Consider the following 57,671-nt stretch of genomic DNA (forward strand, 5'->3'; position numbering starts at 1 on the left):
CTCCGGGCTCGATATACAAGAGCGGAGCGGCTTGCGTTGGCCCGATGGGCCGCCTCGCAAGGAAGGCGTATTCTACCGAAAGCGCCGTGATTGTCAAGGCGTTAGCCGAGGGGACAATCGCTGATAGCGGCCGACATGCGGGCGATATCAGAGGCCTTTCGAGGTGCGGCGCATTTTACCGAAATCAGCGTCACTGTCAAGCCAGAAAACCACCCGAAGGTTTGAATTTCTCAAGCACGTCAGTCACTTGCGCCACCTCTCCACCGCTGGCTACGAGGTCCGTCGCCGGCAGCGGATGCGTACTTTACGGCCCACACGGATTGAACGCAAGAGGTTTTTTACACGAATGAAACATGGCGTTTCGCCCTACCCTAGCGTCACCCGCGCGTAGCGTTTCTTACCCGCCTGGATGACATAGCTCTGGCCGGTGGCGAGCATATGATCGCGTGCCACGACATCACCATCGACCTTGACGCGACCATTGCCCAGCATGTCCTTCGCCTGGGCACTATTGTTGACCAATCCCGAGCGATTGAGCACCGCCGCGACCGGCGCCTGTTCGCCTTCGAAGGCCACCTCGACCTCCGGAAGGTCATCCGGCAGCTCGCCTTCCGCCAGTTGATTGCCTGCCGACTTATGCGCATTAGCGGCAGCTTCTTCGCCGTGATAACGCCCGATCAATTCGCGCGCCAGCTCCATCTTGATATCACGCGGATTGGCCCCGGCCTCGATCGACTGACGAATGGTCTCGATGTCCTCGTTGGACTTGAGCGACAGCAGCTCGAAGTAACGCCACATCAGGCTATCGGGCATCGACACCAGCTTGTTGAACATCACGCCCGGCGTATCGTCGACCCCCACATAGTTGCCCAGCGACTTGGACATCTTCTGTACGCCGTCCAACCCTTCCAGCAGTGGCATGGTCATGACCACCTGCGGCGCTTGACCGAAATGCTTCTGGATCTCGCGTCCCATTAGCAGGTTGAACTTCTGATCGGTGCCGCCCAGCTCGATATCGGCCTCGAGCGCCACCGAGTCGTATCCCTGCACCAGGGGATAAAGGAACTCGTGAATCGAGATCGACTGGTTGGCCGTATAACGCTTCTCGAAATCGTCACGCTCCAGCATGCGTGCCACGGTGGACTGCGCCGCCAGCTCGATCATGTCAGCCGCGGAAAGCTGGCTCATCCACTCGGCGTTGAAGCGCACTTCCGTGAGTGCCGGGTCGAGGACCTTGAACACCTGCTCTTTATAGGTCTCCGCATTGACCTTGACCTCTTCCCCGGTCAGCGGCTTGCGGGTCACATTCTTCCCCGTGGGATCACCGATACGACCAGTGAAGTCGCCGATCAGGAAGACGACCTGGTGGCCCAGTTCCTGAAACTGACGCATCTTGGTCAGCAACACGCTATGCCCCAGGTGAAGATCCGGTGCGGTAGGATCGAACCCCGCCTTGATACGCAGCTTACGCCCGGACTCGAGCTTCTTTACCAACTCGTCTTCCAGCAGGATTTCATGGGTGCCACGCTTGAGCAGCGCCAGCGCATCGGCGACGTCGGTCATCGTATCCTTTCTCCGCAAATGGGGTGACTTGGGCAATAACGGGGAATGTTAGCATGACTCATCGACGCGGTTGAGCGCCCCGGCACATGGAGATGAACATGCCCCTTTATATCGGCCTGATGTCCGGCACCAGCTTGGACGGCATCGACGCCGCCCTGGTGCGTTGCGGCGACGGCCGCCCCGAGTGGCTGGGTGCCACTGGGGTGGCCTTTCCCGCCGCGCTGCGCGAGGACTTGCTGGCCTTATGTCTCGCCCGCGAGACCTCCTTCGGCGAGCTGGCCCGGCTCGAGACCGCGTTCTGCGAACGCCAAGCCGAGGCGGTCGACCGCCTACTCACGGAGACCGACACCTCGCCTGGCGATATCGCGGCCATCGGCAGCCACGGGCAAACCATCGAACACGCCCCCGAGGGCGTCCCGCCGCACACCTACCAGCTCGACAACCCCAGCCTGCTCGCTGAGCTGACCGGCTGCGCGGTGGTCGGCGATTTTAGACGCCGCGATATGGCCGCCGGGGGACAAGCCGCGCCGCTCGCGCCGGCCTTTCATGCCGCGCTGTTCACCTCCCCCGAGCATACGCGCTTGATCCTCAATCTCGGTGGCATCGCCAACCTCACGCGTCTTCCTCCAAGCAGCGACTCCGCCCCTGTGCTCGGCTTCGACACCGGCCCTGCCAACATGCTGATGGATGCCTGGTGTCAGCGCCACCTGGGCCACGCCTACGACGCCGAGGGTGCCTGGGCCGCCGGCGGCCACGTCGACGAGGCCTTGCTCTCGCGCCTTCTCGATGATCCCTACTTCCGACGCTCGCCGCCCAAGAGCACCGGACGTGAGCATTTTCATCTCGACTGGTTGGCGACACATCTAACGGGAGACGAAGCCCCCCGAGACGTCCAGGCGACGCTCGCCGAGCTGACCGCCGCCAGCATCGCTATGGCGATTACCCAAGGCAGCGAGCGTTCGGACGGGCATTGCGATGCACTCATCCCCTGCGGGGGCGGCGCCCACAACGCCGACCTGTTGGCGCGTCTACGCCGACACGTGCCGGAGATCCCGCTGACGCCCTGCGCGCGTTTCGGCTGGTCAGCGGACTGGTTGGAAGCCGGCGCCTTCGCTTGGCTCGCCCATCAGCGCCTCGTGCAGCGTCCCGGCAACCTGCCCGAGGTCACCGGGGCGCGTGGCCCCCGCGTGCTGGGCGGCCTCTATGCGCCATGAAGGCTCACTCATCGTCGCCTTTCAGGGTGAAACGCTCGGCAGCATCGCTGGCCCGCGCCAGTTGCGGGCTATCGGCATCGCCGTAATCGATGCGCAGCCGTAGGTCGTTGGCCGAGTCGGCATGCACCAATGCCATCTTTTCGCTGATGCGTCCTTGCCGATAGAGCGCGTATAGCGCCTGATCGAAGGTCTGCATCCCCTGGTCGTGGGAGCGCTGCATGACCTCCTTGAGATCGTGTATCGCCCCCTTGCGAATCAGATCACTGACCAGCGGCGAGCGCAGCATCACTTCTACCGCCGCACAGCGTCCCCCGCCATCCTCGCGCGGCAACAAACGCTGGGCGACGATGGCCTGCAAATTGAGCGACAGATCCATCCATACCTGTTCATGGCGCTCGCTGGGAAAGAAATGCTGAATCCGCTCCAGCGCCTGGTTGGCATTGTTGGCATGCAGCGTCGCCAGGCATAGATGACCGGTCTCGGCGAACGTCAACGCCTGCTCCATGATCTCGCGCGAGCGAACCTCGCCGATCATGATCACATCGGGCGCCTGACGCAGCGCATTCTTGAGCGCCACCTCGAAGGACTCGGTGTCGATGCCCACCTCGCGCTGATTGATGATCGCTCGGCCATGCGGGTGAATGTACTCGATGGGGTCTTCGATGCTGATGACATGCCCGCCGCTCGTCTGATTGCGGTGCTGGATCATCGACGCCAGCGTGGTTGACTTGCCACTACCCGTGCCACCGACGATGAACACTAGGCCGCGCTTGCGATTGACCAGCTCGTTCAAGGCACCCGGCAACGCCAGGCTCGCCAAGTCGGGAATGTCGAAGGCGATGCGACGCACGACCATCGCCATCTGGCTGCGCTGATAGAAGGCACTTACACGAAAACGCCCCTTGCCCTGCAGGCTGAGTGCGAAATTGGCCTCGCGCTCGGTCTCGAAACGCTCCCCCACGCCCTGGGGCAGCGCCGCCGAGACTAGCTCGCGCACCTGCGATACCGACATCGCCTGCTCGCCCAGTGTGACCAGCTCGCCATTGATCTTGAGACTCGGCGGCGCCCCGGTGGAAACCAGCAGGTCGGAGGCCTGCTTGTCGAGCATGATATCCAGCAGTTGCGTCAGCCACTCGTATGGCGTCATCTCGCGTTCTCCTTCGCGACTGTCGATTGTGCCCGGCTTACACACCCAGCACGCGCCCATCCTTCGCCTTCGCCTGTGCCTCGGCGCGCGAGACAACGCCTTGCGCCACCAGACGCGAAAGCGCCGCATCCAAGGTCTGCATGCCCAGGCTGCCACCGGTCTGGATCGAGGAATACATCTGCGCCAGCTTGTTCTCGCGAATCAAGTTGCGCACCGCCGCGCTGGCCACCAGGATCTCGTGGGCCGCCACGCGCCCACCGCCTTCACGCTTGAGCAGCACTTGTGAGATGACCCCCTGCAGCGACTCGGACAACATCGAGCGCACCATGCTTTTTTCGTCGCCCGGGAATACATCGATGATGCGGTCCACGGTCTTGGCCGCCGACGTGGTATGCAAGGTACCGAATACCAGATGACCGGTTTCGGCGGCGGTCAGCGCCAGGCGGATGGTTTCCAGATCGCGTAGCTCACCGACCAGAATCACGTCGGGGTCCTCGCGCAGCGCCGAGCGCAGTGCCGTGGCGAAGCTGCGCGTATCGCGATGCAACTCGCGCTGATTGACGAGACTGCGCTTGCTGCGATGCACGAACTCCACCGGGTCCTCGATGGTCAGCACATGCTGATAATAGTTTTCGTTGACGTAGTCGATCATCGCCGCCAAGGTCGTACTCTTGCCCGACCCGGTCGGCCCCGTCACCAGAACCAGCCCGCGCGGCAGCGAGGCCAGGCGTCGAAACACCTCGCCCAGGTCCAGATCATCGAGGGTAAGCACCTCGCTGGGAATGGTGCGAAAGACGGCGCCCGCGCCGCGCCCTTGATGGAAGACGTTGACGCGGAAGCGCGCCACGCCCGGCACCTCGAACGAGAAATCATGCTCGAGCGCCTCTTCATAGTCGCGGCGCTGCTGATCGTTCATGATCGCGTAGATCAACTTGCGAACGTCACGATCCTCGATCGGTGGCACGTTGAGTCGGCGAATGTCGCCATCGACGCGAATCATTGGCGGCAAACCAGCGGACAGATGCAGATCGGACGCCTTCTGTTTTGCCGAGAACGCCAGCAATTCGATAATATCCATGCATTTCTCTCGCTCGCGGACAGGGTTTCCCAGTATGCCAGATGTCACCATCGCCGAATCCCTCGAACGCGCTCGCCAGCGTTTGACCCGCGCCCTGGCGAGCGCGGGGCGTGACGACGAGGACGCCTGCTTATTGGCCGTGAGCAAGACGCAACCCGTGGCGAACGTGCGCCAGGCCTTCGCTGCGGGGCAGCGCGCATTCGGCGAGAACTATCTTCAGGAAGCGCTCGACAAACAGGCCTCGCTGGACGATCTCGAGGGTATCGTCTGGCATTTCATCGGTCCTTTGCAATCCAACAAGACCCGCGCGGTGGCCGAACACTTCCAGTGGGTGCATACCATCGACCGCGCGCGCATTGCCACACGCCTCGACGCGCAGCGTCCGATGGCGCTGGGGCCGCTGAATGTTTGCCTGCAAGTCAACGTCAGCGGCGAAGCCAGCAAGTCAGGGGTGACGCCCGAGGCCTTGCCGGCACTGGCCGATGCCGTGGTGGCACTGCCACGCCTGCGACTACGCGGCTTGATGACACTGCCCGCACCGAGCGACGACCCGGCAGCCCAACGGCGACCCTTCGCCGAGCTGCGCGCCTTGCTCGAAATGCTCCGCCAGCGACATCCGCAGGCCCCTTTGGATACCTTATCGATGGGCATGAGCGGCGATCTCGAGGCCGCCGTCCTCGAAGATGCCACCCTGGTCCGTCTGGGCACGGCCATTTTCGGGCAGCGCGCGCCGCGCGCCTGATGGCCTTGTCCCTAACCCCATTGTTTCGTCGCGAAACTTCAGGAGACACCATGACAAACCAAGTCACATTCATCGGCGCCGGGAACATGGCCAGCGCCATTTTCGGCGGTATGATCGAAGGCGGCTATCCCGCCGAAGCCATCACCGCTACCGCGCGCGGCGCCCAGACACTCGACGCGCTCGCGTCGCGCTACGGTGTCCACACCACATCCGACAACAACGCGGCCGTCGAGCACGCGGATGTCGTGGTCCTAGCCGTCAAGCCACAGGTCATGCGCGAGGTATGTCAAGAATTGCGCGATAGCGTACAGCGTCAACGTCCACTGATCGTCTCCGTGGCCGCCGGTTTGAGTGCCGAGACGCTAGATACCTGGCTGGGCGGCGACATGGCCGTGATCCGCTGCATGCCCAACACCCCCAGCCTGGTCGGTCAGGGCGCCTCGGGGCTTTACGCCAACGCCCGCGTCAGCGAGGAGCAGAAGCAGTTGGCCACCTCGCTGCTGGAAGCCGTGGGACTCGTGGAATGGGTCGCCGACGAGACACTTCTCGAGGCAGTCACTGCCGTGTCGGGTAGCGGACCCGCGTATTTCTTTTTGATCATGGAGGCGCTCGAGGACGCCGGCAAGAAGCTCGGCTTGCCCGCCGACAGTGCCCGTCGTCTGGCGCTGCAAACCGCCTACGGCGCGGCCAGCATGGCCCGCGAAAGCGAATTCGAGCCAGCCGAATTGCGCCGCCGCGTGACCTCGCCCAACGGCACCACCGAACGCGCCATCAACAGCTTCGAAGACGACGGCCTGCGTCAGCTTTTCGAAAACGCCACGCAAGCCTGCGCGACACGCGCCCGTGAACTGGCCGACGAACTGAGCCGCGACTGAATTCCCCTTCACCCATTCGACACGGAGGAGCCCCATGGGCAGCCAAATGGGAAGCGCCGGCTTGATGCTGGTCAACACGCTAATCAATGTGTATCTGTTCGTCTTGATGCTGCGCTTTCTGCTGCAGTTTTCGCGCGCCGATTATTACAACCCCGTCAGCCAGGCGGTGATCAAGGCTACGCGTCCGGTGGTCGCGCCGTTGCAGCGCATCTTTCGTCCACGTGGACGCTTCGATCCCGCCTCGCTGGTCGCGGGGTTGCTGATCAAGGGCATCACCATCTTCGTGCTGCTCAAGCTCGCCGGCATCGGCATGCCGCCGATTCAGGGCGTGTTGGTGGCGGCACTGGCCGGGGTGTTGAGCGCCATTCTCGACATCTACTTCTTTGCCCTGATCATCATGATCATTCTCAGTTGGGTCGCGCCGCAGGCCAGCCATCCCGGCGCCATTCTCGTCCAGCAATTGGTCGAACCGATCATGGCACCGGTACGCAAGGTCATCCCCCCGCTGGGCATGATCGACTTGTCGCCCATCGTGGTGTTCATCGCCATCAATCTGGTCGATAGCCTCGTCGTCGGCGCCCTCGCCCGTGCGGCAGGATTGCCTGGCATGCTGGTAGGCTTCTGAACATTCACGACCCTGGCGCCGTCGCGCGCCCCACGCTGGACACGGAAACCGACACACACGATGCCCGATACGCTACCTCCCGACTCGGTCGGTCTGGTCACGCCGCAAACGGCGCACTTTGATACCCCGCTGGCACTGGCCGGCGGCAAGACGCTGTCCGACTACACGCTGGTCTACGAGACGTATGGCACGCTCAACGCCGAACGCAATAACGCGGTGCTGATCTGCCATGCGCTGTCCGGCCATCATCACGCGGCAGGCTTTCATAGCATGGAAGATCGCAAGCCCGGCTGGTGGGACGCGTATATCGGCCCCGGCAAGGCGATCGATACCGAGCGCTTCTTCGTCGTTTCGATCAATAACCTCGGCGGCTGCCACGGCAGTACCGGCCCTGCCTCGATCAACCCCGAGACCCAGCGCGCCTGGGGACCAGAATTCCCGGTCCTGACGGTGGCCGACTGGGTGCATAGCCAGGCACGCCTGGCCGATCGACTGGGCATCGAACGCTTCGCCGCCGTGGTCGGCGGCAGCCTCGGTGGCATGCAGGTGTTGCAATGGACGATGGCATATCCCGAGCGCATCGCCAACGCCGTGGTCATCGCCGCCACGCCACGCCTCTCGGCGCAGAACATCGCCTTCAACGAGGTCGCCCGCCAAGCGATTCGTTCGGACCCCGACTTCCATGACGGCTGGTATGAGGAGCACGGCACGGTGCCCAAACGCGGGCTCAAGCTGGCCCGCATGATCGGCCATATCACCTATCTTTCCGAACATTCGATGGGGGCCAAGTTCGGCCGCGATCTGCGTACCGATCAGCTCAACTTCGGCTATGACGTGGAGTTTCAGGTCGAATCGTATCTGCGCCATCAGGGGGATACGTTTTCCACCAGCTTCGATGCCAATACGTATTTGCTGATGACCAAGGCGCTGGATTACTTCGACCCGGCCGCTCTTCACGGCGGCGACCTGGCGACGGCGCTGGCGCCGGCGCAATGCCCGTTCCTGGTGGTCAGCTTCACTACCGACTGGCGCTTCGCGCCGCCGCGTTCGCGGGAGCTGGTCGACGCCCTGATGCGCGCCGACAAGACCGTCAGCTACGCCAGCATCGACTCGCCGCATGGCCACGATGCATTTTTGCTGCCACATCCGCGTTACGAAGCGGTGTTCGGCGGTTTCATGCGTCGCGCCGCCCGCGACCTGCAACTCGAGGAGACGCCCTGATGCGCGCCGATCTCAAATTGATCCACGACTGGGTCCCGCAAGGCGCGCGCGTGCTCGACCTGGGCTGCGGCGACGGCGCACTGCTCGCTGCCTTGGCGCATGACAAGCAGGTCGTCGGCTATGGCCTGGAGATCGACCCCGACGGCATCACCGCTTGCATCGAGCGCGGCGTCAGCGTCATCGAGCACGACATCGACGACGGCCTGAGCAACGTCGAGGATGACGCCTATGACCTGGTGATCATGACTCAAGCACTTCAGGCTCTGCAGCGCCCGGACCGTACCCTCGACGAAATGCTGCGCGTGGGCCGCGAATGCATCATCGCCTTCCCCAACTTCGCCTACTGGCGTCACCGCCTGTATCTCGGCTTTCAGGGCCGCATGCCGGTGTCCAAGTCGCTCCCCCATGCTTGGTACGACACACCCAACATCCACCTATCGACGTTTCGAGACTTCGGCCAGCTGTGCCGCGACAAGGGCCTGACCATCGTCGATCAACGCGTCGGCAACGGCGACCACGAACCGCATTGGAGCTCGCGGCTGTGGCCTAACCTATGCGGGGAAACGGCCATCTTCCGCGTCACCCGCGCCTCACGCTGATTCAGACACTCGGCGGCTGCCGCTCGAGATCCACCGGCAGCCGCCGGGTCAACATCGCCTGGCAAGGTACGCCGGCCGTGTTCCGGGTGACGCTGACGCCATACGCCAGCACCTCAACGCCTTGTGCGGCGACGCGACGTAGCGTTTCGGCATAGCCAGGGTCGAGGTGCGCGGCCGGTGCCACGGTATCGATCCCGGTGTGAGCCACGCAAAACAGAAGCACCGCGCGCTCGCCCAGTGCGACCCGCGCTGCCAGGCTCTCCAGATGCCGCCGGCCACGCTCGCTGACCGAGTCAGGGAAATAGCCATGGCCATCGTCCTCACGTAGCGTCACCTGTTTGACTTCGACATGGGTCGTTTGCCGTGCATCGGTGAGGCGAAAATCGAGCCGTGCGCCTTCGACCTTCGCCTCCCGCTTGAGCGTCGTATACCCCGCCAGCTCGGCAATACACCCAGCACTCAAGGCTTCCTCGACCCATGCATTGGCACGCCCAGTGTGCACCGAGACCAAGGCCGGCTCCGCGCCGGGCATGGGCAGTTCGATCCACTCCCAGGTCCAGGCCAGCTTGCGCGCGGGGTTATGACTCGGCGAGAGCCAGACGCGACACCCGGGAACGTTGACCGCGCGCATGGAGCCGGTATTGGGGCAATGCGCGACCACTTCTTCGCCTGACGCCAATCGCACATCGGCCAGAAAACGCTTATAGCGACGCACCAGAATACCGGACGTCAGTTGCGTGTATTCCATCTTCCCCTCTTGAGTCGCTAACGCGTCACACCATGGGACAAAAAATCACATTCTCACGATAGCGGCCGTATGGCCGCGTAACGCGCGCGCTCCAGCGTTTTGACCAAGATCGGAACGCATCATTTTATCGCCGAGAATGGTTGCAAAGCCTGAACTTTTCCGCTAAATAAGCAAGGCTTCGGGCGGGCGCCCAAGCCCTACCCTGGCCAGGCATCGGCCCAAGTCACTTGCGTAATGAGGCAGTCCCATGCCAGTAGCGGAAATCAAATCGGAAGCGCCGAAAAAATTCACCCCGTACGAGCCGGCGCCGGGTGAAGAATACATGAACGAGCAACAGCTCGCGCACTTCCGCCAAATCCTGCTCATCTGGAAACAGGAGCTCATGGAAGAGGTGGATCGCACGGTGCGCCACCTGCAGGAAGAGGCCAACAACTTCGCCGACCCGGCCGACCGTGCCACCCAGGAAGAAGGCTTCAACCTGGAATTGCGTACCCGTGACCGCGAGCGCAAGCTCCTCAAGAAAATCAACGAGACCATCGAGAATATCGATGAAGACGACTATGGCTTCTGTGAAGCCTGCGGCGTCGAGATCGGCATTCGCCGCCTCGAGGCGCGCCCCACCGCCACGCTCTGCGTCGACTGCAAAACGCTGGCGGAGCTCAAGGAAAAGCAACTCGGCGGTTGAAATCGTCCCTGAACACCCCTTCAACGGGCACCTACGGGTGCCCGTTTGCCATTGCGTAGGTAACGTGTGACATGGCGTACACCGGTCGCTTCGCACCGACACCCTCAGGGCCCCTGCACCTGGGATCGCTGTTGGCGGCCCTGGCGAGCTTTCTCGACGCGCGCCACGCCAAGGGGCGCTGGCTCGTGCGTATCGAGGATATCGATCCGCCACGCTGCCCCACTGGCGCCGCCGATACCATTCTCCGCCAGTTGGAAGCCTTCGGTCTGAAATGGGATGGCCCCGTACGCCATCAGAGCGAGCGTCACGCCGCTTACCAGGCAGCGCTCGAACGCCTTGCCGCGCTAGGGCTTGCCTACCCATGCAGCTGTTCGCGCAAGGAATGGCGCGAATATGCCATCTATCCCGGTTGGTGCCGGCACGAACCGCTGAATCCCGAGCGCCCCCTAGCCTGGCGACTGCGCAGCGATCTTGGCCGGCGCCCCATCGAATGGGAGGACCGACGCCTGGGTCACCAGCGCTTCGATCCCACCGAGTTGGGCGACGTGGTCCTTAAGCGCAAGGACGACCTTTGGGCCTATCAGCTCGCGGTGGTCGTCGATGACGCCGACCAAGGCGTATCCGATGTGGTGCGCGGTGCCGACCTACTCGACAACACCCCCTGGCAGCGTCAGTTGCAGGACGCACTGGAATGCCCGGTGCCGCGTTACTTACACCTTCCCTTGGTGCTCGGCGATAATGGCCAGAAGCTCTCCAAGCAGAACCTTGCCCCAGCGCTACCGACCGATGAAGCTGGCATCCGCCACACCCTGCACCATGCTTTGCAGCGCCTCGGGCAACAACCGCCACGCGAGATGGCGCATGCCTGCGTAGCCGATCAACTCGATTCAGCAATCTCCGCCTGGCGCCCGGAACGCCTGCGCCACATGGCAGCGAACGAGCACTGAGCGCCCACCTCCGCACGTACACCCGATGCCTCGACAGCGCGCTTGTCATGCCATGGTCGCACACCCCTTGGCTTGATTCGCCCAGCCGGCAGGCGTCAGGATACAAGCCAACCGAGCGCCGCATGAGCCGACGTCCGGCCACTCTCCATGCATTCACGCGACCATGAGGCCCATGAGCCGAATCCTGATCGTCGAAAACGAAGACACGCCGCGCCAGGCCCTGAAGGACCTGCTCGAGCGTCAAGCGTACCGCGTCGCGACCGCCGCATCGCTCGACGCCGCCCAGGCGCTGGCTCCGCAGACCTTCGATCTGGTGGTCTGCGATCTGCGCCTGGTGGGAGAAGACGGCACCCAGATGCTCGCGCTGAGCGCCCCGACACCGGTATTGGTCATGACCGATCACGCCAGCCTGCGCAAGGCTGTGGTCGCGCTCAAGGAAGGTGCCGTTGACTGTATCGCCAAACCCGTCGATGAAGATGACGTCCTGGCGACCGTGTCACGCGTGCTGTCACGCCCAGCGCCCAAGGAAATCGCCACCCCCAGCGGTGTGCCCCGCGGCATGATCGGCGAGTGCGTCGCCATGCAGCGTGTCTACGAACGCATCCGCAAGACGGCACCCGCCGACGTAACCGTGCTCGTGCAGGGTGAGTCGGGGACCGGCAAAGAGCTGGTCGCGCGCGCCCTGCATCGCCAGAGCCGCCGCACCAAGGCACCGCTGATCTGCGTCAACTGCGCCGCGATTCCCGAAACCCTGATCGAATCCGAACTCTTCGGTCACGAAAAGGGCGCTTTCACAGGCGCCAACAGCGCGCGCACCGGCCTGGTCGAAGCCGCCGATGGCGGCACGCTCTTCCTCGATGAGATCGGCGAGCTGCCTCTGGACGCTCAAGCCCGCCTGTTACGCGTGCTTCAGGAAGGCGAGATTCGGCGTATCGGCTCGGTGGAAACGCGTTACGTCGATGTGCGTCTGATCGCGGCGACGCATCGTGACTTGCACTCTCTATCACGCAGCGGCGAATTCAGGCTCGATCTCTACTATCGTCTCAATGTCATGCAGATCGAGTTGCCACCGCTTCGCGAACGCGACGACGATATTCTCTCCATTGCTCAGGTTCTGCTCGAGCGTGCCTGCACCCGTCATGCACGCCCGGGATTGCGCTTATCGCGTGCCGCACGCCGTGACATCCTCGGTTACGCTTGGCCAGGCAATGTGCGCGAGCTGGAAAACGCTCTGGAGCGCGGCGTCATCCTCGCCGAGGGCCACCTCATCCATCCCGACGACCTCGGCCTCCCACTGGAACGCAGACAGGAGCCGGTCTCTGCATCTTCCGAGCCTTCCGCCGCCCCCGAGGAGGAAGACGTGCTCGACGACGATCTTTCCCTGGAAGACTACTTCCAGCATTTCGTCCTCGAGCATCAGGCGCAGATGAGTGAAACCGAGCTGGCCCAGAAGCTGGGCATCAGCCGCAAGTGCCTGTGGGAGCGTCGCCAGCGCCTGGGCATTCCCCGCAAGAAAAACGCTCGTCGTCTAGCGTGAGATCGCTTAATGCCGACGCGGAGCACCTTTTGTCCCCTGTCGCGACTATGGTCTAAGCGCATTTCCCGGCCTTTTTAGAGACCCTATGCGCCATTGAGACGAGGCCAATGCACCAGTTGTTACCATCCCACACAAGAGATGCCCCGTTATGCGGCAATTTCGGTAACACCAAGCTCTTTCGGAACGCAGGGAACTTTCACAAGAAACCATAAAACACTGATTAAAAAGAAAAAAACAAATGGTGGCACGACCACTGCAACATATAGATCAAGAAAAACAACAGCCGGACGCCCGAGGCGCACGAACAAAGACAATAACGTACGTCCCAGGTGCTCAGCCCGACATCGGCAATAACAAACACAACAACGTCGAGCTGGAACATCGCACGCGAATCGCCAACAACAACAAACGAGACGCAATGCGAGTCGACCGCCAACAACAACAAGATGGTCGAGATCCGGAACCGAACCAGGACGCGACGCTTCATGCGAGGCCCAACAAGAACAATGCCCTCGCCCGAAGCATCCCGACAACAACAACAAGACGTCGGGAGAAACGATGTCGTCGTGGTTGGATTATTGTTTTGAATACGAGGTGGTCACCACGCGGGAAGAGTCACAACAACAAGAACACTGCTTGCCCGCCGAATCTCATTGGTGACTGTGGTGCGTATTCAAGGCGATGCGCCATCACGAAGAAGAAACAGCAGCAAGGACGTTGCATAGCATACTTAGGGGGAGGCCCATCGGGTCTCCCCTTTCTAATGCCATGCATTCCTACCTATTTCTCACGATAAGCCCGTTCTCGCTTCCCATCACGCCACATCCTTTGCAAGCCAAGGAGTGTCGGCTTACACTAGCAACTTCGCTCTCCGCAAGTCGTTAACGACGCATGTTCAAAGGATTTACCCGCTTTCTCCAACGCCCCGGTGAACGTTTGAAGACCCTGTTTGGCGCTCAACAGCCTTCCGGCCATTCCACACCCACATTGCGCGTCATACCGCGTGATCAGCACGACGTATCGCGGCGTCTCTTCAGCGAGAATGCCCTCAAGGTGCTGTATCGTCTGCATAATGCCGGCCATGAAGCCTATCTGGTAGGTGGCTGTGTGCGTGACTCACTGCTCGGTAAAGTCCCCAAAGACTTCGACATCGCCACCGATGCCACGCCGGAAGAAATACGCACGCTGTTTCGCAACTCACGCATCATCGGGCGCCGCTTCCGCATCGTCCATGTGCGCTTCGGCCGTGAAGTCATTGAAGTTACAACCTTCCGTGGTCGGCCCGGCGACGATCAAGACACCGCGCATTCCCAGCAATCCGACGACGGCTTGCTGCTGCGTGACAACGTCTGGGGCACCATCGAGGAAGACGCGCTACGTCGTGACTTCACGGTCAATGCGCTTTACTACAATATCGCCGACTTCTCGATTCACGATTGGGCCGACGGCGTGAACGATCTCGAAGCCCGCACCCTGCGCTTGATCGGCGACCCCGAGGTGCGCTATCGCGAGGACCCGGTGCGCATGCTGCGTGCCGTACGCTTCGCCGCCAAGCTGGACTTCGATATCGAGCCGCGCACCGAGACGCCGATTCTCGAATTGGCGCCTTTGCTGTTGCAGATTCCTCCGGCACGTTTGTTCGAGGAAGTACTCAAGCTCTTCCTTTCCGGGCAAGCACTGCGCACCTTCGAGCTGCTCCGCGAGTATGGCCTGTTCGCCATGCTGTTCCCGGAGGTCGAAGAGGCCATCGCGGAACGCGCGTCGGCAAAGCCACTGATCGAGCAAGCCTTGATCAACACCGACCGGCGCATCCGGGAAGAACGCCCCGTCACGCCAGCGTTTCTGTACGGTGCCATGCTGTGGCCCGGCATGCGGCTACGCGCCGAGCGCCTCGAAAGCGACGGCATGCCGCCGATCCCCGCGCAACAGACTGCCTCGCAGCAAAGCATCTCGCGGCAACTGCAGCACACCTCGATCCCCAAGCGTTTCAGCATGCCGATGCGGGAAATCTGGGACCTTCAGCAACGCTTGCCAAAGCGTCGCGGCAAACGCGCCTTTCAGACCCTGGAGCATACCCGTTTCCGCGCCGCCTATGATTTCCTCCTGCTGCGCGAGAGCGCCGGTGAGATCGACCCCGGGCTCGGTGCTTGGTGGACAGCCTTCCAGGAAGGCGACGACCACGAGCAGGCACGTCTGATCGCCAAGACCAGTGGCTCCCCGGCCGGCACGTCCGACCGCCCTAAGCGGCGGCGGCGCCGGCGGCGCACCCCATCCTCCGAGCAAGGCAATGACGGGCGCCAGGAGTGATCGCGTAGCGGCCTATATCGGCCTGGGCAGCAATCTGGACGGGCCGCGCGCGCATGTCACGCGCGCGCTGAACGAACTCGCTGCCCTGCCGCTGACCTACTTGGCAGGGCATTCCTCCTTGTATGCCTCAGCGCCGGTGGGCCCCCAGGATCAACCCGACTTCATCAATGCCGTGGCCTGCGTGTTCACACGACTCTCGCCGCTGGCCTTGCTCGATCAACTGCAGGCACTCGAGCAACGTCATCGCCGGATACGCCAACGCCATTGGGGGCCGCGCACGCTGGATCTCGATCTCTTGCTCTACGCGAATCTCGAATGGCAAACACCGCGCCTGACGCTTCCTCATCCGGCCATGCACGAACGCGCCTTCGTACTCGTCCCCCTGGCGGAGCTCGCACCACAGGTAACGATCGCAGGCAAGACCAGCGCGGCCCTGGCGAAGCACCACGATGGTGCGGACTTGCACCGTCTTCTTCCCTAAAAGTCGAGTTGCAGCCGATGTGTTACCGATCCACACTCTCGGCACCCTGAGGTAACGTTTGCGGTAACACTTCCCCCAGGCCCGCGTGGGCCGCCACAGCATGGAATGTTTCATGAAAACCGTCACCTTGAGCCACCTCAATGCCTTCAAGCGTGCCAGCGAACCGTTCAGTTGCCTGACGGCCTACGATGCCTCGTTCGCACAGCATGCGGGCGCCGCCGGTATCGATGTGCTGCTGGTGGGCGATTCGCTGGGCATGGTGCTGCAGGGTCATGCCAGCACGATTCCCGTGACGCTCGACGACATCCTTTATCACACGCGCTGCGTGGCGCGCGGCAAACAGCGCAGCCTGTTGATGGTCGACCTGCCCTTCATGAGCAACGCCGACACTCGCCAGTTGCTGCACGATGCCGGCGCCCTGATGCGAGCCGGCGCTGAGCTCGTCAAGATCGAAGGCGCGGGCTGGATGCACGACGATGTGCGCGCCCTCACGCGGCGAGGCGTGCCGGTATGCGCGCATCTGGGCCTGACGCCCCAGAGCGTGCATCAGTTCGGGGGCTACAAGGTGCAAGGCCGCGAACAGGACGATGCCCAGCGCATCGTCGACGATGCCCGCTTGCTGGTCGATGCCGGTGCCTCGGTGATCCTGCTCGAGTGCGTGCCCGCCGCGCTGGGTCGCGCCGTGCGCGATGCCGTGGAGGTCCCGGTGATCGGGATCGGTGCAGGCCCCGACGTGGATGGCCAGATTTTGGTGATGCATGACATCCTCGGCGTGACGCATGGACGGCCGCCACGTTTCGCCAAGAACTTCCTGACCGGCCACGACAGCATTCAGGCGGCGTTTGCGGCCTACCATGACGCCGTCAAGACACGCCAGTTTCCCGCCGAGGAGCATTGTTTTTGATGTTGACGCTGCACGACATCGCCGAATTGCGTGCCCATTTGAATCCCCAGCGCCGCGATGGCCAGCGCATTGCCTTGGTACCGACCATGGGCAATCTGCACGCCGGGCATTTAGCTCTGGTCGATGCCGCGCGCCGTGACGCCGACGTGGTGGTCGCCACCATCTTCGTCAATCCTCTGCAATTCGGGGCCGGCGAGGACTTCGAGCGCTATCCGCGAACCCTCGAGGCCGATACCCAAGCGCTGGCGAGCCACGGCTGCGATATCGTCTTCGCCCCCAGTCCCGAGACGCTCTATCCCCAGGGCCGCGATCATCACACCCAGGTCAGTGTGCCCCAGGTAGCGGACGGACTGTGCGGCACCAACCGGCCCGGACATTTCACAGGCGTGGCCACGGTCGTCAGCCTGCTGTTCCATCTCGTGCAGCCCGATACCGCTTACTTCGGGCGCAAGGATTACCAGCAACTGACGGTGATCCGCAAAATGGTCGCGGATCTGCATTTCCCGATCGACATCGTCGGCGTCCCCACCCAACGCGCCGAGGACGGCCTGGCGCTCTCCTCACGCAACGCGTATCTGAGTACTGCGGAGCGTCAGCGCGCACCCGCACTGTATCGCGTCCTGTGCCAGGTGCGTGACGCACTGCAAGGCGGCGAGCCGCCGGCGCCGGCACTGCGTGAGGGGTTAGCGAGCCTCGCGGCGGAAGGCTTCAAACCCGACTACCTGGAGCTGCGTCGTACCCAGGATCTGGGCCCGGTTGCACTGGAGACTCGCGAGACGATACTGCTCGTCGCCGCGCACCTCGGCACCACCCGCTTGATCGACAATCTCCCGGTCAGCTTGCCGCGCCAATCCACCGCCTGATGATCGTCACATTATGCCGATATAACCCCTCATACCGGCGGTCTACACCTATTACCCGATTGTCGCGCAGCGTTGTACTCGCCTATCCTGAGTGTATCGCCCCTCTAGGCTGACAGGAGACTCTCATGGAAGACGTGGTGATCGTAGCCGCACGGCGCACCGCCATCGGCAGTTTCGGCGGCGCCCTCGCCAGCCTCCCCGCGACCCAGCTCGGCGCCACGGTCATCGCGGACTTGCTCGCCCATACCGGCGTGGCGCCCGAACAGGTCGACGAGGTTCTTCTAGGCCAGGTGTTGGCCGCCGGGTGCGGTCAGAACCCTGCCCGCCAAGCGGCAATAAACGCCGGGCTGCCCTCCGCCGTACCCGCGATGACCATCAATAAGGTCTGCGGCTCGGGGCTCAAGGCCCTGCACCTAGCCACGCAGGCCATCCGCTGTGGCGACGCTGAGCTAATCATTGCCGGTGGCCAAGAAAACATGTCGCTGTCCCCGCATGTGCTGCCGAACTCGCGTACCGGCCAACGCATGGGCGACTGGACGGCGGTGGACACGATGATTCGCGACGGTCTATGGGACGCCTTCAACGATATTCACATGGGCATTACCGCCGAGAATCTTGCCGCCAAATACGCCATCACCCGCGAAGACATGGACGCCTTTGCCGCCGCCTCCCAACAAAAAGCTACCGCAGCCATCGAGGAAGGCCGTTTCGCCGGACAGATCGTGCCGGTCGAGATCCCTCAGCGCAAGGGCGATCCGCTCCACGTCACCACCGACGAAGGACCGCGCGCAGGCGTGACCGCCGAACAGCTCGCCGGCATGCGCCCCGCCTTCAAGCGCGATGGCACCGTTACTGCCGGCAATGCCTCCTCGCTCAACGACGGCGCCGCCGTGACCATGCTCTGCTCGGCAAAGAAAGCGAAAGCCCTGGGGCTGGAGCCTCTCGCGGTGATCAAGGCCTACGCCAACGCTGGAGTCGACCCCGCGATCATGGGCATCGGCCCTGCCCCCGCTACGCGGCGTTGCCTGGAACGCGCGGGCTGGTCACTCGACGAACTGGACCTGATCGAGGCCAACGAGGCCTTCGCCGCCCAGGCACTCGCCGTCAACAAGGAGCTCGGCTGGGACCCAGCCAAGATCAATGTCAATGGCGGCGCCATCGCGCTGGGACACCCCATCGGTGCCTCCGGCTGCCGCATCCTGGTGACGCTGTTGCATGAGATGATCGCCCGCGACGCCAAGAAAGGGCTGGCGACGCTATGCATCGGCGGAGGCCAAGGCGTGGCGCTGGCCATCGAACGCCCATAAGGCGCTTACGGAAACGCTGTTTTGTAACTCTACGTCAAGCCGGTGAACTTTTCGATTCTCCTGCCTGCCCAACCGTTTACGACGCCCAAGCGGCGTCGTATTCGTCTTGGCTTCAACAGGAAATGTCATCGGTATGTTGATTTCGGTGCAGGCATTACGTGCGTTTGCGGCATGGGTGGTCGTCTTCCACCACTTCGTGCAGGTCTTTTTCGACTTCGATACCAACAATGCCTTCGAGCACCTTCTCGCCACCCGAGGTCAAATGGGTGTGGATATCTTTTTCATCATCAGTGGCTTCGTCATCTATGCCGCCACGGCGCGCCGCACACCTTCCAGCGGGGAGTTTCTCCTCCAGCGGGCAGCGCGCATCGTACCCGCCTACTGGCTTTATACCGCCATCACGGCAGGTATCGTCTATCTTTCGCAGGATGTCATGCCAGACTACGGGCTGGACCTCAAAAGCCTGGTGATGTCGCTTTTCTTCCTGCCGACCGAGAATCCCGCTGGCTATGGGTACTATCCAACCTTACCCGTGGGATGGACGCTCAACTTCGAAATGCTGTTCTACCTGGTGTTTGCAGGCTCCTTGCTGGTCAATAAACATCTACGCCTGTGGCTACTGGCCTTGGTGCTGATCGCGATCAGCGCCTGGCTCGCGGAGCGTCCACTATTGAGCGACTTCTACCACGACCCGATCATCTACAACTTCTTGCTCGGCCTGGGGGTCGGCATCGTCTATCGCCGCGGCTGGTTGCCCCAGGGGCGCTGGCTCCCGGCTGGTATCGCCTTGGTGGCATTCACGCTGCTCATGCAGTTCGATGACCCCCAAGGCATGACGCGCTTCCTGGCCTGGGGATTACCCAGCACGGTGCTGCTTTGCGCGTTCATCGCCATGGAGCCGCTGTTCGCCGGCAACCGGGTGATCAAGGCGCTGGGGGATTGGTCCTATTCGACCTACCTGCTTCATGTGATCGTGCTGTGGACGGCGCAATACACCTTGCGCGAACACGTCGGCCTCCCGCCCTACGCGACCTTGGCCATCTGCTTGCCGCTCATCGCCGTGTTGTCCTGGGCCAGCTTCGAGTTCATCGAAAAGGGACTTTCACGCCGCTTGCGCCAGTGGATGCCCAAGCGCCGCTCGCCGCCTGCCGCAAACGCCTATTCAGCTTGAGGCGTCGCTAACGTAAAAAGCCCCGTACACCAAGGTGTACGGGGCTTCATCAAGCGCTGGGAGCGGATCGCTTATTCAGTCTCGGCCGGCGCTGCCTCGAAAGCCGCTTTTTCTTCCGCGGTGATTTCCTTGATGGAAAGCTTCACGCGGTTGCGGTTATCGATATCGAGCACCTTGACGATGACTTCCTGGTCCTCGCTGAGATAGTCGCGCACGTCGTTGACGCGCTCGGGGACGATCTGCGAGATATGCACCAGGCCGTCGGTGCCCGGCATGAAGGTGACGAAGGCACCGAAGTCGGTGATACGCGCGACCTTGCCCTGATAGAGCTTGCCGATCTCGGGCTCAGCGGTAATCGCCAGCACGGTATCGATCGCCGCCTTGGCAGCTTTCTTGTCCTCGGCGTAGATGCGCACGGTGCCGTCGTCGTCGAGGTCGATGGAAGCACCGGTATCATCGCAAATTTTGCGAATGGTCGCGCCACCCTTACCGATCACGTCACGAATCTTGTCCGGGGCGATCTTGACCGTGGCCATCGACGGCGCGTTGTCGGACACTTCGCTACGGCTCTGGCCGATGACAGTGCTCATCTGCTCGAGAATATGCAGGCGCGCCTCGTGCGCTTGCTGCAGCGCGGTCTCCATGATCTCTTCGTTGATGCCCTCGATCTTGATATCCATCTGCAGGGCCGTCACGCCAGCGGTAGAACCCGCCACCTTGAAGTCCATGTCGCCAAGATGGTCTTCGTCACCGAGGATGTCGGTCAATACCGCAAAGCCGTCGTCATCCTTGACCAGGCCCATGGCGATACCCGCCACCGGGGCCTTGAGCGGGACGCCGGCGTCCATCAATGCGAGGGAAGAACCGCATACCGAGGCCATGGAGCTGGAGCCGTTGGATTCAGTGATTTCAGACACCACGCGAATGGTGTAGGGGAAATCTTCCTCGTTGGGCAGTACCGCCTGAACACCACGCCGCGCGAGGCGACCGTGACCGATCTCGCGGCGCTTGGGCCCACCCATGAAACCGGCTTCGCCCACGCTGTAGGGAGGGAAGTTGTAGTGCAGCAGGAAACGGTCCTTGCGCTCGCCTTCCAGCGACTCGATCAGCTGCGCATCCCGCAGCGTTCCCAGGGTCGCGACCACGATCGCCTGGGTCTCGCCTCGCGTGAATACCGCCGAACCATGTGTCTTGGGCAGATTGCCAACTTCGATCGCCAGCGGACGCACGGTCTTGTGATCGCGGCCATCGATGCGCGGCTCACCCTTGATCACCCGTGAACGTACCACCCGTTTCTCGAGGCCCGCAAAGCCACCCTTGACCTCGTCAGCATCGAACTGACCTTGCTCTTCACCGGCCAGTTGCGCGACCGCCTCATCCTTCAAAGCGGACAAGGCATCCTGACGCTCCATCTTGTCGGTAATGCGATAGGCCTCGCCGATCTTGGTCTCGAAGCCGGCCGCCAGGGCCTCCTTGAGCGTCGTGTTCTCGGTGGCGGGTTGCCACTCCCAACGCGGCTTGCCGGCTTCGGCGGTCAGCTCGTCGATGGCGGCGATCGCGGTCTGCATTTCCTGATGGCCGAAAAGCACCGCGCCGAGCATTTCATCCTCGAGCAGTTCGTTGGCCTCGGACTCAACCATTAGCACGGCCTTACCGGTACCGGCCACGACCATGTTCAGCTCGGAGCTGCCAAGCTCTTCCACCGTCGGGTTGAGGAAGTAGCCATTGTCTTCGGTGAAGCCAACGCGCGCGGCCGCAATCGGACCATTGAAGGGGACCCCGGAGATGGCCAGCGCCGCGGACGTACCTAGCATCGCCGCGATGTCCGGATCATGATTGCGATCGGTGGAGAGCACCGTACACACGACCTGCACCTCGTTCATGAACCCCTTGGGGAACAGCGGGCGGATCGGCCGATCGATCAAACGCGAGGTGAGGGTTTCCTTTTCGGTAGGGCGGCCTTCACGCTTGAAGAAACCACCGGGGATCTTGCCCACGGCGTAGGTTTTTTCCTGATAGTGGACAGAAAGCGGGAAGAAGGGTTGCGCGGGGTTGGCGTCTTTCTTGGCCACCACGGTGCACAGCACCACGGTGTCGTCCATGGTCACCATCACGGCACCGGTGGCCTGGCGGGCAATGCGACCCGTTTCCAGGGTCACGGTGCTGCGACCGTATTGAAACGTTTTTTTGACCGGGTTCACGGCAATGTCCTTAACTTTTCATCTCATGTATGGGTCGTCTCGACTCGGCGACCATTTTAGGAGTTCACGCGCCACGGGGCCACTCATTACGACACGCAGGACCGGCGAAACAAAAAACGGGCAGCCCCGGAGGACTGCCCGTTTCAAACAACCATGCGTCGGCGCTAGCGTGAAAGACCTTCGCGACCCTGGCATGCAGGTGTAATACCCTCATGGCATCTACACCGACTCTGTCGCGAACGAGACTTTCCTTAGCGGCGCAGGCCGAGACGCTGGATCAACGACTGATAACGCCCGAGATCCTTGCGCTTCAGGTAATCCAGCAGCTTGCGACGCTGGTTGACCATGCGAATCAGGCCACGACGAGAGTGGTGATCCTGCTTGTTGCTCTTGAAGTGATCCTGCAAGCCATCGATGTTGGCGGATAGCAGGGCCACCTGTACTTCAGGGGAACCGGTATCGCTTTCGCCACGACCGTATTCGTCAACGATGGCGGCTTTCTGTTCAGCGGTCAGTGCCATTTCTCTCTCCAGTAAACAATATGCCTGAGCAATGAATGTCGGAGACCACGCATATTTGCAGTCTCCAGGTACTGCCCGCGCAATACGGGCGCCATGTAAAAGGCCTGGCCTTCATGCGCACCGATGATATCGGTGCGCCCCGGCGCACATGGCACGCGCCGGGGTTCACGCCTCACTCGCGAACGGGCGAGGCGGTATTCCGTAAGCGTCGCGGCATGACTTCCCCAGGTGTCGTAACGCTCACGAGCCCAAGGAAAACACCGTCGTGGTAGAGCCGCGCCGTCTCGTCTGGAGCCAATGCCCCAGTTTCAACCCGAGCCCGCTGCCCATGCAGAAGCCGCCGCGACTCGATCGCTGCCACCTCAAGCGATGGCACATGGGGCAACATCGCATCGACAGGCAACAACCGTGCCTGACGCGAGGCGCCGTCCATTTGCTCGAGCGCCTCGAAGCCCTGCATGGCATCGGCGTCGAACGGTCCACTACGCAGCCGACGCAGGGACGTAATGTGCGCGCCACATCCTAGCGCCCGACCGATATCCTCGGCCAGAGTACGGATGTAGGTGCCCTTGCTGCAGCGAACCTCGAGTTCGAAACCTTCGGTCTCATACGACAGCAGGCGCATATCATAAACCTTCACGCGGCGCGCCGCACGCTCGACCTGCTTGCCTTCGCGCGCCAGCTCGTAGAGTGGGCGCCCTTGGTGCTTGAGTGCCGAGTACATCGGCGGCACCTGCTCGATGTCGCCGCGAAACCGTGCCAGCACAGCCTCGATATCGTGCTCGGCGAGGGCCGGTACCGAATGACGCTCGACTAAAGTACCTTCTGCGTCACCGGTATCGGTGGTCTCGCCTAGCCTGACACGCGTGCGATACGTCTTATCGGCATCGAGCAAATAGGCAGAAAACTTGGTCGCCTCACCAAAGCAGATCGGCAGCAAGCCAGTTGCCATGGGGTCCAGCGTACCGGTATGCCCAGCCTTTTGCGCCTCGTACAGACGGCGTACCTGTTGCAAGGCATGGTTAGACGAAATGCCCTGCGCCTTATCGAGCAGTAGCACGCCATCTACCGCTATGCCACGACGGCGTCTCACCATCAACGAACCTCGTCTTCGGCATCGTCATCGTCGTGACGGCGACGATCATCGGCCACCGCCTCGTCGATCAAGGATGACAGACGCTGACCGCGCACAACGCTTTCATCGTAATGAAAGCGCAGTTCCGGCACATGGCGGAGCTTGACGCGATTGGCGATCTGACTGCGCAGGAACCCTCGCGCATGACGCAGCACCTTGAGGTTTTCATCGATGCGCGCGGCATCGTTCTCACCCAATAGCGTGATGTAGATGTCAGCATAGCCCAGATCGCGACTGACCTTCACCGCACTCACGGTGACCATCCCCAGGCGTGGATCCTTGATCTCACGCTGGATGAGGACGGCCAACTCCTGCTGGAGTTGATCGGCCACACGATCGGTACGTTTGAATTCGCGCATCGTTATCTCCCGCGATTCGCCATTCGGATGGCGGACGACGCGTCGTCCGCCATACCTTACAGGCTACGCTCGACCTTGACCTGATCGAAGACCTCGATCTTGTCGCCGACCTGAACGTCGTTGTAGTTCTTGACGCCGATACCGCATTCCATACCGCTGCGGACCTCGCCAAGGTCATCCTTGTAGCGACGCAGAGATTCCAGCTCGCCTTCGTAGATGACGACGTTCTCACGCAGTACGCGAATCCGCTTGTGGCGATGTACGGTGCCTTCGACGACCATGCAGCCTGCCACGGCGCCGATCTTGGGCGCACGGAACACCTCGCGCACTTCGGCCACGCCGACGATCTCTTCCTTCCACTCCGGCGCCAGCATGCCACTCATGGCCTGCTTGACCTCGTCGATGAGGTGATAGATCACGCTGTAATAGCGCAGATCCAAGCCTTCCCGCTCAACGATTTCCCGCGCGGAAACATCGGCACGCACGTTAAAGCCGACCAGAATGGCGTCACTGGCCACCGCCAAGTTGGCATCGGTACCGGTGATACCGCCGACACCAGAGGACACGACTGCAACCTTGACCTCGTCGGTGGAGAGTTCTTCCAGGGCACCGCGAATCGCTTCCAAGGACCCTTGCACATCGACCTTGAGGACGATGTTGACCTTGGCCACTTCGTCTTGGCCCATCTGGCTGAACATGTTCTCCAGCTTGGCCTTCTGCTGGCGAGCCAGACGTACTTCGCGGTACTTGCCCTGACGGAAGTTGGCGACTTCACGTGCCTTCTTCTCGTCGGCGACGACGATGAACTCGTCACCGGCTTCGGGCGTACCATCGAGGCCCTGGATCTCGACCGGCATGGCCGGGCCGACCTCTTCGACGCGCGTGCCGGTTTCGTTGACCAGCGCGCGAACGCGACCATAGTGCAAGCCAGCCAGGACGATATCGCCCCGCTTGAGCGTGCCGTTCTGTACCAGCACGGTCGCCACCGGACCACGGCCCTTGTCCAACTGGGATTCGACGACGACGCCCTTGGCAGGAGCTTCCGGCACGGCCTTGAGCTCGAGCACTTCGGAGACCAGCAGTACCGCCTCGAGCAGTGCATCGATGCCGTCACCGGTCTTGGCCGAGACGTGTACGAACTGCGTATCGCCGCCCCATTCCTCGGAGATCACACCGTGCTGGGACAGCTCATTGCGGATACGGTCGAAATCCGCACCTTCCTTATCGACCTTGTTGACCGCCACTACCAGCGGCACGCCGGCCGCTTTGGAATGCTCGATCGCCTCGACGGTCTGCGGCATGACGCCATCGTCGGCCGCAACGACCAGGATGACCACATCGGTCGCCTGGGCACCGCGCGCACGCATGGCGGTGAACGCTGCGTGGCCTGGAGTGTCGAGGAAGGTCACGCCACCGTGCTGGTCCTCGACGTGATAGGCGCCGATATGCTGGGTGATGCCACCGGCCTCACCGGTCGCGACCTTCGTGCGGCGAATGAAGTCGAGCAGCGAGGTCTTGCCGTGATCGACGTGGCCCATCACCGTGACGACCGGCGCACGCGTAATTTCGTCGCCTTCGTAGGAGATGGCCTCGAGCACTTCCGTCTCCAGCGCATCGTCCTTGACCAGCTTGGGCTTGTGGCCCATCTCTTCGACGACGATGGCCGCCGTGTCCTGGTCGATGGTCTGGTTGATGGTCACCGCCGCACCCATGGTGAACATCGCCTTGATGACCTCATTGGCCTTGATCGACATCTTGTCGGCCAACTCGGCAACGCTGATCGACTCAGGAATGCCAACTTCGCGAACGATGGGCTGCGTCGGCTTCTGGAAGCCGTGCTGATTATCACGACCGCCGCTGCCACGACGACCGCCGCGACGCTCGGAGCGCTTGGCTTTCTTGGCATTGCCACGACGCCGCTCACGACGCTCGTCGTCATCGTCACGACCGCCTTTGCGGCCACGTTCGGACTCTTTCTTGTGCGGAGTCTGACCACGCCGATTCGGTGTCCGCGGCTCTTTCGGCGGCGCTTCGACATAGGGCTCGCTCGCGGGCGCCGGTGTCGCGATATCCTCAGGCACAGGAACGTCCGGTGTGCTCGGCGTCTCGCTTTCAGCCGGCTTGGCGGTCTCGGATGCCTGAGTGTCTTGCGCCGGCTCTTGTGCCTTCGCCCGTGCAGCCTCTTCCGCAGCGGCCTGTTCTGCCTTGGCGGTTTCGGCAGCCTGGGCGGCCTGAGCCTGCTTGGCATCGGCCATATCACCGACCAACTGACGCGGACCGGCTTCCTCGGCCGGCGCTTCTTCGGTCTGCTCCGGCTCGCGTTTGACGTAGGTACGCTTCTTGCGCACCTGTACGTCGATGGCCTTGCCACGGCCATCGCCACTGCGGATCCGGCTCTTGGTATTACGCGTCAGCGTCACGCGGTTCTTCGTCGCGCCGCTATCTCCACCATGGCTACGCGTCAGGTGATCGAGAAGGCGCTGTTTGTCCTCCTCGGATACTGCATCGCCTTCGGCCTGATGGGGAAGCCCTGCTTCTTTCATCTGCTCCAGCAGACGGGACACATCGCGCCCCACCTTGCTGGCAAAATCCTTAACGGTCATGTCTGACATTACGACCCTCCTGAGCCCGTGACCAGATTACTGTTCGCTCTCGAACCAAGGCGCACGAGCGGTCATTATCAGCGCCGCAGCGCGCTCTTCGTCCACATCGTCGATGTCCTTGAGATCATCGATGGACTGCTCGGCCAAATCTTCACGAGTGACGATCCCTCGGCTGGCGAGCGTGAATGCCAAGTGACGCTCCATGCCCTCCATTTCAAGGAGGTCGTCGTCTGGCTGCGCACCGTCCAGCGCCTCTTCTGAGGCAATGGCCAGCGTCAGCAACTCGTCCTTGGCTCGAGCGCGCAGCGTTTCGATCAGTGCTTCATCTAATTCCTCGATTTCGAGCAATTCCTCAAGCGGCACGTAGGCCAGCTCTTCGAGCGAGGTAAAACCCTCCTCGACCAGCAGACGAGCCAGTTCCTCGTCGACTTCGAGATGATTGATGAAGTACTCGATCAGGCTGTCGATTTCTTGCTCGCGCTTGCCTTCGGCCTCTTCCTCGGTCATCACGTTGAGCGTCCAGCCCGTCAGCTCGGAAGCCAGGCGAACGTTCTGGCCGCTGCGGCCGATGGCCTGCGCCAGGTTATCCTCGGCGACGGCGACATCCATGGAGTGGGCGTCTTCGTCGACAAGAATGGAACCGACTTCCGCAGGCGCCATGGCGTTGATCACCAATTGCGCCGGGTTGTCGTCCCAGGTAATGATGTCCACGCGCTCGTTACCCAGCTCATTGGACACCGCTTGCACACGCGAACCGCGCATGCCGACACACGCACCGACCGGGTCGATACGCTTGTCGTTGGTCTTCACCGCGATCTTGGCGCGTGCGCCCGGATCGCGCGCCGCCCCTTTGATCTCGATCAATTGCTCAGCAATTTCAGGTACTTCTATCTTGAAGAGCTCGACGATCATCTCAGGGCGCGTACGCGTCAGAATCAACTGCGAACCACGCGCCTCGGCATCGACTTTCCACAACAGGGCACGTACCCGCTCGTTCATGCGGTAACGTTCGCCGGGGATCATTTCACTACGCGGTAGGAAAGCCTCGGCGTTCTCCCCCAGATCGACCACCAACCCTTCACGCGTGGTCTTTTTGACGATGCCCGCCACCAGTTCGCCTTCACGCTCGGCGTACTGGCGCACGACCTCGGCCCGTTCGGCTTCGCGCACTTTCTGCACGATGACCTGCTTGGCGGTCTGGGCGGCGATGCGCCCGAAAGCCACCGATTCGACCTGCTCTTCGACCACATCACCGAGAGCCAGCGGCGGATCGCGACGCTCTGCCTCGGAGAACGGAATCTCGCTATCCGGATTCTCGAACGTGTCGTCGTCGACGACGGTCCAGCGACGGAAGGTTTCATAGTCGCCAGTCACGCGGTCGATCTTGACGCGGGCGCTCACTTCCTGGCCGTCGAAACGCTTACGCGATGCACTCGCCAGCGCCGACTCCACGGCCTCGAAGATCACCTCTCGCGGCACCCCCTTTTCGTTCGAGATCGCATCCACGACTAGCAGAATCTCTTTACTCATGCCTATGCCTCGTAGAAAAGCTGTCCTTAATTATCGAACTGAGGCACCACCCGCGCCTGCTCGATGCTTTCGACCGGAAAGCAATATTCTTGTCCGTCGAGTTGCAGCAGAATCTCGTCGCCCTCGACACCCGCCAGTTGTCCCTGAAACTTGCGACGCCCTTCGAAGGGAGCGCTCAACTTCACCTTGACATGGCTGCCCTTGAAACGCGCGAACTGATCGAGCGTGAACAGAGGGCGATCCATTCCCGGCGATGAGACCTCCAAGCGATATTCTCCCGCGATGGGGTCTTCTACATCCAACACGCCACTGACTTGACGGCTGACTGACGCGCAGTCATCCACGGTCACGCCCTCAGCGCTTTCGATATAGATCACCAAACGGGAATGCTTACCCTGGGCGAGGTAATCAACTCCCCAGAGATCGAAGCCCATGGCCGTCACGACCGGCTCGATGAGCGTATTCAATGCAGCGTGCTTATTTGCCACAGACGGAGGCTCCCACTAGCAGTTGCATCAGGCACCTGACCAGGAGTAAAGAGGAAAGCTAGGTGGCTGATTGGCGTTATCGTCGCAAGTGATAACAAAAAGCCCCTTCATAGGAAGGGGCCTTTCGTAAAAAACTTGGTAGCGGGGGCCGGATTTGAACCGACGACCTTCGGGTTATGAGCCCGACGAGCTACCAGACTGCTCCACCCCGCATCAATGGCTGACGATTATACTGGCCACCTCTTGAAAGGTCAAGGTGTCGAACCATCGTCATAGCGTGCCAATCTTTAATTGGGTCAACAGCTTACATCGACTCAATGTGGTGCCGAAGGCGGGACTTGAACCCGCACGACCATAAGGCCACTACCCCCTCAAGATAGCGTGTCTACCAATTCCACCACTTCGGCAACAGGGGCCAGGCTATCTCGATGCAGAACGCTTGGTACTTTTCGTCTGCATCGTTTCGCCTGCTAAACCGCTCATCATGATGCTAGCCAGATTGGTTTCGCACATTACTTGATGAGCTAACTCAATGACGGCATTGCATTTATTCGCCGCCGTCCTCGAGTACTGGCGCTGCATTCTCCTCGCTATCTCCCTCTTCGTCAATAGACGGCGAGGAATTTTGTTGCTCGACGACCTGCGCGTCGGGCACACCTTCCTGCGGCGCATCGCCCGCCTGTGAGACGAAATATGCCAGGCCCAGCGAGGTCACGAAGAAAATCGCCGCCAACACACCCGTCAATTTGGCCAGGAAGTTACCACTGCCTTGCGACCCGAAGACCGTTTGCGAAGCGCCGCCCCCGAAGGACGCGCCAGCATCGGCCCCCTTGCCCTGCTGCAGCAACACCAATACCACCAGGGCAATGGCGATCGCCACATGAACCAACAACACCCCAATATACATCGCGCTACCTTGCTGAATGACAAATGGCTAGAAAATCGTCGACCTTGAGCGAAGCACCACCCACCAGGCCGCCGTCGATATCCGGCTGAGCCAGCAGTTCGGCCGCGTTGGCCGCGCTCATGCTGCCGCCGTAAAGCAACCGCATTGCCTGAGCCAGGTCGGGATCGAAACCGGACTGGTACTCGCGAATAGCGGCCATGACGTCTTGCGCTTGCTCAGGCGTCGCCGTGCGTCCCGTACCGATGGCCCACACCGGCTCGTAAGCGATCGTCACCCGAGCGCGTTGCTCGGGCTCGAGAGGGGCCAACGCATGACCAACCTGGCGTAGCACGACATCAAAGGTATGCCCTGCATCGCGCTCCTCGAGCGTCTCGCCAACGCATAAAATCGGCTGAATGCCGACACTCAATGCTGCCAACAAGCGGTCATAGACGTCATCATCGGTTTCTCGATAAAGCGCACGCCGCTCCGAGTGGCCGACGAGCACATGCTCGACACCAAACTCTTTGAGCATACGCCCACTGACCTCGCCGGTGTGCGCACCAGCATGCGAGGGGTTGAGCGTCTGCGCACCGAGCTGCACGGATACGTCGGCCAACGCGCGGCGCGCCGCATCGAGATAAGGAAATGGCGGCAGTATGACGACGTCCAGCGAATCGGGAAGCGCGGTGTCGGCGAAGGCACGGCCGAACGCGTCCACCAGTGCGTGCGAGCCGTTCATCTTCCAATTGCCCGCGATCAGCGGCGTGCGCATAGAACAGTCCTCCGAATGGAGCGCCATGGTATAGGAGGCGTATTGACAACACAATATGCGCGCCTCAGCGCGCCATTTGCCCCTCGATATCGTCCGCAATGCGCTTGGCCAACGCGTCGACATCGAAATGAGGACGCCCTTCAACCATGACCCGGATCAAGGGTTCAGTGCCCGAGGGGCGCAACAACACACGCCCCTCGTCGCCCAGCTCCGCCTCGACTGAGGCAACAGCATGACGCACCTGCTCATTGGCCAGCAGCACCTTGTTGTCGACATCGGGGGTCAGGCGTACGTTGACCAACGCTTGCGGCGCTTTCTCGAAACCCTGGAGCAGGCCCGACAGCGACGATGACTCGCGTACCATGATCGCCAGCACTTGAAGCGCCGACACGATCCCATCGCCGGTCGACTGCACATGACCGCAGACAATATGCCCGGAGGACTCGCCACCCAACTGCCAACCGTTGACTGCCAAGCGCTCCATCACATAGCGGTCCCCGACCTTGGCCCGCTCAAAGGGGATACTCAAGGCCTCCAGCGCGGCCGCAAGACCGAAGTTGGACATAAGCGTCCCGACTACGCCGCCACCCAGCATATCGCGCATCTTCCGGTCGCGAGCAATCAGATAAAGAATATCGTCGCCGTCGACCTCACGCCCCTCGGCATCAACGAGAATCACCCGGTCGCCATCACCATCCAGCGCCATGCCCAGATCGGCGCCACGCTCAATCACTACCGCGCGCAAGGCATCGGGATGCGTGGATCCCACGCCCTGGTTGATATTGAGGCCATCCGGATCGACGCCGATCAAGCTGACCTCGGCGCCCAGTTCGCGTAACACGCTGGGCGCGATGTGGTAGGTCGCGCCATGCGCGCAATCCAGCACCACCTTCAGGCCTTCCAGCGTCAGACGATCGGGCACCGTGGACTTGCAGAACTCGATGTAGCGTCCTGCGGCATCCGAGATACGTAGCGCCTTGCCCAAGGCCGCCGGCGCGACGGTGGATAGCGGCTGCTCGAGCTCTGCCTCGATCTCTTCCTCGACGGCATCGGCAAGCTTGACGCCCTCGGCAGAGAAGAACTTGATGCCGTTATCCTGAAACGGATTGTGTGACGCGGAAATGACGATCCCCGCATCGGCACGGAACGTCCGCGTCAGATACGCGATACCCGGCGTAGGCATCGGCCCCAGCAAGGATACGTCGACTCCGGCCGCCGATAGCCCCGCTTCCAGGGCAGACTCAAACATATAGCCCGAAATCCGCGTATCCTTGCCAATCAACACCTTGGCGCGGGACTTGCGCCCCGTGTGGCGTGACAGCACACGCCCCATCGCCCAGCCCAGTTTCAATACGAAATCGGCAGTGATGGGGGGTTCCCCCACCGTGCCGCGAATACCATCGGTTCCAAAATAGCGTCGTGTCATGCGTCGGTGCCTTCCTGTAGCACTGCCCAAGTCATATTGACCGCATCCACCGTCGGTCCCACATCGTGGACGCGCACGATACGCGCCCCACGCTCCACTGCCATCGTGGCGAGCGCCAAGCCGCCCGGCAGGCGCTCCTCAACAGGGCGCGCCAGCACTTTACCAATCATACTCTTACGTGACATACCGGCCAGCACGGGGAGCCCGAAATCAGTCAATGGCTGCATGCGGTTCAGCAAACGCAGGTTGTGCTCGACACGCTTGCCGAAACCAAAGCCTGGATCGAGCACCAACTGGTCGCGCCGAATCCCCGCCGCCTCGCATTCAGCGATACGCGTTTCGAGAAACGCGGCCACCGCTTCCTCGATCGGCATCTCATAATGTGGGGCCCGCTGCATGTCAGTAGGCTCGCCCAACATATGCATCACGCACACTGGTAGGCCACTCACCGCTGCGGCCTCCAACGCGCCGGGCCAGCGCAGACTGCGCACGTCATTGATCATGCCCGCGCCCCGTGATGCTGCCTCACGCATCACTTCGCCGCGGCTGGTATCCAGCGACACCAATGCATCCAGCTCGCTGACCAAACGCTCCACCACCGGCAGCACGCGATCCAGCTCTTCCTGAAGCGGCACCGGCGAGGCACCGGGACGTGTCGACTCACCACCGATATCGATGATCGCCGCTCCCTCGGCCAGCATGGTTTCGGCATGACGTACGGCCTCATCCAGGGCGTTATGACGACCACCGTCGGAAAATGAATCGGGCGTGACATTGAGGATCCCCATGACACGGGGATACGAGAGGTCGAGCTGATGGCGCCCACAGCGCAGCTGCTTGGGCATGGCGTATCGGTCTTGCATGATCAGAGCCGTTGCAACGTCAAACATCTACCTTAGCATGCGACGGCCAGAGTGTAAGCACGCCCCAAACGCCAACGGGCGCCGCTATGCGGCGCCCGTTGGAGAATGGCACAAGATTGAGACTAGTGGCCAGCCGGCCCACCCAATGGATCAGATGGGCGACGACGCGCATCGTCATCTTCGTCACTGCTGGTATCGGATTCTTCATCCGCCGACGAGCCCGCAGTGTGCCCCGACCCGGTGGTCGGCCCTTTGTCGTCCCAATCCTCGGGAGGACGCGGCTTACGGCCTTCCATGATCTCGCGAATCTGGTTGGCGTCGATGGTTTCGTATTGCATCAACGATTCGGCCATCAGGTCGAGCTTGTCACGGTTATCCTCGAGGAGCTGGCGCGCCTTGGCATAGCACTCATCGATAATCCGACGCACTTCCTTGTCGAGCCGTGTCGTGGTCTCGCCAGATTTGAGCTTGCCACCCTGACCCGGACCACCCAGGAACTGGTGCGACTCGTCCTCGTCGTACATCAGCGGCCCCATCTCCTCGGAGAGACCCCACTTGGCCACCATGTTATGGGCCAGCTCGGTTGCACGCTTGATGTCGTTGGATGCACCCGTGGTGACACCGTTTGGCCCCAGCGTCATCTCCTCGGCAAGACGGCCACCAAACAAGGAGCAAATCTGACTGATGATCTGCTGCCGAGAGAGGCTATACCGGTCTTCTTCAGGCAGGAACATCGTCACGCCCAGCGCACGGCCGCGCGGAATGATCGTTACCTTGTAGACGGGATCATGCTCGGGCATCAAGAGCCCAATGATGGCGTGACCCGACTCGTGATACGCGGTATTGCTCTTTTCCTTCTCGGACATGGCCATCGAGCGTTTTTCGGCGCCCATCAGGATCTTGTCCTTGGCCATCTCAAGCTCGTCCATACCCACCAGGCGCTTGTTGCGACGCGCCGCGAACAATGCCGCTTCGTTGACCAGATTGGCCAGATCGGCACCGGAGAAACCCGGCGTCCCGCGTGCAATGAAGCTCGATTGGACATCATCCGCCAGCGGCACCTTGCGCAAGTGCACGCCAAGAATGTGCTCGCGACCGCGAATATCGGGCAGTCCCACCACGACCTGACGGTCGAAACGGCCGGGACGCGTCAGCGCGGGGTCGAGCACATCGGGGCGGTTGGTCGCGGCGATGACGATGATGCCTTCGTTGGCCTCGAAACCGTCCATCTCGACCAGCAGCTGGTTGAGCGTCTGCTCGCGTTCGTCGTTGCCGCCACCCATGCCGGCGCCACGCGAACGCCCAACGGCGTCGATCTCGTCAATGAAGATGATGCACGGGGCCTGCTTCTTGGCTTGCTCGAACATGTCACGGACACGCGACGCCCCTACGCCGACGAACATTTCCACGAAGTCGGAGCCCGAGATCGAGAAGAACGGCACATTGGCCTCGCCAGAGATCGACTTGGCCAGCAACGTCTTACCCGTACCCGGCGGCCCCACCATCAGGACACCGCGAGGAATCTGTCCACCCAAGCGCTGGAACTTACTGGGGTCCTTGAGGAAGTCGACGAGCTCTTCGACTTCTTCCTTGGCCTCGTCACAACCGGCCACATCGGCGAAAGTGGTCTTGATCTGATCTTGGGTCAGCAGCTTGGCTTTGGACTTACCAAAGCTCATGGGGCCACCCTTGCCACCAGCGCCCCCCTGCATTTGACGCATGAAGAAGATGAAGATCGCCAGAATGATCAGAATAGGGAAGCTGGCCACGAGCAGGCGCGTCCACAGGCTCTGCTCTTCCGGCTGCTTGCCTACCACGCTGACATCGTGCGCCAGCAGGTCATCCATCAGCTTAGGATCTTGCGCCGCCGGACGAATCGTCTGGAATTGCGAGCCATCATCACGCTCGCCCGTGATCGTGTAACCTTCGATGGTTACATTGCTCACTTGGTCATTCTGCACCTGCTCGACGAATTGAGAGTAGCTCATCGCCTGAGGCGAGCTTTCGGAACTGAAGTTGTTGAACACCGTCAGCAACACTGCCGCGATGACCAACCAGAGGATCAGGTTCTTCGCCATGTCGTTCAAGGGAATACCCTCATTGCATGCAACTGTCTGCCAAGCAGGACCATAGATTGGACACTACACCACAAGAAGCGTTCCGACTACCAAGTCATTATGACTATCGAGCCGATACGCCTGAGGGCAAGTCCTATGGACGCAAGCTCAGCCGTGGAATCCTTCTGCAAACAGATAGACTTCGCGTGAACGGGTACGCGAGGCCTCCGGCTTGCGAGTCGTCACCTTGCGAAAGCTGCTACGCAGCTCTTTCAAATATGCATCGAACCCTTCTCCCTGGAAGACCTTGGCCAGAAAGCGCCCACCGGGCGATAAGGTTTGGCGCGCCAGATCCAGCGCCAGCTCAACGAGATACATCGCCTGGGGCTGATCGATGGCCGCCATACCACTCATATTGGGGGCCATGTCGGACATCACAAGGTCGACACGGCGCCCTTCCAAGGCGGCAAGAATCCGCTCCAACACATCCATTTCGGTGAAGTCGCCCTGGACGAACGTCACCCCGGCCAGCGCATCCATCTCCAGGAGATCCGACGCCACCACACAGCCCTTGGCCCCGACCTTGTCAGCGGCAATCTGGCTCCATCCGCCTGGTGCGGCGCCAAGGTCGATAACGGTCATGCCCGGCTTGAGCAGCGCATCCTTGGCATCGAGTTCGAGTAGCTTGTAACTCGCCCGCGAGCGATAGCCATCTTGCCACGAGCGCTGTACGTAGCGATCGTCGAAGTGCTCCTTGAGCCAAGAGGCCGAGCTCTTGCTAGTATGCGAGGAACGTGCCACGGGTCACCTAAATCGATAGCGGTCTAAACTCATCCGGAAGGCAGGGGCGGGCTAGCTGAGCGGGTGGCACGGCCTTTCCAAGACGCCGCTTTCCCCGTAACATGGTGCGTTCTATCTTTTCTCGGCGCCACACTTCTCAAGGGCTGGCCATAAGGCCAGAACGACCGACAGCAGTTGCGCCGGTCTGCGGCTTGGCCGCATTCAGATAACGCCCTCGGCAACACGCCGAGTGTCCGCCAACCCGGAACAGTCACGATACCATGAGCTTGTCACAGGCACAAAAGAAAGCATTTCGCAGCATCGGCCACCACTTGAACCCCGTGGTGACGGTCTCGGAAAACGGGCTGACCGAAGGCGTCCTGGCCGAGCTCGCTCGCGCCCTGGAAGACCACGAGCTGATCAAGGTCAAGCTCGCCATCGGCGATCGCGATGCCCGCCAAACCGTGATCGACGAATTGACCGAGGCCAGCCACAGCGAACTCGTCCAGACGATCGGCAAGGTTGCCCTGCTTTATCGCCGCAACCCTCGCGTCAATCCCAAGCTATCCAACATCCAGCGCTTCGAGAACCACCACGGACGGCGCTGAACGGCCGGGCTATGCCCGGAGCTTGAAGTTATAAGAACGGCGCTTCGCGCCTGGAAGTCGGAAGAAACAGCAAGCCCCACTTTGAACTTCGAGAATCCGGATGCCCCCTTGGACGAAAAAATGCCAGCGACGAAGTATCGTCGCTGGCATTTTTCGTTAGGCGCGAGAAGCCAAGATCAAACCACTACAGTACTGTTTTGGGTTTGGCTTTTGATCTTTCTTCCAGGCGCGGAGCGCCGCTCTTTCAGCTAATAGCTTCCAACTTCCGGCGCAGCCGGGTTACAGGTGCTCGACCCCGGCAATTTCGTATTCGACGTCGCCGCCCGGCGTGCGTACTAACACGGTATCGCCCTCTTCCTTGCCGATCAGAGCGCGCGCGATCGGCGATGTCACGGAAATCCGCCCCTCTTTGATGTCGGCTTCGTCTTCGCCGACGATCCGGTAACGCACTTCCTCATCGTCCTGGAGGTTGATCAACTCGACCGTCACGCCGAAGATCACCTTACCGGTCTTGGGCAACTTGGTGACGTCGATCACCTGCGACGCGGACAGCTTGCCTTCGATTTCCTGAATGCGCCCTTCGATGAACCCTTGCTGCTCCCGTGCAGCATGGTACTCGGCGTTCTCCTTGAGATCACCGTGTTCACGCGCCTCGGCAATGGCGTTGATCACCTGGGGACGCTCCACGCTCTTGAGGTGCTCGAGCTCCTTTCGCAGGCTTTGTTCACCTGCGACGGTCATCGGGACCTTATTCATGTGCTTGCTCCTGCATGCAGTTCCTGCAGCCGCCGTACGGTAATTGCATTCCCATACTCAAGCGCCATACACACCGCACGCGCCCCAGCCAGCGTCGTGGCATAAGGGACCTTGCGAGCGAGTGCGGTACGGCGGATCACGGAAGAATCACTGATCGCCTGGCGGCCTTCGGTCGTATTTACGATATAGGCCACCTCGTCGTTTTTGAGCATATCGACGATATGGGGGCGACCTTCATAGACCTTATTGACGACCTTGACCGGGAGGCCAGCCGCTTCGAGAGCGATGGCAGTGCCACGGGTCGCGATCAGGCTAAAGCCCAATGCTAGCAGAGATTGCGCCACCTCGGTAATCTCACTCTTGTCCGGATCACGCACCGAAAGGAACGCCTGGCGTTCACCGCTCAAGCGCGGAATCGCCTCGCCGGCGCCGAGCTGCGCCTTGTAGAAAGCTTCGGCGAAGGTTGCACCGCTGCCCATCACCTCGCCGGTCGATTTCATCTCCGGCGATAGAATCGGGTCGACGCCCGGGAACTTGTTGAACGGGAAGACGGCTTCCTTGACGCTGTAATAGCCCGGCAAGCGTTCGCGAGTGAAATCCTGCTCGGCGAGGGTCTTGCCGGCCATGCAGCGCGCCGCGACCTGGGCCAGCGAGGTACCGATGCACTTGGAGACGAAAGGCACCGTGCGCGACGCACGCGGGTTGACCTCTATGACGTAGATCTCGCCATCCTGCCAGGCGAGCTGCACGTTCATCAGCCCGACCACGTTGAGCTCCAGCGCCATGCGCTTGACCTGGTCGCGCATCTCGTCCTGCACCTCTGGCGGCAGCGAATACGGAGGCAACGAGCACGCCGAGTCGCCAGAGTGCACACCGGCCTGCTCGATATGCTGCATGATGCCGCCGATGACCACCTGCTCGCCGTCGCTGACCGCGTCGATATCGATCTCAATGGCCGCATTGAGGAAGTGATCCAGCAGCACCGGCGAATCGTTGGAAACCTTGACCGCATGCGTCATATAGTTTTCTAGCTCGGAAGCGTCATAGACGATCTCCATGGCGCGACCTCCCAGCACGTAGCTGGGACGCACCACCAACGGATAACCGATCTTCTCGGCCTTGGAGAAGGCATCCTCGAAGCTGCGTGCGGTGGCGTTGGGCGGCTGCTTGAGGCCCAGCTTGTCGATCATCTTCTGGAAGCGCTCGCGATCCTCGGCGCGATCGATCGCATCTGGCGTGGTGCCGATGATCGGCACGCCGGCCGCCTCCAGCGCGCGCGCCAGCTTGAGCGGCGTCTGTCCGCCAAACTGCACGATCACACCGGCGGGCTTTTCCTTGTCGGCGATCTCCAGCACGTCCTCCAGCGTGACCGGCTCGAAGTAGAGCCGATCGGACGTGTCGTAATCGGTGGAAACGGTTTCCGGGTTGCAGTTGACCATGATGGTTTCAAAGCCGTCCTCGCGCATGGCGAGCGCCGCGTGCACGCAGCAGTAGTCGAACTCGATGCCCTGACCGATGCGGTTGGGGCCGCCCCCCAGCACCATGATTTTCTGACGATCACTGACCTCAGCCTCGCACTCCTCTTCGTAGGTGGAGTACATGTAGGCCGTGTCGGAGGCGAACTCAGCGGCACAGGTGTCGACGCGCTTATAGACCGGACGAATGCCGTGCTTCTGGCGCGTCTTGCGGAATTCTTCCTCGGAGACCCCAAGCAGCGTGGCAAGACGCGCATCGGCAAACCCCTTGCGCTTGAGGCGGAACAGTGCCGCCGCCGATAGCTCGTTCAGCGAGCGACTGGCGAGCTGCTGCTCGAGACGCACCAGTTCCTCGATCTGCACCAGGTACCAGCGGTCGATGTTGGTTAGCGCGAAGACCTCATCAAGACTCATGCCCGCGCGCATCGCATCCGCTACGAAGAAGATGCGATCGGCGCCGGCGGCCTGCAGCTCGCCCTTGATTAGCGCCATGCCCGCATCGTTGTAGTCGGTCACCTTGGGGTCCAGGCCATCGACGCCGGTTTCCATGCCGCGCAGCGCCTTTTGCAGCGACTCCTGGAAGGTCCGCCCGATGGCCATGGTCTCGCCCACCGACTTCATCTGCGTGGTCAGACGGTCGTTGGCCTGGGGAAACTTCTCGAAAGTGAAGCGTGGAATCTTGGTCACGACGTAGTCGATGGACGGCTCGAACGAAGCCGGTGTCTTGCCACCGGTGATGTCGTTCTGCAGCTCATCGAGCGTGTAGCCCACCGCCAGCTTGGCGGCGATCTTGGCAATCGGGAAGCCGGTCGCCTTGGAGGCCAGCGCCGAGGAGCGGCTGACGCGCGGGTTCATCTCGATGACCACCACGCGGCCGGTGTCCGGATCGACGCCGAACTGCACGTTGGAACCGCCGGTCTCGACCCCGATCTCACGCAACACCGCCAAGGAGGCGTCGCGCATGACCTGATATTCCTTGTCGGTCAGCGTCTGCGCCGGTGCGACGGTGATGGAGTCCCCGGTATGCACGCCCATGGGATCGAAGTTCTCGATGGCACACACGATGATGCAGTTGTCGTGCTTGTCGCGCACGACCTCCATCTCGTATTCCTTCCAGCCCAGCAGCGACTCGTCGATCAGCAGCTCATGGTTGTTGGAAAGCTCGAACCCCCGGGTGCAGATTTCCTCGAACTCTTCCTTGTTATAGGCCACCCCACCGCCGGAGCCACCCATGGTATAAGACGGCCGAATGATCACCGGGAAGCCCAGCTCGCCCTGGATCTCCCACGCCTCGCTCATGCGATGGGCGACCTTGGCCTTGGGGCATTCCAGGCCGATGTTCTTCATGGCTTTGTCGAACAGGTCGCGATCTTCGGCCTTGTTGATGGCATCGGCATTGGCGCCGATCATTTCCACGCCGTATTGCGTCAGCACACCATGCTTATCAAGATCCAGCGCACAGTTGAGCGCGGTCTGCCCGCCCATGGTCGGCAGGACAGCATCGGGGCGCTCCTTCTCGATGATCTGGGCGACCGCCTGCCAGGTGATCGGCTCGATGTAGGTCGCATCCGCCATCACCGGGTCGGTCATGATGGTGGCCGGATTGGAGTTGACCAGGATGACCCGGTAGCCCTCCTCGCGCAGTGCTTTGCAGGCCTGGGCGCCGGAATAATCGAATTCGCACGCCTGGCCAATGACGATGGGCCCGGCGCCGATGATCAGAATGCTTTGGATGTCGGTACGTTTCGGCATGACGATTCCCGCTAACTTGGTGACTGACGACGGCTCAACGTGAAAGCGCCTCCGCCGCGCGGAGGCAGGGACCTAGCGACGCGCTTGCATCAAGGCGATGAAGCGATCGAATAGCGGCGCCACATCGCGCGGGCCCGGACTGGCCTCGGGATGCCCCTGAAAGCTGAACGCCGGGCAATCGGTACGCTCGATGCCTTGCAGCGTGCCATCGAACAGCGAGCGGTGCGTGGCCCGCACGTTGGCTGGCAGGCTCGTTTCGTCGACCGCGAAGCCGTGATTCTGGCTGGTGATCATCACTCGACCGGTATCGAGATCCTCGACCGGATGGTTGGCACCATGATGGCCATTGTTCATCTTCACCGTGCGCGCCCCGGAGGCCAACCCTAGCAGCTGGTGCCCCAGGCAGATGCCGAACAGCGGCAACCCGGCGTCGATAACCTCGCGGATCGCTGTAATGGCGTAATCGCAAGGCTCCGGATCGCCAGGCCCATTGGCCAGGAAGACACCATCAGGGTTCATCGCCAGCACCTCGGCGGCCGGGGTCTGTGCCGGCACTACCGTCAGGCGGCATCCGCGCGAGGCCAGCATGCGCAGAATGTTGAACTTCGCCCCGTAATCATACGCCACCACATGAAACGGACGCTCGGCCTGGGACGCATCGGCATAGCCGCTGCCCAGCGCCCACTCTCCTTCGCTCCATTCGTAAGTGTCGCGACAACTCACTTCCTTGGCGAGATCCATGCCTTTGAGGCCGGGAAAGCCGCGCGCCGCAGCCAAGGCCCGCTCGACGGCATCCTCGCCCTCGGCCTCGCTGCCCGCCAGGATCGCGCCGTTCTGCGCGCCCTTGTCGCGCAAAAGCCGCGTCAGACGCCGCGTATCGATATCGGCGATGCCCAGCACGTTGCCACGCGTGAGATACTCGTCGAGGCTCGCCTCGCTACGAAAATTGCTGGCCATGAGAGGCAAGTCACGGATCACCAGACCGGCCGCAGCGATGGCGGCGGACTCGATGTCCTCGGCGTTGACGCCGGTATTGCCGATATGAGGATAGGTGAGGGTAACGATTTGTCGCGTGTAGGAGGGGTCGGTAAGGATTTCCTGATAGCCAGTCATGGCTGTATTGAAAACCACTTCACCACTCGTTTGCCCATCGGCGCCGATGGCACTGCCATGAAATACACTGCCGTCTTCCAAGGCCAATATCGCGGGTCTGATCAACGCAACGTCCTCCCCTTGTCATGCGCGAGTCTGAGCCAGGGCCGGCGAGTCGCCGGGCCCCTCGTATTCAAGGAGCACTGAGAGTATCGACGACCGCTGCTCGCGGGTCGTAAAAAAGCGGGACGAAACCTGAAAGAAGCCCGGTTTCATCCCGCCTTATTGTCATTCGCTCGGATCCCTGTGGCCACCAATGCATTTGCTTGGCCAAATTGGCTCGATGATACGCGATTTGCAGATCGCAGACTAGCCCTTAAGGCCTAGCACGTCCTGCATATCGTAGCGACCACTGTCGCGAGAGGCGACCCAGCGCGCCGCGCGCACCGCGCCCTTGGCGAAGGTCATGCGGCTAGACGCCTTGTGCGTAATCTCGATGCGCTCGCCCTCGGTGGCGAACATCACGGTATGCTCGCCGACAATATCGCCGGCACGCACGGTGGCAAAACCGATCTCCTTGTCGCCGCGCGGGCCACACTGCCCCACACGCTCGAAGACGCCATCTTCCTTGAGGTCGCGATCCAGAGCCTTGGCAACGACCTCGCCCATCTTCAGCGCCGTGCCGGAAGGCGCATCGACCTTGTGGCGATGGTGCGCCTCGCTCACTTCGATATCGTAACCCTCGTCCCCCAGCGCCCGAGCAGCGGTTTCCAGCAGCTTGAGGGTGAGGTTGACGCCGACGCTCATGTTGGGTGCGAACACCATGGGAACGCGGTCGCGATAACCGTCGAGCTCGGCGAGCTCATCATCGGAGAGGCCCGTGGTGCCGATCACGATGGCCTTGCCGTGCTCAGCGCAAAACGCCAGATTCGCCAACGTGACCCGAGGCGTGGTGAAGTCGATCAGCACATCGAAGGCGTCGACGATGGCAGCCGGATCGTCCGTAGCATTCACGCCCAGGCGCCCGGCACCGGCGAGCTCGCCAAGATCGGCACCGACCAATGAGCTGCCGGGCTCGACGATACCGCCCGCCAAACTAGCCTCGGGATCCTGCTGTACGGCGTTGACCAGGGTGCGGCCCATGCGCCCGGCGACGCCGACGATGGCGATACGCGTCATGTGGACTCCTTACGATTACGTGTCGATGAATGACGGGGAGTATACCAAACCGTCCCGCATTCCCGTCACGCACACCGCCACTCATGAATATGACGTGATCGTGGACGAGGCCACGCCGGCATCAAGCCACGCCAGGCTGCCAGACGATATCGAGCTCCTCACGGCTGGCCATCCGTTTGAGATGCACCGTCACGACCTCTTCAAGGCGCTCGCGGGTCGCCGCATCTTCGGCCGTCAGTTGAAGATGCAAGGCATCTGTCTCGGCGCGCATGTGGCACACCCCGTCATCGAACGTGACGCGCCCCTGATGCTCATCGTGGGAAACGTCCAGCTTGTGCTGCCAGTGTTTGCACAGGCGATTGATATAACGCGAACCGGATGTCGTCGCAACGACGGCGTGGGAAACAGGCATGAATACCTCCTAGCAGGATGACCGCCCAACGGACATGCCATTATGGCACCCACGCTCACCCCTGACCGGCAACGCCCTGTTCGTCGACACGGGACTCAACGTCTCCAGACGATCGCTCACGAGGCAGAACGCCCCATCGCCCGTGGCTCGACGCGCCCTAGAGATGCAGGCATACTAGCAAGCAAATGCGAACAGCAATGAATCGCAAACAATAGCGTCACTAATTAGTGTCTTTGCTCGTATCCAACTCAGATAACCAATCCGACACCACCCATGCCCACCCCACTACTTAAAGCCATCGCCAGCGCAGCCCTAACCCTTAGCTGCATGGCCGCCCAGGCCGACCCCATCACCGTCACCGATATCGCCGGCCGCGAAGTCACCGTCGAGGCGCCTGTGGAACGCGTAATCCTGGGCGAAGGCCGCCAGATCTATCTATTGGGGGCACTAGAGCCCGAAGATCCCTTCGCGCACGTAGTAGGCTGGCGCAAGGACTTCTCCCAGGCCGACCCGGACAACTACGCCAGCTACGCTGCCAAGTTTCCCGAGATGACCGATATCCCGACCTTCGGTGGCTTCAAGGACGGCACCTTCGACGTCGAGCAGGCCGCCTCGCTTCAGCCGGATGTGGTGCTGATGAACCTCGAGGCCAGGGCCGCTACCGAAGACGCAGCCTATGACGACAAGCTCGCCAAGCTCGGCATTCCCATCGTCTACGTGGATTTCCGTGAAAAACCTCTAGAGCACACCATCCCCTCCATGCGACTGATGGGCCGCCTGCTGGGCGAGGAAGACCGGGCACAGGCCTTCATCGACTTCTCCGAGAAGCAGATGGCCCGCGTTACCGAAACGCTCACCGCCGCCGACCCCGAGCGCCCCAAGGTCTTCATCGATCGTGCCGGGGGCTATTCCGACGACTGCTGCATGAGCTTCGGGCCGGGCAACTTCGGCGAGTATGTCGAAATCGCGGGCGGCACCAACATCGCTGCCGATATCATCCCCAATACCTTCGGCACCCTGAACCCCGAGCAGATCATCGCCGCCAACCCCGACCAGGTAGTCGTCACCGGCGGCAACTGGGATGCCTATGTACCCGGCGGCGACTGGGTCGGCGTGGGGCCGGGTGCCGACATGGAGGCGGCCCGCAAGAAGCTCGAGGCCCTTACCCAACGCACCGCCATGACCGGTATCACGGCCGTGGAAAATGGCAATTTCCACGCCATCTGGCATCAGTTCTACAACAGCCCCTACTACTTCGTCGCCGTGCAGCGGTTGGCCAAATGGTTCCACCCGGCACTCTTCCACGACCTGGACCCCGAGGCGACGATGCAGGCGCTGCACGAGCGCTTCCTGCCGGTCGACTACCAACCCGGCTACTGGGTATCGCTCCATGACCGCTAAGTTGGCCACCGATTCTGTCGGCCCGTCTCAGGGAGGCTTCTATCGCTCCCTGGTAGCGCGCCGCCAATTGATTCTCGCCGGGCTCACCCTGGCGCTGGGCCTTAGCCTATGCGTCGATCTAGCCCTCGGGCCTGCGCGCTATGGACTGGGGGAAGTGATCACCGCCCTGCTGACGCCGGATGACGTCAGTCCGTCGGTCAAAGTGATCCTATGGGAAATTCGTATGCCGGTCGCGCTGATGGCGCTGGTGGTCGGTGCCAGCCTGTCGATCGCAGGTGCCCAGATGCAGACCATTCTCAGCAACCCGCTGGCCAGCCCCTTCACGCTGGGTATCTCGGCCGGCGCCAGCTTCGGCGCCGCCCTAGCGCTGGCCTTCGGCGTGTCGCTGGTGCCAGCGGCGGTCGATTACATCATCCCGATCAACGCCTTCGTGATGGCCATGCTGACCGCCGGCACCATTCACCTGTTGAGCATGCGCCGCGGGGTGACCATCGAAACCATCGTGCTGCTGGGCATCGCCATGGTGTTCATCTTCAACTCACTGATGGCTTTGATTCAGTTTTTCGCCAGCCAGCAGGCGGTGTCGGCGGTGGTGTTCTGGACCATGGGCAGCCTGACCAAGGCAACCTGGCCCAAGTTGTGGATCGCCCTCGGTGTACTGGCCTTCATCCTGCCCCTGCTGGCGCGCCATGGCTGGGCGCTGACCGCCATGCGCCTGGGCGACGCCAAGGCCGAGAGCCTGGGCGTCAACCCCCGTGCGCTACGTCTAGAGGTGCTGGTGCTGGTCTCGCTGCTGGCCGCCATCTCGGTGGCTTTCGTCGGCACCATCGGTTTCATCGGCCTGGTGGGGCCGCATATCGCCCGCTTGCTACTCGGGGAAGATCAGCGCTTCTTCCTGCCTGGCTCGGCGCTCTGCGGCGCCCTGATCCTCTCCGTGGGTTCAGTGCTATCGAAGATCATCCTGCCCGGCACTATCATCCCCATTGGCATCATCACCTCACTGGTGGGCATTCCATTCTTCCTGTTCCTCGTGCTCAGCCACAAGAAGGCTTCATGGTAACGCTTACGCTCGACCACCTTTCGGCCCACTACGGCCGGCGCCAGATCCTTTCAGAGGTCACCACGCCAGCTTTCGCCGGCGGCCAGATCGTATCCCTGCTAGGCCCCAATGCTGCCGGCAAATCGACCCTCTTCCGGCGTATCCTCGGGCTGCTCAAGGGCGATGGCGAGGTCCGTATCGAGGGGGCCACCAGCGAACGCCCGGTGGCCTACATGCCCCAGGAAACCGGGGCCAGCGCGGTGCTGACGGTCTACGAATCGGTGCTTTTGGCACGCATGCAGGGGCGCAGCCTGAAAGTGCAGCCCGAGGACCTGCGTGAGGTTGACCGTGCCCTGAGTGAGTTGAGCATCGCTTCCCTAGGTGAGCGTGATATCGGCAACCTCAGCGGGGGCCAACGGCAGTTAGTGAGCGCCGCCCAGGCGCTGGTGCAGGACCCAGAGATCCTGCTGCTCGACGAGCCCACTTCGGCGCTGGATCTGCACCGCCAGATCAGCCTGCTCTCAATCCTGCAGCGGCTGGCCCGCGAGCGGGAGATGCTGATCATCGCCTCGCTGCATGACATAGGCCATGCGCTGCGCTTCACCGACCAGGCCATGGTGCTTGAAAGCGGCCAACTGGTGGCCTGCGGCACCACCGAGCAGGTGGTGACCCCGACACTGCTGCGCCACATTTTTCAGGTCGACGCCCGTATTGAGCCATGCTCGATGGGGCGCCCCCAGCTCATCGTCGAAGCAGCCGTTTAAACCGCCCCTCGAATCCCGCAAGGACAGCACCGCCCAACACCAGCGGCAGAGCCATCAAAAAGCTGCTGGTGAGAGGCAGTCCGAATATCCACAGATCCGCCAGCACCGGCCAGATCAGCGCCACATACTCGAACGGCGCCAGACGCGACACCTCAGCGTAGCGCAGCGCCAAGGTCATGCAGATATGTGCCGCGCCGCCAAACAGCCCCGACAGTACCAGCAAGCCAAGCGTCTCTCCCGATACGGCCACCCATCCCAGCGGCAGTGTCGCCAGGCCCGCCAGAGTCGTGACCATCACGAAGTAGAAGGCGATGGAGGCCGCCGTCTCGGTGCGCGAAATACGCCGCACGGTCATTAACGCCCCCGCCGTCAGCAAGGCCGCCAGGATGCCCAGCACATACCCAAGGACACGCCCACCCTCCTGAGGGCCCTGCAGGTCCGGCACCACCAGCACCGCCACCCCGCCAAGCACCAGCGCCAGTGCAGCCGCCCGGTGCAGGGAGAACCGCTCGCCGAGCAACAGTACACCACCCGCCGCCATGGCGACCGGCGATAGCTGTGCCAACAGCGTCGCTTCGGCCACCGGTAGCCTTGCCACGGCCGCGAAGGAGGCAAACATGGCCGCCGCCCCCAGCCCCGAGCGCACCAAGTGCCCGAGCGGGCGCCGCGTGGCCAGGGCCGCAGGGAACTGCCGACGCCATGCCATGAAGGCCACGATCGGCAGCAGCGCGAACAGAGAACGGAAGAAAACGGTCTGCCCCAACGGCACCTCGCTACTCACCGCCTTGACGCACACCATCATCCCGGTGAAGAGAATACCTGACAGCAGCCTGAGCAGGATGCCGGCCAGGGGCCGATCCGCGACATCGTCCATGAGTATCCTTGGAGTTTTATTCGAGTAACCGCTTATTCGAGTAAGACAGGGGCCCTTGATTGTGCTGTAGCCCGATCGCTCACCGGCGAGCGAGGCATCATGATACACAGGAATCGGGAATGATTCCCATCTTCAGATGGATTATGTAGCACCTGCTGAGCCAACGCCGGACACGAAAAGGCCCCGCCTCCTTACGGAGCGCGAGGCCTTGATCGTTCGGGCAAGAAAGCCGTATTACGGCTTCATGTCCTCGAAGAACTTCTTCACGCCGTCGAAGAAGCTCGACTTCTTTGGCGAGTGATGGCTGTTGCTGCCGTCCAGGCTTTCCTGGAAGCTACGCAGCAAGTCCTTCTGTTCCTCGCTCAAGTTGACCGGCGTCTCCACCACGACCTTGCACAACAGATCGCCAGGTGGGCCACCGCGAACCGGTTTGACGCCCTTGCCCTTGAGCCGGAACATCTTGCCGGTTTGCGTCTCCGGCGGGATCTTCAGCTTGACCCGACCGTCCAGGGTCGGCACTTCCAACTCGCCGCCCAGCGTCGCATCGATGAAGTTGATCGGTACGTCACACAAGAGGTGGCGACCGTCACGCTCGAAGATCGGGTGCGGCTTGATCGCCGCCTGTACGTAAAGGTCACCCGGCGGCCCACCGTTGAGCCCCGACTCACCTTCGTTGTTGAGACGAATCCGATCGCCGGTATCGACCCCAGCAGGGATCTTCACCGACAAGGTCCGCGTTTCGCGCACGCGCCCTTCACCATGACACTTGCGGCACGGCACCTTGATGCTCTGACCGGCGCCATGACAGGTCGGGCAGGTCTGCTGCACGGCGAAGAAGCCCTGCTGCATGCGCACCTGACCCTGACCGTGACAGGTCGGGCAAGTCTCCTTGCTGGAACCCGGCTCGGCGCCATCGCCATCGCAATGCTCACATGCGATGTGACGCGGCACGCGTATATCGACCGTGGTACCGGCAACGGCATCCTCGAGGTCGATCTCGAGGTTGTAGCGCAGATCGGCGCCACGCTGCGGCGCATTGGGGTTGCGACGACCGCCGCCCCCGAAGATATCGCCGAACACATCGCCGAAGATATCGCTGAATCCACCTGCACCGGCGCCGCCACCGAAGCCACCGCCTCCCTGACCGTCAACGCCGGCATGGCCGAACTGATCATAGGCGGCACGTTTTTCTTCGTCGGCGAGGACTTCATACGCCTCGGAAACCTCGCGGAACTTTTCCGCCGAGGTATCATCATCCGGGTTGCGATCCGGATGGTACTTCTGGGCGAGTCGACGGTAAGCCTTTTTGATCTCTTTCTGATCGGCTCCCCGCTCGATGCCCAATACTTCGTAATAGTCACGCTTGGACATGGATGGTCCGCCTCCGTGTCGGCGCTGCGCAAACAGCAACGCGGGAGAGCATCCCCCGCGCTGCCGTCATGCGAGCATCAGACGTCGTGGTTACTGCTTTTTCTGGTCGTCGTTGACTTCCTCGTACTCGGCGTCAACCACGTCGTCTTCTTTCTTCTGGGCGCCATCGTCGGCTTGCTGCTCGCCACCCTCGGCGCTTCCGTCGCCTTGTTCGGCGTACATCTTCTGCGCCAGGTTGCCGGAGGCTTCGGTCAGCGCGTCGAGCTTGGCCTGGATATGCTCCTGGTCGTCGCCCTTAGTGGCTTCCTCGAGTTCGCTGATCGCGGTCTCGATCTGCTCTTTCTCGCTGGCCTCGACCTTGTCGCCGGCTTCTTCGAGGGTCTTGCGCGCGGCATGAACCATGCCATCGGCCTGGTTACGCAGTTGCACCAGTTCCTCGAACTTCTTGTCCTCGGCCTCATGCGCCTCGGCGTCCTCGACCATCTGGTCGATCTCTTCGTCGGAAAGACCGCCGGAGGCCTTGATGACGATGGACTGTTCCTTGCCGGTAGCCTTGTCCTTGGCGGACACGTTGAGGATGCCGTTGGCGTCCAGATCGAAGGCGACTTCGATCTGCGGCACGCCACGCGGCGCCGGCGGAATGTCGGCCAGATCGAAACGACCCAGTGACTTGTTGCCGCTGGACTGCTTGCGCTCACCCTGCTGCACGTGAATGGTCACGGCAGTCTGGTTGTCATCCGCAGTCGAGAAGGTTTGAGTCTTCTTGGTCGGGATGGTGGTGTTCTTCTCTATCAGCGGCGTCATGACGCCACCCAGGGTTTCGATACCCAAGGTCAGCGGCGTGACGTCGAGCAGTAGCACGTCCTTGACGTCGCCGCCCAGTACGCCGCCCTGAATTGCCGCGCCTACGGCCACGGCTTCATCCGGATTGACGTCCTTGCGAGCGTCCTTGCCGAAGAACTCAGCGACCTTGGACTGCACCAGCGGCATGCGCGTCTGGCCGCCGACCAGAATCACATCGTCGATCTCGGACGCGGACAGGCCGGCGTCGCTCAACGCGGTCTTGCACGGCCCCAGTGACTGCTTGACCAGCTCTTCGACCAGTGACTCGAGCTTGGCGCGGGTAATCTTGACGTTGAGGTGCTTGGGTCCGGTATTGTCCGCCGTGATGTACGGCAGATTGACCTCGGTCTGCTGAGCCGCGGACAGCTCGATCTTGGCCTTCTCGGCGGCTTCCTTGAGACGCTGCATGGCGAGGCTGTCGCCGGACAGGTCGATACCGGAATCGCTCTTGAACTGCTGCACGAGGTAGTCGATCAGCTTGAGGTCGAAGTCTTCGCCGCCCAGGAAGGTGTCGCCGTTGGTGGCCAGCACCTCGAACTGAGTCTCGCCATCGACATCGGCCACTTCGATGATGGAGATATCGAAAGTACCGCCGCCCAGGTCATAGACCGCGATGGTCTTGTCGCCACGCGCCTTGTCCATGCCATAGGCCAACGCCGCCGCGGTCGGCTCGTTGATGATGCGCTTGACCTCGAGACCGGCGATGCGACCGGCATCCTTGGTGGCCTGACGCTGGCTGTCGTTGAAGTATGCCGGCACGGTGATCACCGCATCGGTGACTTCTTCACCGAGATAGTCCTCGGCGGTCTTCTTCATCTTCTTCAGTACTTCCGCACTGACCTGCGGCGGAGCCAACTTGCTGCCCTTGACCTCGACCCAGGCATCGCCATTGTCAGCCTCGGTGATGGTATACGGCACCATCTTGATGTCTTTCTGGACGACATCGTCCTTGAACTTACGGCCGATCAAGCGCTTGATCGCGTACAGCGTGTTACTCGGGTTGGTCACGGCCTGGCGCTTGGCGGCCTGCCCGACCAGCGTCTCACCATCGTCGGTGTAGGCGATGATGGAGGGCGTGGTGCGTGTGCCTTCCGCGTTTTCGATCACCTTCGCGTCGCCGCCGTCAAGGATGGCAACACAGGAGTTGGTGGTCCCCAAATCAATACCGATGATGCGTCCCATTGGAATACCTCAAAATCGTTGCTTGACTGTTTCGTGTTCGTCGGCGGCATTGCCGCCTCGTTGTTCGTCTATTTGGGGGGTGGGGTAACACCTTTCAAGGGTGTCGGCGTCACATCCATCCCCTGCCACATCAATTGGCGGCTTGGCTGACGACTACCATCGCCGGACGTACCAGGCGTCCATTCAACAGATACCCTTTCTGCATGACCTCGATCACGGTATTGGGCTCAACCTCAGGGTTGGGCACCATGGTCATGGCTTCATGCACTTGCGGGTCGAACGGCTCGCCTTGCGGATCGACGGCTTCCACGCCGAACTTGTTAAGCACATCGAGCTGCAGCTTCAGGGTCATCGAAACCCCTTCGCGATGCACCTCGCTAGCGCCTTCCTGCATCGACTCCAATGCCTTTTCCAGGCTGTCGATTACCGGCAGCAGTTCCTTGACGAATTTTTCCAAGGCGAACTTGCGTGCCTTCTCGACATCTTGCTCCGCGCGGCGACGCACGTTCTGCGCTTCAGCGGCGGCGCGCGCCGCCTGATCCTTGGACTCCGCCAAGGCTTGCTCCAGCTCTTCGACACGCACAGCCAGCGCGTCGGCTTCCGGGTTTTCGAGCGCCTCGGCATCGGCTTCGCTGGCCTCGACATCCTCGACGACGCCTTCGAGTTCGGCATCGTCTCCGGTGGTATCGTCCGGTTGGGGTTCGGCATCGCGCTCGGCGCGAGCCAGCTCTTCCTCGGTCGGGGTCTGCGGGTCTTTGGCCATGAGTTTCTCCTGACAGCTGGCGCGGCCCGAAGCCGCATCTAATAAGCGATTGCCTCCTATATGGGGATGCGATGAACGATCTCAAGCCATCCATATCGCTTGCGATGACTGGCAATTGAAGCCCTCACCCAACTACTGTATAAACACACAGAGATCAGCTTCGTTTCCGACGCCCGGAGGTTTTCATGCTGATACAGCTTGCCATTCGCGACTACGCCATCGTCGAGCGCCTCGACCTAGATCTGCACGACGGTATGACAGCCATCACCGGTGAAACCGGCGCCGGCAAATCGATCATGCTTGGCGCTTTGGGGTTATGCCTGGGAGAGCGCGCCGACGTGGGCAGCGTGCGCCACGGCTGCGAACGCGCAGATATCAGTGCGCGCTTCGATATCGCCCGGCTCGCCGAGGCCCGCGCCTGGCTCGCCGAGCGCGAACTACCACAAGACGAATGCTTGCTACGGCGTGTCGTCACCGCCTCTGGGCGCTCCAAGGCCTGGATCAACGGCCAACCGGTCACGGTGAGCGACCTGAGAGCGCTCGGCGAGCGCCTCATCGAGGTCCATAGCCAACACGCCCATCAAGCACTCTTGCGCGAAGAAACTCATCTGCGCCTGCTCGACACCTATGCCGGCCAGACCGAGGCCGTCGCGACCCTCGGCGAGCACTTTCATCATTGGCGCGCACGCCGCCGTCGATTGCGCGATCTGCAAGAGAGTGGCGATGAAGTGCAGGCACGGCGTCAGCTACTGCGTTACCAGGTCGAGGAGCTGGATCAACTGGCGCTCGCCGAAGGCGAACTGGAGACGCTGGAGGACGAGCAGACCCAACTGGCCAATCTTGAGGAAGTCCTGGGTGACGCGCAGTTCGCCGCCGACTGCTGCGACCAAGACGAGCACGGCGCGCTGTCATTACTGCATCACGCCAACGCCCGCCTGGGGAACGCCCCTGAAAAGACCCAACGCCAGCTTGCAGACGCCCTGGCCATGCTGGGCGAAGCGCAGATCCAGATCGAGGAAGCAGCACGCGAACTACATCGCTTCGTCGACACCACCGAGCTCGATCCCCAACGCCTGACGGAAGTCGATGCCCGCCTCGGCGAAGTGCATCGCATCGCACGTAAGCATCATGTCATGCCCGAAGAACTGCGCGACCTGCATCAGCGCCTGAGCGACGAACTGGCGAGTCTCGAAGGTGGGGAACATGACCTGGAGGCACTCGCCGAGGAAGTGGAGCAGGCCCGCGACACCTACAGGCAGCAGGCACGGGCGATCGGCGAGGCACGCCTCGAAGCGGCGCGCGACTTCGGCGAAGCCGTTCAGGCGCAACTGGCCTTCCTGGGATTGGGCAAAGCGACCTTCGAGGTTGCCATTGCACCGCGCGAGACGCCCCAGGCCGAAGGGCTCGACCAGGTACGCTTCATGATCAGCGCCAACCCCGGCCAGCCGTCACGCCCACTGAGCAAGGTTGCCTCGGGCGGCGAGCTGTCGCGCATCAGCCTGGCGATCCAAGTCGTTGCCGCGCAGCATAGCAGCGTCCCCAGCATGGTCTTCGACGAAGTCGATGTCGGCGTTTCCGGCGCCATCGCGGAAATCGTCGGCCAGCTACTGCGGCGCCTCGGGTCACAGGGGCAAATCTTGACCGTGACGCACCTGCCGCAAGTCGCAGCCCAGGCACACCATCATCTGCATATCGAAAAGCGTGCCGAACACGACACGACCCTGACACACATGGCACTGCTCGACGACGCCGGGCGCGTACGCGAACTGGCCCGCATGCTTGGTGGCGTCAAACTATCCGATCGTACACTGGCGCACGCTCGCGAAATGCTCGATGCCAGCCAATACGCCCAGCATTGAGCTAACCTGGCTCCAGCTTTATAGCCGTCCTTGACGACGAGGGGTACGAAACGACGAAACCGGCCATGAAGGCCGGTTTCGTCATCGGTGTACGCTAATTGCTCAGGCTACTTCTTGCCAGGCCCAGAGCCTTCTTGACGCGTCACGCTAGAACCCTTGGGGCGTACATACAACACCAGAGCGTGATCGACGAGCTCGAAGCCGTGCTCCTCGGCAATCTCGCGTTGACGACGCTCGATAGTGTCATCAAAGAATTCGATAATCTCGCCGCTTTCCAAGCACACCATATGATCATGGTGCTCTTCCTGCGACAATTCGAACACGGCATGCCCGCCATCGAAATTGTGACGAATCACCAGCCCCGCCGTCTCGAACTGGGTCAAGACACGATACACGGTTGCTAGACCGACATCGTCACCGGCGTCGAGCAGAGCTTTGTAGACATCTTCGGCGCTCAGATGGTGTTGGTCCTGCGTACTTTCGAGAATTTGCAGGATCTTGACACGCGGCAAGGTGACTTTTAGCCCCGCCTTGCGCAGTTCATGGTTCTGATCGGCCATGGTTGCGGTTGCTCTTCGCAGTATCGTGGTAGGTCAGGTATGATCAATCCAGGCAACGATAGTGAATGATAGGCGCAAATGCAAAACTTGATTAAAACAGTCACCTTTTCCGTCGCCCTGGCACTCGTCAGCGGGTGCAGCTACGTCGGCGTTTACAAACGCGACCTGGCGCAGGGCAATCTCATCACCAAGGACATGGTCTCGCAACTCGAGACTGGCATGACCAAGGAGCAGGTACGCTATGTAATGGGCAGCCCCTTGCTGCAAGGCCCGTTCGATGAAAATCGCTGGGACTACGTCTTTTATCTCGACGAGGCCTATGCCGATGTGGAAGAAAAGCGCGTGACGCTGACCTTCCAGAACGACAAGCTGACCGACATCGAGCGTGAGGGCAACATTGAGGACAATGTCGAACTCTCGACGCAAAGCGGCCCCGGCCCGGCGGTGGAAGGTACTGGATCAGGCGACGGCTCCCCTGCAGCGGGACCCAGCTACGCACCGGAAGAGTAGACACGTCGCGCCTTGCTCAGTCGTTCCCCCGAGCTCGCGCCAAACGCGCTTGCTTGGGGTCGACCGCCAATGGGCGATAGATCTCGACACGATCCCCTTCTACTAGCGTATGTCGGTCCGGCTCGCGCAATACCTGCCCATAAACTCCCAGTGGCGCATGACTGAAGAAGTCAGTCCCGTGCTCCGGAAACAGGCTCGGCAAGTCGGCCATCGCGACCACGTCGCGCGCCGACGTACCCGATGGCACCGTGAGCGCGACGACACGCTGACGATGAGGCTCCGCGAAGGCGACCTCAACGTTGATGTGCGTTTGCTCGATGTCACTGTGGGCCATAAAGCGCATCCGCACGACGCGTGAACGCGTCAACCAACTGGCCAGCCACTTGCTGAAACAGCTTGCCAAACGCCATTCCCAAAAGGCGATTGGAAAACTCGAACTCCATTTCCAGGCTCACCCGACAGGCCGACTCGCCCATCGGCGTGAAAAGCCAACGACCATTGAGACGTTTGAAAGGCCCCTCGGCCAAGGACAGCTCAATGCGCTCATAGGGATAGAGGTCGTTACGCGTGGCCAGCGTCTGTTCCACGCTCCCTTTACCCAACGTCATCTCACCTATCAGATAGCGCCCCTCTTCGTGCTCGATGACCCGTGCATGACGGCACCCCGGCAAGAACTCAGGGTAACTCTCGAAATCGTTGACCAGATCGAACATCGCCTTGCATGAATGTCTTACCAAGGCAGACCGGTTGACCGTAGGCATTCATCACTCCGCTGACTTTGTTGCGCCGTGCGCGTATGATGGAAGGTTAACATCAAGGCCTTGAATGATATCACGCCTTCCCCCATGTCTTGGGGCTAGCGGATTAGGCGCATAGTGCATAGTAATGTAGAGGTTCCATGGCCAAGAAAAAGGGCAATATCGGCTCGAGCACCATCGCGCAAAACAAAAAGGCGCGCTTCGAATATCATATCGACGAGACCTTCGAGGCTGGCCTGTCGCTGGCCGGATGGGAAATCAAGAGCCTACGTGCCGGTAAGGCGCAGCTCACCGATACCTACATCCTGATCAAGAATGGCGAGGCATGGCTGTTGGGCAGTCATATCACCCCGCTCAACACCGTGAGCACGCATGTCGTGGCGGATCCGTCGCGTACGCGCAAGCTGCTGCTGCATCGCAAGGAGATCGCCAGGATCTTCTCGCGCACCCAGGACAAGGGGCATACGTGCGTGCCGCTAAAATTGTACTGGAAGAAGAACCTCGTCAAATGCGAGCTCGCGCTAGTGCGCGGCAAGAAGATGCATGACAAGCGCGCCACCGAAAAGGCTCGTGACTGGAATCGCGAGAAGGCCCGTATCATGCGCGCCCACTGAACGCGGCGAGGGCGCATCGAGAAAGACGCGTCGGTAAAGAGACGTCTGGCCACGAAAAGCCGTGGCGACGGGGTTGAACTAGCCCCGGGGCATCCCAACCTGTTATACTGTAGAAACGCTTACGGGGGCGACATGGCTTCGACGCCGGTGACAATCCCTGAGGTGCATGCCGAGAGCGTAACGTATCTCGTAAATCAAACGTTACGACTAAATAGTCGCAAACGACGACAACTACGCTCAGGGCGCGCTGGCAGCGTAACAACTGCTAGCTTCTAGTCCGGCCCGGAGGTGATGTGCCCATTCATCACCGATGGGATACGAGCTCAGACTGATGGGATCGCGGCTGGCTTTGTCCTCGCGTCAGCCGCTAAAACTTAGAGGAATCGCGTCTCTGGATCCTGCTCGTCGGAGCCAGAGGTGCTAAATTAAAAGACGGACCTAAGCATGTAGAGCCGATGGGTGAGTGCCGGCGGACGGGGGTTCAATTCCCCCCGCCTCCACCAAACACCGAAAAAGCCAACCCCCGAGGGGTTGGCTTTTTTCGTTGCCAGGGCCGCTTGACCCTGGGCGTAGCCGAGGGGCTTACGCGTCTGGTAGCCACTCCTGGACCATGTCCTGATGGTCCTCCACCCACTGCTTGGCGTTTTCGTAGGGGTCGGAGTCTTCTTCCTGGTTCATCAGCATGACTTCGCCCATGTCTTCGGCGGTCCACTCGAAGGCATCCAGGATGGCATAGGCCTCGGGCATGTCTTCCTTGAGACCTTGGCGAGCGATGGTATGGATCTGCTCGGCGCCGCCATAGACGTTCTTGGGATCGTCCAGGTATTTGAGGTCCCAGCGCGCGAACATCCAGTGCGGTGTCCAGCCGGTCACGGCGATATCTTCATCGTTAGCGATGGCACTCTTCAGTGCTGCCGTCATGGTGGCGCCGCTTCCGCTCTGCAGACTCAGATCAAGGTCGTATTCCTCGATGACCTTGTCGGTGAGACGCATAATCCCGGCGCCCGGGTCGATACCGGTGAGCTTGTTGTCGAAGTCGTCGGCATGCTCATTAAGATCTGCAATCGAATCGACCTCACTATAGGCCGGAACCACGAGACCCAGTTTGGTACCGTCCAGGTTGACGCCCGTATCGACCAGTTGGTCCTGAAGTTGAGCGTAGTAATCCTCATGCGTGGTCGGAAGCCACCCGGCCAGTAAAGCATCGGTGTCTCCGGTCGCCACGGACTGCCACATGGCAGCGGCGGACAGCGAGGACATCTCGACCTCGTAACCGGCTTGCTCGAGGACGGCGCGCATCACATTGGTGGAGGCAACCGTAGAAGACCACTCGACATACGCGAGATTAATGGTGCCTTTGTCTTGGGCCTGCGCAGTCGTGGCCGCCAAGCCAGCACCGGCAATCAAGGCCAGACCGGCGAGACGCATCGATGGCTGAGTCATGGGAAATGCCTTTATTGGAAGTGTACCGTTAAGCATGCCGAGAAGAGATATCCGATGCAACTCGAGGCACCGCCATGCATGAGGCAACATCAACAGGCCATGGATGCTAAATTGTTAGGCAGCACAGATCCGTACAAGTATGGTACAAAAAAGCACGAAGCCGTTATCATCATGCTAGTGGTAGGTTAGATTCCTTTCGGGACGCCTAACCGTCGAAACGTTGCGTCCATCGCTCGACGCTCGGCAATGAGCCACCTAGTGTTAGTATTGCCAGGCAAATTCATCATAAACGATGTGGCAGCATGCCACTCAGTTCATTCCGTACAAGGAGGTTACCGCGTGCCGACTCTACGCCTCGATACGTGGCTCAGCCGCTGGTTGTTGCTGTGTCTACTTTTCGTGATGGCGCCGGCCCTGGCTCAACAGGACGCGACGCCCACGGACGGCGACACCCCTGCCTATTCGAGCCTGGCCGATATGCTCGAAAACGAGCAGACACGCCAGACGATCATCGACCAACTACGCGCCCAGGCGGCTCAGGAAAGCGCCCTGGGCGTTGAAGGAGCATCCTCCCCCGCAGAGATCGCCGAGGATGCGCCCAGCGGTCAGACGGCCGAAGAGGTTTCCTTTCCTCGCCGCCTGGCCGATGCCACCAGCCATATCGCAGGGGATCTCGGCGGTCAGTTCAAGAGTCTGGCAGTGGCCTTGGGTGGCTTGTTCAGCAGTAGCAACGCTAGCGCCAACGGGCCGGGCTTCGATACCGGCGCGTTCCTGATTG

General features: G+C 61.5%; 53 protein-coding genes, 2 tRNA genes and 1 other RNA gene (1 of these 56 running past the window's edge). 24 read left to right on the plus strand and 32 right to left on the minus strand.

Annotated features, from left to right (window positions below; genetic code table 11):
• Positions 1 to 366: 366 nt before the first annotated feature.
• Entirely contained in the window at positions 367 to 1,563 is a 1,197-nt protein-coding gene (gene tyrS / locus OP494_RS05015; protein ID WP_280539626.1) for a tyrosine--tRNA ligase, read from the minus strand.
• Between the two features lie 98 nt (positions 1,564 to 1,661).
• On the opposite strand from tyrS, the gene OP494_RS05020 reads away from it, so the two are divergent.
• Entirely contained in the window at positions 1,662 to 2,777 is a 1,116-nt protein-coding gene (locus OP494_RS05020) for an anhydro-N-acetylmuramic acid kinase (RefSeq protein WP_280539627.1), read from the plus strand.
• 4 nt (positions 2,778 to 2,781) lie between these two features.
• On the opposite strand, the gene OP494_RS05025 is transcribed toward OP494_RS05020, so the two are convergent.
• Entirely contained in the window at positions 2,782 to 3,924 is a 1,143-nt protein-coding gene (locus OP494_RS05025; RefSeq protein WP_280539629.1) for a PilT/PilU family type 4a pilus ATPase, read from the minus strand.
• Between the two features lie 37 nt (positions 3,925 to 3,961).
• Entirely contained in the window at positions 3,962 to 5,002 is a 1,041-nt protein-coding gene (locus OP494_RS05030) for a type IV pilus twitching motility protein PilT (RefSeq protein ID WP_247621078.1), read from the minus strand.
• Positions 5,003 to 5,036: 34 nt separating this feature from the next.
• Here OP494_RS05030 and OP494_RS05035 point away from each other — a divergent pair, with 34 nt between their 5' ends.
• Genes OP494_RS05035 through metW form a run of 5 tightly spaced genes read left to right on the plus strand, consistent with a single transcriptional unit; the run spans position 5,037 to position 9,064 of the window.
• Positions 5,037 to 5,744 (plus strand): YggS family pyridoxal phosphate-dependent enzyme, encoded by a 708-nt coding sequence (locus OP494_RS05035; RefSeq protein ID WP_280539631.1) that lies wholly within the window; start codon positions 5,037 to 5,039, stop codon positions 5,742 to 5,744.
• Between the two features lie 50 nt (positions 5,745 to 5,794).
• Positions 5,795 to 6,619 (plus strand): pyrroline-5-carboxylate reductase, encoded by an 825-nt coding sequence (proC, locus tag OP494_RS05040; RefSeq protein WP_280539633.1) that lies wholly within the window; start codon positions 5,795 to 5,797, stop codon positions 6,617 to 6,619.
• 34 nt (positions 6,620 to 6,653) lie between these two features.
• Positions 6,654 to 7,244, plus strand: coding sequence for a YggT family protein (locus OP494_RS05045; protein ID WP_280539634.1), 591 nt, complete (start codon positions 6,654 to 6,656; stop codon positions 7,242 to 7,244).
• 60 nt (positions 7,245 to 7,304) lie between these two features.
• Entirely contained in the window at positions 7,305 to 8,465 is a 1,161-nt protein-coding gene (locus OP494_RS05050) for a homoserine O-acetyltransferase (RefSeq protein ID WP_280539635.1), read from the plus strand.
• Positions 8,465 to 9,064, plus strand: coding sequence for a methionine biosynthesis protein MetW (gene metW / locus OP494_RS05055; RefSeq protein WP_280539636.1), 600 nt, complete (start codon positions 8,465 to 8,467; stop codon positions 9,062 to 9,064). The genes OP494_RS05050 and metW overlap by 1 nt, the downstream gene beginning before the upstream one ends.
• A gap of 1 nt (position 9,065) precedes the next feature.
• Here metW and sfsA read toward each other — a convergent pair whose 3' ends face one another.
• Positions 9,066 to 9,812, minus strand: coding sequence for a DNA/RNA nuclease SfsA (gene sfsA / locus OP494_RS05060; RefSeq protein WP_280539637.1), 747 nt, complete (start codon positions 9,810 to 9,812; stop codon positions 9,066 to 9,068).
• 247 nt (positions 9,813 to 10,059) lie between these two features.
• Here sfsA and dksA point away from each other — a divergent pair, with 247 nt between their 5' ends.
• The 9 genes from dksA to OP494_RS05105 all read left to right on the plus strand — a co-directional run bounded on the left by dksA (position 10,060) and on the right by OP494_RS05105 (position 20,014).
• On the plus strand, positions 10,060 to 10,497 hold the full coding sequence (dksA, locus tag OP494_RS05065) for an RNA polymerase-binding protein DksA (RefSeq protein ID WP_040239883.1): 438 nt from the start codon (positions 10,060 to 10,062) through the stop codon (positions 10,495 to 10,497).
• 71 nt (positions 10,498 to 10,568) lie between these two features.
• Complete coding sequence (gluQRS, locus tag OP494_RS05070) at positions 10,569 to 11,444, plus strand: tRNA glutamyl-Q(34) synthetase GluQRS (protein ID WP_280539638.1); 876 nt, start codon at positions 10,569 to 10,571, stop codon at positions 11,442 to 11,444.
• Between the two features lie 172 nt (positions 11,445 to 11,616).
• Positions 11,617 to 12,981: a sigma-54 dependent transcriptional regulator gene (locus OP494_RS05075; RefSeq protein ID WP_280539639.1), complete on the plus strand. Its 1,365-nt coding sequence runs from the start codon at positions 11,617 to 11,619 to the stop codon at positions 12,979 to 12,981.
• Positions 12,982 to 13,872: 891 nt separating this feature from the next.
• Entirely contained in the window at positions 13,873 to 15,288 is a 1,416-nt protein-coding gene (gene pcnB, locus OP494_RS05080; RefSeq protein WP_280539640.1) for a polynucleotide adenylyltransferase PcnB, read from the plus strand.
• Positions 15,269 to 15,769 carry a 2-amino-4-hydroxy-6-hydroxymethyldihydropteridine diphosphokinase gene (folK, locus tag OP494_RS05085; protein ID WP_280539641.1) on the plus strand — a complete coding sequence of 167 codons (501 nt, stop codon included), beginning with the start codon at positions 15,269 to 15,271 and terminating at the stop codon, positions 15,767 to 15,769. The genes pcnB and folK overlap by 20 nt, the downstream gene beginning before the upstream one ends.
• A 112-nt stretch (positions 15,770 to 15,881) precedes the next feature.
• Positions 15,882 to 16,673 (plus strand): 3-methyl-2-oxobutanoate hydroxymethyltransferase, encoded by a 792-nt coding sequence (panB, locus tag OP494_RS05090; protein ID WP_280539642.1) that lies wholly within the window; start codon positions 15,882 to 15,884, stop codon positions 16,671 to 16,673.
• Positions 16,673 to 17,536 (plus strand): pantoate--beta-alanine ligase, encoded by an 864-nt coding sequence (gene panC / locus OP494_RS05095; RefSeq protein WP_280539644.1) that lies wholly within the window; start codon positions 16,673 to 16,675, stop codon positions 17,534 to 17,536. The genes panB and panC overlap by 1 nt, the downstream gene beginning before the upstream one ends.
• 125 nt (positions 17,537 to 17,661) lie before the next feature.
• A complete protein-coding gene (locus tag OP494_RS05100) occupies positions 17,662 to 18,843 on the plus strand; it encodes an acetyl-CoA C-acetyltransferase (protein WP_280539645.1) in 1,182 nt (393 codons plus the stop codon).
• A gap of 133 nt (positions 18,844 to 18,976) precedes the next feature.
• Entirely contained in the window at positions 18,977 to 20,014 is a 1,038-nt protein-coding gene (locus OP494_RS05105; RefSeq protein WP_280539646.1) for an acyltransferase, read from the plus strand.
• Positions 20,015 to 20,085: 71 nt separating this feature from the next.
• Here the strand turns inward: OP494_RS05105 and pnp are convergent, their stop codons facing one another.
• From pnp to rlmE, 15 genes are all read right to left on the minus strand, one after another.
• On the minus strand, positions 20,086 to 22,215 hold the full coding sequence (gene pnp / locus OP494_RS05110; RefSeq protein ID WP_280539647.1) for a polyribonucleotide nucleotidyltransferase: 2,130 nt from the start codon (positions 22,213 to 22,215) through the stop codon (positions 20,086 to 20,088).
• Between the two features lie 251 nt (positions 22,216 to 22,466).
• On the minus strand, positions 22,467 to 22,736 hold the full coding sequence (gene rpsO / locus OP494_RS05115; RefSeq protein ID WP_040239907.1) for a 30S ribosomal protein S15: 270 nt from the start codon (positions 22,734 to 22,736) through the stop codon (positions 22,467 to 22,469).
• A 172-nt stretch (positions 22,737 to 22,908) separates the two neighbouring features.
• Positions 22,909 to 23,832, minus strand: a complete 924-nt coding sequence (gene truB, locus OP494_RS05120; protein WP_280539648.1) for a tRNA pseudouridine(55) synthase TruB — start codon at positions 23,830 to 23,832, stop codon at positions 22,909 to 22,911.
• Complete coding sequence (gene rbfA / locus OP494_RS05125; RefSeq protein WP_280539649.1) at positions 23,832 to 24,230, minus strand: 30S ribosome-binding factor RbfA; 399 nt, start codon at positions 24,228 to 24,230, stop codon at positions 23,832 to 23,834. Before rbfA ends, truB begins: the two co-directional genes overlap by 1 nt.
• Before the next feature lie 56 nt (positions 24,231 to 24,286).
• On the minus strand, positions 24,287 to 26,842 hold the full coding sequence (gene infB / locus OP494_RS05130) for a translation initiation factor IF-2 (protein ID WP_280539650.1): 2,556 nt from the start codon (positions 26,840 to 26,842) through the stop codon (positions 24,287 to 24,289).
• A 27-nt stretch (positions 26,843 to 26,869) separates the two neighbouring features.
• Positions 26,870 to 28,363 (minus strand): transcription termination factor NusA, encoded by a 1,494-nt coding sequence (gene nusA, locus OP494_RS05135; protein ID WP_280539651.1) that lies wholly within the window; start codon positions 28,361 to 28,363, stop codon positions 26,870 to 26,872.
• A gap of 26 nt (positions 28,364 to 28,389) precedes the next feature.
• The gene (gene rimP / locus OP494_RS05140; protein WP_280539652.1) at positions 28,390 to 28,851 is read right to left on the minus strand and encodes a ribosome maturation factor RimP; all 462 of its coding nucleotides are present in this window, start codon (positions 28,849 to 28,851) and stop codon (positions 28,390 to 28,392) included.
• A gap of 136 nt (positions 28,852 to 28,987) precedes the next feature.
• Positions 28,988 to 29,064 (minus strand) — tRNA-Met (locus tag OP494_RS05145).
• Between the two features lie 107 nt (positions 29,065 to 29,171).
• Positions 29,172 to 29,258 (minus strand) — tRNA-Leu (locus OP494_RS05150).
• 140 nt (positions 29,259 to 29,398) lie between these two features.
• Positions 29,399 to 29,758: a preprotein translocase subunit SecG gene (secG, locus tag OP494_RS05155; protein ID WP_280539654.1), complete on the minus strand. Its 360-nt coding sequence runs from the start codon at positions 29,756 to 29,758 to the stop codon at positions 29,399 to 29,401.
• A gap of 4 nt (positions 29,759 to 29,762) precedes the next feature.
• On the minus strand, positions 29,763 to 30,512 hold the full coding sequence (gene tpiA, locus OP494_RS05160) for a triose-phosphate isomerase (RefSeq protein ID WP_280539655.1): 750 nt from the start codon (positions 30,510 to 30,512) through the stop codon (positions 29,763 to 29,765).
• Positions 30,513 to 30,576: 64 nt separating this feature from the next.
• Positions 30,577 to 31,938: a phosphoglucosamine mutase gene (glmM, locus tag OP494_RS05165; RefSeq protein WP_280539656.1), complete on the minus strand. Its 1,362-nt coding sequence runs from the start codon at positions 31,936 to 31,938 to the stop codon at positions 30,577 to 30,579.
• Entirely contained in the window at positions 31,935 to 32,726 is a 792-nt protein-coding gene (folP, locus tag OP494_RS05170; RefSeq protein ID WP_280539964.1) for a dihydropteroate synthase, read from the minus strand. The genes glmM and folP overlap by 4 nt, the downstream gene beginning before the upstream one ends.
• A gap of 197 nt (positions 32,727 to 32,923) precedes the next feature.
• Positions 32,924 to 34,888 (minus strand): ATP-dependent zinc metalloprotease FtsH, encoded by a 1,965-nt coding sequence (ftsH, locus tag OP494_RS05175; protein WP_280539657.1) that lies wholly within the window; start codon positions 34,886 to 34,888, stop codon positions 32,924 to 32,926.
• A 138-nt stretch (positions 34,889 to 35,026) separates the two neighbouring features.
• Entirely contained in the window at positions 35,027 to 35,659 is a 633-nt protein-coding gene (gene rlmE, locus OP494_RS05180; protein ID WP_280539658.1) for a 23S rRNA (uridine(2552)-2'-O)-methyltransferase RlmE, read from the minus strand.
• Between the two features lie 260 nt (positions 35,660 to 35,919).
• Between rlmE and yhbY the strand changes: the two genes are divergently transcribed.
• Positions 35,920 to 36,246 (plus strand): ribosome assembly RNA-binding protein YhbY, encoded by a 327-nt coding sequence (yhbY, locus tag OP494_RS05185; protein ID WP_097021324.1) that lies wholly within the window; start codon positions 35,920 to 35,922, stop codon positions 36,244 to 36,246.
• Positions 36,247 to 36,525: 279 nt separating this feature from the next.
• Here yhbY and greA read toward each other — a convergent pair whose 3' ends face one another.
• The 5 genes from greA to OP494_RS05210 form a co-directional block, all read right to left on the minus strand.
• A complete protein-coding gene (gene greA / locus OP494_RS05190; protein WP_040239937.1) occupies positions 36,526 to 37,002 on the minus strand; it encodes a transcription elongation factor GreA in 477 nt (158 codons plus the stop codon).
• Positions 36,999 to 40,229 carry a carbamoyl-phosphate synthase large subunit gene (gene carB / locus OP494_RS05195; protein WP_280539659.1) on the minus strand — a complete coding sequence of 1,077 codons (3,231 nt, stop codon included), beginning with the start codon at positions 40,227 to 40,229 and terminating at the stop codon, positions 36,999 to 37,001. Before carB ends, greA begins: the two co-directional genes overlap by 4 nt.
• 72 nt (positions 40,230 to 40,301) lie before the next feature.
• Positions 40,302 to 41,447: a glutamine-hydrolyzing carbamoyl-phosphate synthase small subunit gene (carA, locus tag OP494_RS05200; RefSeq protein ID WP_280539660.1), complete on the minus strand. Its 1,146-nt coding sequence runs from the start codon at positions 41,445 to 41,447 to the stop codon at positions 40,302 to 40,304.
• Positions 41,448 to 41,690: 243 nt separating this feature from the next.
• Entirely contained in the window at positions 41,691 to 42,500 is an 810-nt protein-coding gene (dapB, locus tag OP494_RS05205) for a 4-hydroxy-tetrahydrodipicolinate reductase (RefSeq protein WP_280539662.1), read from the minus strand.
• A 121-nt stretch (positions 42,501 to 42,621) separates the two neighbouring features.
• Positions 42,622 to 42,912 (minus strand): DUF2218 domain-containing protein, encoded by a 291-nt coding sequence (locus OP494_RS05210; protein WP_280539664.1) that lies wholly within the window; start codon positions 42,910 to 42,912, stop codon positions 42,622 to 42,624.
• A gap of 273 nt (positions 42,913 to 43,185) precedes the next feature.
• Here OP494_RS05210 and OP494_RS05215 point away from each other — a divergent pair, with 273 nt between their 5' ends.
• The 3 genes from OP494_RS05215 to OP494_RS05225 are packed head-to-tail and all read left to right on the plus strand — an operon-like array spanning position 43,186 to position 46,116.
• Complete coding sequence (locus OP494_RS05215) at positions 43,186 to 44,313, plus strand: ABC transporter substrate-binding protein (RefSeq protein ID WP_280539666.1); 1,128 nt, start codon at positions 43,186 to 43,188, stop codon at positions 44,311 to 44,313.
• Positions 44,303 to 45,373, plus strand: a complete 1,071-nt coding sequence (locus tag OP494_RS05220) for an iron ABC transporter permease (protein WP_280539668.1) — start codon at positions 44,303 to 44,305, stop codon at positions 45,371 to 45,373. The genes OP494_RS05215 and OP494_RS05220 overlap by 11 nt, the downstream gene beginning before the upstream one ends.
• On the plus strand, positions 45,367 to 46,116 hold the full coding sequence (locus OP494_RS05225; RefSeq protein ID WP_280539669.1) for an ABC transporter ATP-binding protein: 750 nt from the start codon (positions 45,367 to 45,369) through the stop codon (positions 46,114 to 46,116). The genes OP494_RS05220 and OP494_RS05225 overlap by 7 nt, the downstream gene beginning before the upstream one ends.
• Here OP494_RS05225 and OP494_RS05230 read toward each other — a convergent pair.
• From OP494_RS05230 to grpE, 4 genes are all read right to left on the minus strand, one after another.
• The gene (locus tag OP494_RS05230; protein ID WP_280539670.1) at positions 46,094 to 46,990 is read right to left on the minus strand and encodes a DMT family transporter; all 897 of its coding nucleotides are present in this window, start codon (positions 46,988 to 46,990) and stop codon (positions 46,094 to 46,096) included. The genes OP494_RS05225 and OP494_RS05230 overlap by 23 nt on opposite strands.
• Before the next feature lie 234 nt (positions 46,991 to 47,224).
• Complete coding sequence (dnaJ, locus tag OP494_RS05235) at positions 47,225 to 48,361, minus strand: molecular chaperone DnaJ (RefSeq protein WP_280539671.1); 1,137 nt, start codon at positions 48,359 to 48,361, stop codon at positions 47,225 to 47,227.
• Positions 48,362 to 48,451: 90 nt separating this feature from the next.
• Entirely contained in the window at positions 48,452 to 50,386 is a 1,935-nt protein-coding gene (gene dnaK, locus OP494_RS05240) for a molecular chaperone DnaK (RefSeq protein WP_280539672.1), read from the minus strand.
• A gap of 130 nt (positions 50,387 to 50,516) precedes the next feature.
• Positions 50,517 to 51,149, minus strand: coding sequence for a nucleotide exchange factor GrpE (gene grpE, locus OP494_RS05245; RefSeq protein ID WP_280539673.1), 633 nt, complete (start codon positions 51,147 to 51,149; stop codon positions 50,517 to 50,519).
• A 185-nt stretch (positions 51,150 to 51,334) separates the two neighbouring features.
• On the opposite strand from grpE, the gene recN reads away from it, so the two are divergent.
• Complete coding sequence (gene recN, locus OP494_RS05250) at positions 51,335 to 53,008, plus strand: DNA repair protein RecN (RefSeq protein WP_280539675.1); 1,674 nt, start codon at positions 51,335 to 51,337, stop codon at positions 53,006 to 53,008.
• Between the two features lie 107 nt (positions 53,009 to 53,115).
• Here the strand turns inward: recN and fur are convergent, their stop codons facing one another.
• Positions 53,116 to 53,568, minus strand: a complete 453-nt coding sequence (gene fur, locus OP494_RS05255; protein ID WP_040239960.1) for a ferric iron uptake transcriptional regulator — start codon at positions 53,566 to 53,568, stop codon at positions 53,116 to 53,118.
• 78 nt (positions 53,569 to 53,646) lie between these two features.
• Between fur and OP494_RS05260 the strand changes: the two genes are divergently transcribed.
• Positions 53,647 to 54,078, plus strand: a complete 432-nt coding sequence (locus tag OP494_RS05260; RefSeq protein WP_280539676.1) for an outer membrane protein assembly factor BamE — start codon at positions 53,647 to 53,649, stop codon at positions 54,076 to 54,078.
• Between the two features lie 16 nt (positions 54,079 to 54,094).
• Here OP494_RS05260 and OP494_RS05265 read toward each other — a convergent pair whose 3' ends face one another.
• A complete protein-coding gene (locus OP494_RS05265; protein WP_280539677.1) occupies positions 54,095 to 54,412 on the minus strand; it encodes an RnfH family protein in 318 nt (105 codons plus the stop codon).
• Positions 54,399 to 54,839, minus strand: coding sequence for a type II toxin-antitoxin system RatA family toxin (locus OP494_RS05270; RefSeq protein ID WP_280539678.1), 441 nt, complete (start codon positions 54,837 to 54,839; stop codon positions 54,399 to 54,401). Before OP494_RS05270 ends, OP494_RS05265 begins: the two co-directional genes overlap by 14 nt.
• Positions 54,840 to 54,976: 137 nt before the next feature.
• On the opposite strand from OP494_RS05270, the gene smpB reads away from it, so the two are divergent.
• Positions 54,977 to 55,450: an SsrA-binding protein SmpB gene (gene smpB, locus OP494_RS05275; RefSeq protein WP_280539679.1), complete on the plus strand. Its 474-nt coding sequence runs from the start codon at positions 54,977 to 54,979 to the stop codon at positions 55,448 to 55,450.
• Positions 55,451 to 55,573: 123 nt separating this feature from the next.
• Positions 55,574 to 55,953: a transfer-messenger RNA gene (ssrA, locus tag OP494_RS05280) on the plus strand.
• A gap of 79 nt (positions 55,954 to 56,032) precedes the next feature.
• Here ssrA and OP494_RS05285 read toward each other — a convergent pair.
• Entirely contained in the window at positions 56,033 to 56,893 is an 861-nt protein-coding gene (locus tag OP494_RS05285; RefSeq protein WP_280539680.1) for a glycine betaine ABC transporter substrate-binding protein, read from the minus strand.
• Positions 56,894 to 57,232: 339 nt separating this feature from the next.
• Here OP494_RS05285 and ybiO point away from each other — a divergent pair, with 339 nt between their 5' ends.
• On the plus strand, positions 57,233 to 57,671 hold the 5' end (the start) of the coding sequence (gene ybiO, locus OP494_RS05290) for a mechanosensitive channel protein (RefSeq protein WP_280539681.1). Its footprint extends 1,940 nt past the window's final position; the window shows 439 of its 2,379 coding nt (coding positions 1–439); it begins with the start codon at positions 57,233 to 57,235; its stop codon lies off the right edge, out of view.

It is taken from the genome of Chromohalobacter sp. 11-W (assembly GCF_029889905.1).
Lineage (GTDB): Bacteria > Pseudomonadota > Gammaproteobacteria > Pseudomonadales > Halomonadaceae > Chromohalobacter.

Bases quoted from the DNA above. Each gene is read 5' to 3' on its own strand.
- greA (WP_040239937.1), bottom strand. From the start codon at position 37,002: ATGAATAAGGTCCCGATGACCGTCGCAGGTGAACAAAGCCTGCGAAAG.
- OP494_RS05270 (WP_280539678.1), bottom strand. From the start codon at position 54,839: ATGCCTACGGTCAACCGGTCTGCCTTGGTAAGACATTCATGCAAGGCG.
- panB (WP_280539642.1), top strand. From the start codon at position 15,882: ATGAAAACCGTCACCTTGAGCCACCTCAATGCCTTCAAGCGTGCCAGC.
- secG (WP_280539654.1), bottom strand. From the start codon at position 29,758: ATGTATATTGGGGTGTTGTTGGTTCATGTGGCGATCGCCATTGCCCTG.
- OP494_RS05215 (WP_280539666.1), top strand. From the start codon at position 43,186: ATGCCCACCCCACTACTTAAAGCCATCGCCAGCGCAGCCCTAACCCTT.
- panC (WP_280539644.1), top strand. From the start codon at position 16,673: ATGTTGACGCTGCACGACATCGCCGAATTGCGTGCCCATTTGAATCCC.
- OP494_RS05035 (WP_280539631.1), top strand. From the start codon at position 5,037: ATGCCAGATGTCACCATCGCCGAATCCCTCGAACGCGCTCGCCAGCGT.
- OP494_RS05050 (WP_280539635.1), top strand. From the start codon at position 7,305: ATGCCCGATACGCTACCTCCCGACTCGGTCGGTCTGGTCACGCCGCAA.
- OP494_RS05075 (WP_280539639.1), top strand. From the start codon at position 11,617: ATGAGCCGAATCCTGATCGTCGAAAACGAAGACACGCCGCGCCAGGCC.
- OP494_RS05105 (WP_280539646.1), top strand. From the start codon at position 18,977: ATGTTGATTTCGGTGCAGGCATTACGTGCGTTTGCGGCATGGGTGGTC.
- dapB (WP_280539662.1), bottom strand. From the start codon at position 42,500: ATGACGCGTATCGCCATCGTCGGCGTCGCCGGGCGCATGGGCCGCACC.
- pcnB (WP_280539640.1), top strand. From the start codon at position 13,873: ATGTTCAAAGGATTTACCCGCTTTCTCCAACGCCCCGGTGAACGTTTG.
- fur (WP_040239960.1), bottom strand. From the start codon at position 53,568: ATGGCCGATCAGAACCATGAACTGCGCAAGGCGGGGCTAAAAGTCACC.
- sfsA (WP_280539637.1), bottom strand. From the start codon at position 9,812: ATGGAATACACGCAACTGACGTCCGGTATTCTGGTGCGTCGCTATAAG.
- carB (WP_280539659.1), bottom strand. From the start codon at position 40,229: ATGCCGAAACGTACCGACATCCAAAGCATTCTGATCATCGGCGCCGGG.
- OP494_RS05285 (WP_280539680.1), bottom strand. From the start codon at position 56,893: ATGACTCAGCCATCGATGCGTCTCGCCGGTCTGGCCTTGATTGCCGGT.
- folP (WP_280539964.1), bottom strand. From the start codon at position 32,726: ATGGGGATCCTCAATGTCACGCCCGATTCATTTTCCGACGGTGGTCGT.
- gluQRS (WP_280539638.1), top strand. From the start codon at position 10,569: ATGGCGTACACCGGTCGCTTCGCACCGACACCCTCAGGGCCCCTGCAC.
- OP494_RS05030 (WP_247621078.1), bottom strand. From the start codon at position 5,002: ATGGATATTATCGAATTGCTGGCGTTCTCGGCAAAACAGAAGGCGTCC.
- rpsO (WP_040239907.1), bottom strand. From the start codon at position 22,736: ATGGCACTGACCGCTGAACAGAAAGCCGCCATCGTTGACGAATACGGT.
- OP494_RS05260 (WP_280539676.1), top strand. From the start codon at position 53,647: ATGCAAAACTTGATTAAAACAGTCACCTTTTCCGTCGCCCTGGCACTC.
- dnaK (WP_280539672.1), bottom strand. From the start codon at position 50,386: ATGGGACGCATCATCGGTATTGATTTGGGGACCACCAACTCCTGTGTT.
- metW (WP_280539636.1), top strand. From the start codon at position 8,465: ATGCGCGCCGATCTCAAATTGATCCACGACTGGGTCCCGCAAGGCGCG.
- tpiA (WP_280539655.1), bottom strand. From the start codon at position 30,512: ATGCGCACGCCGCTGATCGCGGGCAATTGGAAGATGAACGGCTCGCAC.
- OP494_RS05265 (WP_280539677.1), bottom strand. From the start codon at position 54,412: ATGGCCCACAGTGACATCGAGCAAACGCACATCAACGTTGAGGTCGCC.
- truB (WP_280539648.1), bottom strand. From the start codon at position 23,832: ATGGTGAGACGCCGTCGTGGCATAGCGGTAGATGGCGTGCTACTGCTC.
- OP494_RS05020 (WP_280539627.1), top strand. From the start codon at position 1,662: ATGCCCCTTTATATCGGCCTGATGTCCGGCACCAGCTTGGACGGCATC.
- infB (WP_280539650.1), bottom strand. From the start codon at position 26,842: ATGTCAGACATGACCGTTAAGGATTTTGCCAGCAAGGTGGGGCGCGAT.
- yhbY (WP_097021324.1), top strand. From the start codon at position 35,920: ATGAGCTTGTCACAGGCACAAAAGAAAGCATTTCGCAGCATCGGCCAC.
- folK (WP_280539641.1), top strand. From the start codon at position 15,269: ATGACGGGCGCCAGGAGTGATCGCGTAGCGGCCTATATCGGCCTGGGC.
- rbfA (WP_280539649.1), bottom strand. From the start codon at position 24,230: ATGCGCGAATTCAAACGTACCGATCGTGTGGCCGATCAACTCCAGCAG.
- OP494_RS05210 (WP_280539664.1), bottom strand. From the start codon at position 42,912: ATGCCTGTTTCCCACGCCGTCGTTGCGACGACATCCGGTTCGCGTTAT.
- nusA (WP_280539651.1), bottom strand. From the start codon at position 28,363: ATGAGTAAAGAGATTCTGCTAGTCGTGGATGCGATCTCGAACGAAAAG.
- OP494_RS05025 (WP_280539629.1), bottom strand. From the start codon at position 3,924: ATGACGCCATACGAGTGGCTGACGCAACTGCTGGATATCATGCTCGAC.
- OP494_RS05230 (WP_280539670.1), bottom strand. From the start codon at position 46,990: ATGGACGATGTCGCGGATCGGCCCCTGGCCGGCATCCTGCTCAGGCTG.
- OP494_RS05225 (WP_280539669.1), top strand. From the start codon at position 45,367: ATGGTAACGCTTACGCTCGACCACCTTTCGGCCCACTACGGCCGGCGC.
- dnaJ (WP_280539671.1), bottom strand. From the start codon at position 48,361: ATGTCCAAGCGTGACTATTACGAAGTATTGGGCATCGAGCGGGGAGCC.
- dksA (WP_040239883.1), top strand. From the start codon at position 10,060: ATGCCAGTAGCGGAAATCAAATCGGAAGCGCCGAAAAAATTCACCCCG.
- tyrS (WP_280539626.1), bottom strand. From the start codon at position 1,563: ATGACCGACGTCGCCGATGCGCTGGCGCTGCTCAAGCGTGGCACCCAT.
- proC (WP_280539633.1), top strand. From the start codon at position 5,795: ATGACAAACCAAGTCACATTCATCGGCGCCGGGAACATGGCCAGCGCC.
- OP494_RS05100 (WP_280539645.1), top strand. From the start codon at position 17,662: ATGGAAGACGTGGTGATCGTAGCCGCACGGCGCACCGCCATCGGCAGT.
- recN (WP_280539675.1), top strand. From the start codon at position 51,335: ATGCTGATACAGCTTGCCATTCGCGACTACGCCATCGTCGAGCGCCTC.
- OP494_RS05045 (WP_280539634.1), top strand. From the start codon at position 6,654: ATGGGCAGCCAAATGGGAAGCGCCGGCTTGATGCTGGTCAACACGCTA.
- grpE (WP_280539673.1), bottom strand. From the start codon at position 51,149: ATGGCCAAAGACCCGCAGACCCCGACCGAGGAAGAGCTGGCTCGCGCC.
- OP494_RS05220 (WP_280539668.1), top strand. From the start codon at position 44,303: ATGACCGCTAAGTTGGCCACCGATTCTGTCGGCCCGTCTCAGGGAGGC.
- smpB (WP_280539679.1), top strand. From the start codon at position 54,977: ATGGCCAAGAAAAAGGGCAATATCGGCTCGAGCACCATCGCGCAAAAC.
- glmM (WP_280539656.1), bottom strand. From the start codon at position 31,938: ATGACACGACGCTATTTTGGAACCGATGGTATTCGCGGCACGGTGGGG.